The 57,671-nt window shown below is 55.7% G+C and carries 52 protein-coding genes and 1 tRNA gene (1 of these 53 cut by a window edge); 27 read left to right on the forward strand and 26 right to left on the reverse strand.

Going from position 1 to position 57,671, the window contains the following annotated elements:
* The first annotated feature begins 216 nt into the window (after positions 1-216).
* The 9 genes from ACQUTD_RS12860 to opgB all read left to right on the forward strand — a co-directional run bounded on the left by ACQUTD_RS12860 (position 217) and on the right by opgB (position 7,782).
* Positions 217-993, forward strand: a complete 777-nt coding sequence (locus tag ACQUTD_RS12860) for a threonine/serine exporter family protein (RefSeq protein ID WP_318376389.1) — start codon at positions 217-219, stop codon at positions 991-993.
* A complete protein-coding gene (locus tag ACQUTD_RS12865; protein WP_088220682.1) occupies positions 984-1,457 on the forward strand; it encodes a threonine/serine exporter in 474 nt (157 codons plus the stop codon). Before ACQUTD_RS12860 ends, ACQUTD_RS12865 begins: the two co-directional genes overlap by 10 nt.
* Positions 1,458-1,522: 65 nt before the next feature.
* Entirely contained in the window at positions 1,523-2,164 is a 642-nt protein-coding gene (locus ACQUTD_RS12870) for a TetR/AcrR family transcriptional regulator (protein ID WP_072570422.1), read from the forward strand.
* 54 nt (positions 2,165-2,218) lie between these two features.
* Complete coding sequence (locus ACQUTD_RS12875) at positions 2,219-2,671, forward strand: MarR family winged helix-turn-helix transcriptional regulator (protein WP_318364076.1); 453 nt, start codon at positions 2,219-2,221, stop codon at positions 2,669-2,671.
* A gap of 71 nt (positions 2,672-2,742) precedes the next feature.
* Positions 2,743-3,171 carry an Ohr family peroxiredoxin gene (locus ACQUTD_RS12880; protein WP_473276438.1) on the forward strand — a complete coding sequence of 143 codons (429 nt, stop codon included), beginning with the start codon at positions 2,743-2,745 and terminating at the stop codon, positions 3,169-3,171.
* 216 nt (positions 3,172-3,387) lie between these two features.
* Entirely contained in the window at positions 3,388-3,927 is a 540-nt protein-coding gene (gene dnaT / locus ACQUTD_RS12885; RefSeq protein ID WP_072570419.1) for a primosomal protein DnaT, read from the forward strand.
* A gap of 2 nt (positions 3,928-3,929) precedes the next feature.
* On the forward strand, positions 3,930-4,667 hold the full coding sequence (gene dnaC / locus ACQUTD_RS12890) for a replicative helicase loader DnaC (RefSeq protein ID WP_072570418.1): 738 nt from the start codon (positions 3,930-3,932) through the stop codon (positions 4,665-4,667).
* An 84-nt stretch (positions 4,668-4,751) separates the two neighbouring features.
* Positions 4,752-5,243, forward strand: coding sequence for a YjjA family protein (locus ACQUTD_RS12895; RefSeq protein ID WP_318376390.1), 492 nt, complete (start codon positions 4,752-4,754; stop codon positions 5,241-5,243).
* A 247-nt stretch (positions 5,244-5,490) separates the two neighbouring features.
* Positions 5,491-7,782, forward strand: coding sequence for a phosphatidylglycerol--membrane-oligosaccharide glycerophosphotransferase (opgB, locus tag ACQUTD_RS12900; RefSeq protein ID WP_473276440.1), 2,292 nt, complete (start codon positions 5,491-5,493; stop codon positions 7,780-7,782).
* Positions 7,783-8,044: 262 nt separating this feature from the next.
* On the opposite strand, the gene tsr is transcribed toward opgB, so the two are convergent.
* Complete coding sequence (gene tsr / locus ACQUTD_RS12905; protein WP_072570415.1) at positions 8,045-9,706, reverse strand: methyl-accepting chemotaxis protein; 1,662 nt, start codon at positions 9,704-9,706, stop codon at positions 8,045-8,047.
* A 230-nt stretch (positions 9,707-9,936) separates the two neighbouring features.
* On the opposite strand from tsr, the gene ACQUTD_RS12910 reads away from it, so the two are divergent.
* The 4 genes from ACQUTD_RS12910 (at position 9,937) to yjiA (ending at position 14,149) form a co-directional block, all read left to right on the forward strand.
* Entirely contained in the window at positions 9,937-10,479 is a 543-nt protein-coding gene (locus tag ACQUTD_RS12910; RefSeq protein WP_072570414.1) for a hypothetical protein, read from the forward strand.
* Between the two features lie 259 nt (positions 10,480-10,738).
* Positions 10,739-12,889, forward strand: a complete 2,151-nt coding sequence (locus tag ACQUTD_RS12915; RefSeq protein WP_318364073.1) for a carbon starvation CstA family protein — start codon at positions 10,739-10,741, stop codon at positions 12,887-12,889.
* A 96-nt stretch (positions 12,890-12,985) separates the two neighbouring features.
* Positions 12,986-13,180 (forward strand): YbdD/YjiX family protein, encoded by a 195-nt coding sequence (locus tag ACQUTD_RS12920; protein WP_072570412.1) that lies wholly within the window; start codon positions 12,986-12,988, stop codon positions 13,178-13,180.
* 12 nt (positions 13,181-13,192) lie between these two features.
* Positions 13,193-14,149 carry a GTPase gene (yjiA, locus tag ACQUTD_RS12925; RefSeq protein ID WP_473276444.1) on the forward strand — a complete coding sequence of 319 codons (957 nt, stop codon included), beginning with the start codon at positions 13,193-13,195 and terminating at the stop codon, positions 14,147-14,149.
* Positions 14,150-14,188: 39 nt separating this feature from the next.
* Here the strand turns inward: yjiA and ACQUTD_RS12930 are convergent, their stop codons facing one another.
* Together ACQUTD_RS12930 and ACQUTD_RS12935 are read right to left on the reverse strand one after the other, a co-directional pair.
* A complete protein-coding gene (locus tag ACQUTD_RS12930; RefSeq protein WP_473276445.1) occupies positions 14,189-14,923 on the reverse strand; it encodes a Fic family protein in 735 nt (244 codons plus the stop codon).
* A gap of 148 nt (positions 14,924-15,071) precedes the next feature.
* A complete protein-coding gene (locus ACQUTD_RS12935) occupies positions 15,072-16,442 on the reverse strand; it encodes an aldehyde dehydrogenase family protein (RefSeq protein ID WP_473276447.1) in 1,371 nt (456 codons plus the stop codon).
* Between the two features lie 182 nt (positions 16,443-16,624).
* Here ACQUTD_RS12935 and ACQUTD_RS12940 point away from each other — a divergent pair, with 182 nt between their 5' ends.
* Positions 16,625-17,146, forward strand: a complete 522-nt coding sequence (locus ACQUTD_RS12940; RefSeq protein WP_072570408.1) for a VOC family protein — start codon at positions 16,625-16,627, stop codon at positions 17,144-17,146.
* A gap of 1 nt (position 17,147) precedes the next feature.
* On the opposite strand, the gene ACQUTD_RS12945 is transcribed toward ACQUTD_RS12940, so the two are convergent.
* On the reverse strand, positions 17,148-17,930 hold the full coding sequence (locus ACQUTD_RS12945) for a hypothetical protein (RefSeq protein WP_473276450.1): 783 nt from the start codon (positions 17,928-17,930) through the stop codon (positions 17,148-17,150).
* Positions 17,931-18,059: 129 nt separating this feature from the next.
* On the opposite strand from ACQUTD_RS12945, the gene ACQUTD_RS12950 reads away from it, so the two are divergent.
* On the forward strand, positions 18,060-19,346 hold the full coding sequence (locus ACQUTD_RS12950; protein WP_072570407.1) for a DUF445 domain-containing protein: 1,287 nt from the start codon (positions 18,060-18,062) through the stop codon (positions 19,344-19,346).
* Positions 19,347-19,355: 9 nt separating this feature from the next.
* Here the strand turns inward: ACQUTD_RS12950 and ACQUTD_RS12955 are convergent, their stop codons facing one another.
* The 3 genes from ACQUTD_RS12955 to ACQUTD_RS12965 all read right to left on the reverse strand — a co-directional run bounded on the left by ACQUTD_RS12955 (position 19,356) and on the right by ACQUTD_RS12965 (position 21,830).
* On the reverse strand, positions 19,356-20,438 hold the full coding sequence (locus ACQUTD_RS12955; RefSeq protein ID WP_318364068.1) for a DUF2955 domain-containing protein: 1,083 nt from the start codon (positions 20,436-20,438) through the stop codon (positions 19,356-19,358).
* Positions 20,428-21,495: an HlyD family secretion protein gene (locus ACQUTD_RS12960; protein ID WP_473276528.1), complete on the reverse strand. Its 1,068-nt coding sequence runs from the start codon at positions 21,493-21,495 to the stop codon at positions 20,428-20,430. The genes ACQUTD_RS12955 and ACQUTD_RS12960 overlap by 11 nt, the downstream gene beginning before the upstream one ends.
* Before the next feature lie 170 nt (positions 21,496-21,665).
* On the reverse strand, positions 21,666-21,830 hold the full coding sequence (locus ACQUTD_RS12965; RefSeq protein ID WP_072570405.1) for a DUF1127 domain-containing protein: 165 nt from the start codon (positions 21,828-21,830) through the stop codon (positions 21,666-21,668).
* A 176-nt stretch (positions 21,831-22,006) separates the two neighbouring features.
* Here ACQUTD_RS12965 and ACQUTD_RS12970 point away from each other — a divergent pair, with 176 nt between their 5' ends.
* A complete protein-coding gene (locus ACQUTD_RS12970; RefSeq protein WP_473276453.1) occupies positions 22,007-23,422 on the forward strand; it encodes an aminotransferase class I/II-fold pyridoxal phosphate-dependent enzyme in 1,416 nt (471 codons plus the stop codon).
* 99 nt (positions 23,423-23,521) lie between these two features.
* Here ACQUTD_RS12970 and ACQUTD_RS12975 read toward each other — a convergent pair whose 3' ends face one another.
* Together ACQUTD_RS12975 and ACQUTD_RS12980 are read right to left on the reverse strand one after the other, a co-directional pair.
* Positions 23,522-24,643 carry a JmjC domain-containing protein gene (locus ACQUTD_RS12975; protein ID WP_473276456.1) on the reverse strand — a complete coding sequence of 374 codons (1,122 nt, stop codon included), beginning with the start codon at positions 24,641-24,643 and terminating at the stop codon, positions 23,522-23,524.
* Between the two features lie 72 nt (positions 24,644-24,715).
* Entirely contained in the window at positions 24,716-25,273 is a 558-nt protein-coding gene (locus tag ACQUTD_RS12980; RefSeq protein WP_473276458.1) for a LuxR C-terminal-related transcriptional regulator, read from the reverse strand.
* A gap of 494 nt (positions 25,274-25,767) precedes the next feature.
* On the opposite strand from ACQUTD_RS12980, the gene ACQUTD_RS12985 reads away from it, so the two are divergent.
* Both ACQUTD_RS12985 and ACQUTD_RS12990 read left to right on the forward strand, forming a co-directional pair.
* A complete protein-coding gene (locus ACQUTD_RS12985) occupies positions 25,768-26,469 on the forward strand; it encodes an oligogalacturonate-specific porin KdgM family protein (protein ID WP_473276461.1) in 702 nt (233 codons plus the stop codon).
* Positions 26,470-26,524: 55 nt separating this feature from the next.
* Positions 26,525-28,234: a pectate lyase gene (locus ACQUTD_RS12990; RefSeq protein ID WP_473276463.1), complete on the forward strand. Its 1,710-nt coding sequence runs from the start codon at positions 26,525-26,527 to the stop codon at positions 28,232-28,234.
* Between the two features lie 34 nt (positions 28,235-28,268).
* On the opposite strand, the gene ACQUTD_RS12995 is transcribed toward ACQUTD_RS12990, so the two are convergent.
* The gene (locus ACQUTD_RS12995; RefSeq protein ID WP_473276465.1) at positions 28,269-28,865 is read right to left on the reverse strand and encodes an NAD(P)H-dependent oxidoreductase; all 597 of its coding nucleotides are present in this window, start codon (positions 28,863-28,865) and stop codon (positions 28,269-28,271) included.
* A 99-nt stretch (positions 28,866-28,964) separates the two neighbouring features.
* Between ACQUTD_RS12995 and ACQUTD_RS13000 the strand changes: the two genes are divergently transcribed.
* From ACQUTD_RS13000 to ACQUTD_RS13010, 3 genes are all read left to right on the forward strand, one after another.
* Entirely contained in the window at positions 28,965-29,684 is a 720-nt protein-coding gene (locus ACQUTD_RS13000; RefSeq protein WP_473276467.1) for a TetR family transcriptional regulator, read from the forward strand.
* On the forward strand, positions 29,656-29,913 hold the full coding sequence (locus tag ACQUTD_RS13005) for a helix-turn-helix domain-containing protein (RefSeq protein WP_473276531.1): 258 nt from the start codon (positions 29,656-29,658) through the stop codon (positions 29,911-29,913). The genes ACQUTD_RS13000 and ACQUTD_RS13005 overlap by 29 nt, the downstream gene beginning before the upstream one ends.
* Positions 29,914-31,170: 1,257 nt before the next feature.
* Positions 31,171-32,601: a hypothetical protein gene (locus ACQUTD_RS13010; protein WP_473276469.1), complete on the forward strand. Its 1,431-nt coding sequence runs from the start codon at positions 31,171-31,173 to the stop codon at positions 32,599-32,601.
* A 55-nt stretch (positions 32,602-32,656) separates the two neighbouring features.
* Here the strand turns inward: ACQUTD_RS13010 and ACQUTD_RS13015 are convergent, their stop codons facing one another.
* Together ACQUTD_RS13015 and ACQUTD_RS13020 are read right to left on the reverse strand one after the other, a co-directional pair.
* Positions 32,657-35,080, reverse strand: coding sequence for a DNA methyltransferase (locus ACQUTD_RS13015; protein WP_473276470.1), 2,424 nt, complete (start codon positions 35,078-35,080; stop codon positions 32,657-32,659).
* Positions 35,081-35,466: 386 nt separating this feature from the next.
* A tRNA-Leu gene (locus ACQUTD_RS13020) sits at positions 35,467-35,551 on the reverse strand.
* Positions 35,552-35,733: 182 nt separating this feature from the next.
* Here ACQUTD_RS13020 and ACQUTD_RS13025 point away from each other — a divergent pair.
* Complete coding sequence (locus tag ACQUTD_RS13025; RefSeq protein WP_473276472.1) at positions 35,734-36,300, forward strand: sterol desaturase family protein; 567 nt, start codon at positions 35,734-35,736, stop codon at positions 36,298-36,300.
* Here ACQUTD_RS13025 and crtB read toward each other — a convergent pair.
* From crtB to ACQUTD_RS13060, 7 genes are all read right to left on the reverse strand, one after another.
* Positions 36,221-37,165, reverse strand: a complete 945-nt coding sequence (crtB, locus tag ACQUTD_RS13030; RefSeq protein ID WP_473276476.1) for a 15-cis-phytoene synthase CrtB — start codon at positions 37,163-37,165, stop codon at positions 36,221-36,223. The genes ACQUTD_RS13025 and crtB overlap by 80 nt on opposite strands.
* Positions 37,162-38,643, reverse strand: a complete 1,482-nt coding sequence (locus tag ACQUTD_RS13035) for a phytoene desaturase family protein (protein WP_473276478.1) — start codon at positions 38,641-38,643, stop codon at positions 37,162-37,164. Before ACQUTD_RS13035 ends, crtB begins: the two co-directional genes overlap by 4 nt.
* Positions 38,636-39,808: a lycopene beta-cyclase CrtY gene (crtY, locus tag ACQUTD_RS13040; protein WP_473276481.1), complete on the reverse strand. Its 1,173-nt coding sequence runs from the start codon at positions 39,806-39,808 to the stop codon at positions 38,636-38,638. The genes ACQUTD_RS13035 and crtY overlap by 8 nt, the downstream gene beginning before the upstream one ends.
* Positions 39,805-41,070: a glycosyltransferase gene (locus ACQUTD_RS13045; RefSeq protein ID WP_473276484.1), complete on the reverse strand. Its 1,266-nt coding sequence runs from the start codon at positions 41,068-41,070 to the stop codon at positions 39,805-39,807. Before ACQUTD_RS13045 ends, crtY begins: the two co-directional genes overlap by 4 nt.
* Positions 41,067-42,110 (reverse strand): type 2 isopentenyl-diphosphate Delta-isomerase, encoded by a 1,044-nt coding sequence (fni, locus tag ACQUTD_RS13050; protein WP_473276486.1) that lies wholly within the window; start codon positions 42,108-42,110, stop codon positions 41,067-41,069. The genes ACQUTD_RS13045 and fni overlap by 4 nt, the downstream gene beginning before the upstream one ends.
* 39 nt (positions 42,111-42,149) lie before the next feature.
* Positions 42,150-43,055 carry a polyprenyl synthetase family protein gene (locus ACQUTD_RS13055; protein ID WP_072570811.1) on the reverse strand — a complete coding sequence of 302 codons (906 nt, stop codon included), beginning with the start codon at positions 43,053-43,055 and terminating at the stop codon, positions 42,150-42,152.
* A 223-nt stretch (positions 43,056-43,278) separates the two neighbouring features.
* Positions 43,279-43,833, reverse strand: a complete 555-nt coding sequence (locus ACQUTD_RS13060) for a YtfJ family protein (protein ID WP_318376075.1) — start codon at positions 43,831-43,833, stop codon at positions 43,279-43,281.
* Positions 43,834-43,963: 130 nt separating this feature from the next.
* Between ACQUTD_RS13060 and ahr the strand changes: the two genes are divergently transcribed.
* A complete protein-coding gene (ahr, locus tag ACQUTD_RS13065) occupies positions 43,964-44,983 on the forward strand; it encodes an NADPH-dependent aldehyde reductase Ahr (protein ID WP_072570377.1) in 1,020 nt (339 codons plus the stop codon).
* Positions 44,984-45,027: 44 nt separating this feature from the next.
* Here ahr and ACQUTD_RS13070 read toward each other — a convergent pair whose 3' ends face one another.
* The 4 genes from ACQUTD_RS13070 to ACQUTD_RS13085 form a co-directional block, all read right to left on the reverse strand.
* Complete coding sequence (locus tag ACQUTD_RS13070; protein WP_473276490.1) at positions 45,028-46,671, reverse strand: dihydroxyacetone kinase subunit DhaK; 1,644 nt, start codon at positions 46,669-46,671, stop codon at positions 45,028-45,030.
* 121 nt (positions 46,672-46,792) lie between these two features.
* Positions 46,793-47,875: an LPS export ABC transporter permease LptG gene (gene lptG / locus ACQUTD_RS13075; RefSeq protein WP_318376073.1), complete on the reverse strand. Its 1,083-nt coding sequence runs from the start codon at positions 47,873-47,875 to the stop codon at positions 46,793-46,795.
* Positions 47,875-48,975, reverse strand: a complete 1,101-nt coding sequence (lptF, locus tag ACQUTD_RS13080; protein WP_072570374.1) for an LPS export ABC transporter permease LptF — start codon at positions 48,973-48,975, stop codon at positions 47,875-47,877. The genes lptG and lptF overlap by 1 nt, the downstream gene beginning before the upstream one ends.
* A 62-nt stretch (positions 48,976-49,037) precedes the next feature.
* Positions 49,038-49,088 carry a hypothetical protein gene (locus ACQUTD_RS13085; RefSeq protein ID WP_212817365.1) on the reverse strand — a complete coding sequence of 17 codons (51 nt, stop codon included), beginning with the start codon at positions 49,086-49,088 and terminating at the stop codon, positions 49,038-49,040.
* A 152-nt stretch (positions 49,089-49,240) separates the two neighbouring features.
* Here ACQUTD_RS13085 and pepA point away from each other — a divergent pair, with 152 nt between their 5' ends.
* From pepA to ACQUTD_RS13100, 3 genes are all read left to right on the forward strand, one after another.
* Positions 49,241-50,752, forward strand: coding sequence for a leucyl aminopeptidase (gene pepA, locus ACQUTD_RS13090; protein WP_072570373.1), 1,512 nt, complete (start codon positions 49,241-49,243; stop codon positions 50,750-50,752).
* A 116-nt stretch (positions 50,753-50,868) separates the two neighbouring features.
* Entirely contained in the window at positions 50,869-51,312 is a 444-nt protein-coding gene (gene holC / locus ACQUTD_RS13095; protein WP_129361681.1) for a DNA polymerase III subunit chi, read from the forward strand.
* Complete coding sequence (locus tag ACQUTD_RS13100) at positions 51,312-54,167, forward strand: valine--tRNA ligase (RefSeq protein WP_473276493.1); 2,856 nt, start codon at positions 51,312-51,314, stop codon at positions 54,165-54,167. The genes holC and ACQUTD_RS13100 overlap by 1 nt, the downstream gene beginning before the upstream one ends.
* A 53-nt stretch (positions 54,168-54,220) precedes the next feature.
* Here ACQUTD_RS13100 and ACQUTD_RS13105 read toward each other — a convergent pair whose 3' ends face one another.
* Both ACQUTD_RS13105 and ACQUTD_RS13110 read right to left on the reverse strand, forming a co-directional pair.
* Positions 54,221-55,243, reverse strand: a complete 1,023-nt coding sequence (locus ACQUTD_RS13105; RefSeq protein WP_473276495.1) for a M48 family metalloprotease — start codon at positions 55,241-55,243, stop codon at positions 54,221-54,223.
* The gene (locus tag ACQUTD_RS13110) at positions 55,230-56,393 is read right to left on the reverse strand and encodes a YjgN family protein (RefSeq protein ID WP_072570369.1); all 1,164 of its coding nucleotides are present in this window, start codon (positions 56,391-56,393) and stop codon (positions 55,230-55,232) included. Before ACQUTD_RS13110 ends, ACQUTD_RS13105 begins: the two co-directional genes overlap by 14 nt.
* Positions 56,394-56,606: 213 nt before the next feature.
* Here ACQUTD_RS13110 and ACQUTD_RS13115 point away from each other — a divergent pair, with 213 nt between their 5' ends.
* Entirely contained in the window at positions 56,607-57,119 is a 513-nt protein-coding gene (locus ACQUTD_RS13115) for a GNAT family N-acetyltransferase (RefSeq protein WP_473276497.1), read from the forward strand.
* A 32-nt stretch (positions 57,120-57,151) separates the two neighbouring features.
* Here ACQUTD_RS13115 and miaE read toward each other — a convergent pair whose 3' ends face one another.
* On the reverse strand, positions 57,152-57,671 hold the 3' portion of the coding sequence (gene miaE, locus ACQUTD_RS13120; RefSeq protein WP_318375046.1) for a tRNA isopentenyl-2-thiomethyl-A-37 hydroxylase MiaE. Its footprint extends 239 nt past the window's final position; the window shows 520 of its 759 coding nt (coding positions 240-759); the start codon falls outside the window, past its right edge — the gene reads right to left on this strand; its stop codon occupies positions 57,152-57,154.

Here is a 57,671-nt window from a genome sequence, read left to right on the forward strand (position 1 = left end):
ATTAAGTAAAAATTAAATTATTCATTTAGTGAATATAAAAACGGTCAGGAGTAGCCGTCAGGCCACGTCCGCACTGCATCCGGTAAAAGATAAGAATTCTCAAAGATAATGAATAAATATTGATCTGCCCCCTGACCGGGCCATGGACGCTTCGTGCTAAAAATAGATTTTCCGCCTGGCCTTCAGGCGTTTTGGCGTTGACTACCAGGGCACGACATGCAAGCAGAGCAGGCGTCACAGCGGACCATCACGCGATTATGTATTCAGTGCGGTCTTTTTCTATTACAGCACGGTGCCGAAAGCGCGCTGGTAGAAGAATTATCCACGCGGCTTGGGCTGGCGCTGGGGATGGACAGCGTAGAAAGTTCGATTTCAGCCAATGCTATCGTGCTGACGACAATTAAAGACGGTGAATGTCTCACCTCGACGCGCAAGAACAGCGATCGCGGGATCAACATGCATGTGGTGACCGAGGTACAGCATATTGTCATCATGGCCGAGCATAAACTGCTCGATTATCGGGACGTTGAAAAGCGCTTCAATCATGTCAAGCCGCTGCGTTATCCGCGCTGGCTGATGGTGCTGATGGTCGGCCTCTCCTGCGCCTGCTTTTGCAGACTTAATAAAGGCGGATGGGACGGCGCGGTGGTGACGTTCTTCGCCAGCAGCATCGCCATGTATGTTCGCCTGACGCTGGCGCAGCGGCATATGCATCCGCAGATCAATTTCTGCATTACCGCTTTTGTGGCGACCACGGTCGCAGGTTTATTGCTGATGCTGCCCGCCTTCGCGCTTACCTCAACGGTATCAATGGCCGCCAGCGTGTTGTTGCTGGTGCCGGGCTTTCCGCTGATTAACGCCGTGGCGGATATGTTCAAAGGGCATATTAATACCGGACTGGCGCGCTGGGCGATCGCCAGCCTGCTGACCCTCGCCACCTGCGTGGGCGTGGTGATGGCAATGACAGTTTGGGGGCTGCGCGGATGGGCATAATCGATTTTCTGCTGGCGCTGATGCAGGACATGGCGCTGTCGGCCATTCCCGCCGTGGGTTTTGCCATGGTGTTTAACGTTCCGCACCGCGCCCTGCCCTGGTGCGCGCTACTGGGGGCGCTTGGTCACGGGTCGCGCATGACGATGGTCACCGCGGGCTTCAATATCGAATGGTCCACCTTTATGGCGTCGATGCTGGTTGGGGCCATTGGCATCCGCTGGTCGCGCTGGTATCTGGCGCACCCGAAAGTCTTTACCGTGGCGGCGGTGATCCCGATGTTTCCGGGCATTTCGGCCTATACCGCGATGATCTCAGCGGTAAAGATTGGGCATCTGGGCTACAGCGAGGATTTGATGATCCTGCTGCTGACCAATTTCCTCAAGGCCACTTCCATCGTGGCCGCCCTGTCGATTGGCCTGTCGGTACCCGGACTGTGGATCTACCGCAAGCGCCCGCGCGTTTGAAATTTGTTTTCTGCCGCTGCCGTGGTGATAATCCCCCTTTGCGTTTTGGCCTATAAGGAGTGAGCGTGGAGCACCATGGCAGTAATCCCTCAGAGAAAAGTGACGAAGCCAGTCTGAAAGATAAAATCTTTCACAGCGCCATTACGCTGTTTGCGGAATACGGGCTAAACGGCGCGCGCATGGAGCAGATCGCGGAAAAAGCGGGCACCACCAAACGCATGGTGGTCTATCACTTCAAAACCAAAGAAAACCTGTACTTACGCGTGCTTGAACACGTCTATACGGAAATTCGCGCCAGTGAAAAACGGCTGAACCTTGCCGGTATGCCGCCGGTGGAAGCCATGGTGCAGCTTGTTGAAAGCACCTTTGATTATCATGCCGCCCATCCGGATTTTATTCGCATCATCTGCATGGAAAACATGCAGCGGGGACGCTTCATGCAAGAGTCTGCGGTGCTGCGCACGGTAAACCGCAGCGCGCTGGATCTGCTGGAAGATATTTTGCAGCGCGGGCAGCGCAAACAGCTGTTTAATAAAACGGTCACTGCGCGCGACGTCCACCGCCTGATGAGCAGCTTCAGTTTTCACTTCGTGGCCAACAGTTATACCTTTACCCTGCTGTTTGAAGACGGGGCCGACAGCGCCGCCCAGGAAGCGCATTATCGCGCGATGGCGGTGCAGGTGGTGCTGCGTTATCTGTGCCCCTGACATGTCGCAAACAAATAACTTGCAATTAAATCGTGCACTATCTATATTCATCTCATGAAGACGAAGACCGCTCCATCCAGCCGCGTGCTGGAACTTGATAACCAGCTCTGTTTTGCGCTCTATTCTGCGAATCTGGCGCTCAACAAAGTGTACCGGCAACTGCTGACGCCCTTGCAGCTGACCTACCCGCAGTATCTGGTGATGCTGGTGTTATGGGAACGGGATGACGTTACGGTATCGGAGATAGGCGAGCGCCTGTTTCTGGATTCCGCCACGCTGACGCCGCTGCTTAAGCGTCTGGAGAGCGCCGGGCTGATTAGCCGTCAGCGCTCCCGCCAGGATGAGCGGCAGGTGGTGGTCACGCTGAGCGACAGCGGCCGGGCGTTGCAGGAACAGGCGCGGGATATTCCTGAACAGGTAGGCTGCGCCGCCGCCTGCGATACCGCCACGCTGACGTCGCTCAAGCTGGAGCTGGAAAAGTTACGCGAAAACTTACACCGCGCATAATGACTCATTCAGAGTGATTATGCTCGCAGATAAATAGCACGCTATTTTATAGCATACAAAAGGAACGCATTATGTCTCTCGAAAAAGTGATCTATACCGCTGTTGCCAAAGCTACCGGTGGCCGTGACGGCCGCGCAACCTCTTCTGACGGCGTACTTGATGTGAAACTGGGCGTGCCGAAAGAGATGGGCGGCGCAGGCGGTGATGCCACTAACCCGGAACAGCTGTTTGCAGCGGGCTACTCTGCCTGTTTCCTCGGCGCGATGAAATTTGTCAGCGCACGCGACAAAATCACCATGCCTAAAGACGCGTTCATTGAAGGCGAAGTGGGTATCAGGCCGCTGCCGACCGGTTTTGGTATCGAAGCCAAACTGAACATCCACCTGCCGGGTATGGATGCCAGCGAAGCGAAAAAACTGGTAGATGCAGCACACATCGTTTGCCCTTACTCCAACGCAACGCGCGGCAACATCGACGTTACGCTGAACATTATTTCCTGATTTATTACCCTCACCAGGGGGCTTTTCGGGAGGACAAGACGGCTGCCCGCTTGCGCAGCCGCCTCCTTTATCCTGTTGATTAGTCAACACTTAAGGCCGGGGAAACCCGGCTTTCTTTTCTGCACTGCTTTCCGGGCAGCGCTCTGTGCTACTATGTGCACATATCAGTTGCGGATCCCTTCGCAATGTCTGTACCAGTCAGTTTGAGATAGCACAATGTCCTCCAGAATCCTGTCCACGAACGTCATCGGCATCGATGATTTTACGCGCCAGCACGCCACCGTTCTGGCGCAAGCGCCGCACGGCACGGTGGCCGTGTTTGCCAATAATGCACCGGCTTTTTACGCGCTCACCCCTGCGCGGCTGGCGCAGTTGCTGGAACTGGAAGCCCGTCTGGAACGCCCGGCCAGCGATGTGGCGCTGGACGCACAGTTTTATGAAGAACCTGCGGCCGCGCCGGTGAGCGTGCCGATAGGGAAATTTGCCATGTATCCCGCCTGGCAGCCCGACGCGGATTTTCAGCGTCAGGCGGCGCTGTGGGGTATCGGCCTGACGCAGCCGGTTACGCCGGAAGAACTGGCGTCATTCGTGGCCTACTGGCAGGCGGAAGGCAAAGTCTTCCACCATATCCAGTGGCAGCAAAAGCTGGCGCGCAGCGTTCAGATGAGCCGTGCCAGCCAGGGCGCATCGCTCAGGCGTGATGTGAACACGGTGAGCGAGCCTGATAATCAAATTCCACCCGGTTTCAGAGGATGATGATGAAAAACGTCGGCGAACTGATGAAACGTCTGCAAAAGATGATGCCAGAGCATGTGAAACCCGCATTTAAAACGGGCGAAGAGCTGCTGGCGTGGCAAAAAGAGCAAGGTGAGATCCGCGCCGCTGCCCTTGCGCGTGAAAACCGCGCCATGAAAATGCAGCGCACCTTTAACCGCTCCGGCATCCGTCCTTTGCATCAGAACTGCTCGTTCGATAACTATAAAGTCGAGAACGAAGGCCAGATGAACGCCCTTGCCAAAGCGCGTCAGTACGTGGAAGCCTTCGACGGCAACATCGCCAGCTTTATCTTTTCCGGCAAGCCTGGCACCGGTAAAAATCACCTCGCGGCGGCTATCTGCAACGAACTGCTGCTGCGCGGCAAATCGGTGCTCATTATTACCGTGGCGGATATTATGTCGGCGATGAAAGACACCTTCAATAATCGCCAGATCAGCGAGGAGCAGTTGCTCAACGATCTGAGCAATGTCGATCTGCTGGTGATCGACGAGATCGGCATGCAGTCCGAATCGCGCTACGAAAAAGTGATCATCAATCAGATCGTCGATCGCCGCTCCTCCTCCAAACGCCCGACCGGGATGCTGACCAACAGCAATATGGACGAAATGACCAAACTGCTCGGCGAGCGCGTGATGGACAGGATGCGTCTGGGCAACAGCCTGTGGGTGATATTCAACTGGGAAAGCTACCGCAGCCGCGTCACCGGAAAAGAGTATTGAGAGCAATCTGAACCCGTAATGCGCGTCGGCCCTGTAATAATGGGCCGATCCTGCCCGTCAGGGCATTACCCAAGAGTACGCCAGATGAAATTAGCCCAACGTATGCTTTGCTGCGCCCTTGTCGGCAGCGCCCTTCTCTCCACCGCCGCCAGCGCCGCCTCCTGGCAGGAATCTCTCTCCAGCGCTGCCACGCAGCTCAGCCAGAACAATGACTCACAGCAGGGCGGCCTGTCGCTCTCGTCACTGGGCGGCTTACTTAACGGCGGCAACCAGGCGTTAAGCGCCGACAACATGAACAATGCCGCAGGCATTTTGCAGTATTGCGCCAAAAACAAGCTGGCGTCAGTCACGAATGCGGAAAACGTGAAAAATCAGGTGATGGAAAAACTGGGCCTGAGTACGCCCGCCGCGCAGCAGCAGGATACCAACTATCTTGATGGCCTCCAGGGACTGCTTAACACCAAAGAGGGTGAACAACTCAGCCTGAGTAATATCGGCAACTCCCCACTGGCGGAGAAAGTCAAAACCAAAGCCTGCGATATCGTACTGAAACAGGGGATAGGCTTCCTGTCCTGAGAGGCGTAAACGTCGCGTTCATGACAGACGCGACGTCGCCTGCCACTTTCCATCTTTGCCCGCCATTATTCCCGCCTCATTTAAAGATGCGACGCCCTTCAAATAGTCACACATCTAAACCAAATCTGAATCACTGCACGATTTAATGACACTAGAATTGCAGCAGTATGACATCCCATTTAAATTGTATCGCACAAAAATAACAGCAATGGCCAGCCGCGCGACTGGCGACTGATGAGGACAGGCTGTGTCGGAATTGCTTTCCCTTGCCCTTTTTCTTGCTTCCGTGGTGATTTACGCCTGGAAAGCAGGCCGCAATACGTGGTGGTTTACCGCCACGCTGATTGTGCTCGGCCTTTTTGTGGTTCTTAATATCACCCTCTACGCCAGCGATTACTTTACCGGTGACGGTATCAACGATGCGGTGCTCTACACGCTGACCAACAGCCTGACCGGCGCGGGCGTCAGTAAGTACATATTGCCCGGCGCGGGCCTGATCCTCGCGCTGATTGCAGTGTTCAGCGCCCTCGGCTGGATTTTGCGCCGTCGCCGCCATATGCCCTTTCATTTTGGCTACAGCCTGCTGGCGCTGATGCTGGCGCTCGGCTCGGTGGATGCCAGCCCGGCGTTTCACCAGATCACCGAGCTGGTGAAATCCCAGTCGCGGGAAAGCTCGCCGGACTTCGACACCTGGTATAAAGTGCCCGCCAAAAGCATTCCGGATCCCAAACTCAACCTCGTCTATATCTACGGCGAGAGTCTTGAGCGCACTTATTTCGATAACGCCGCCTTCCCGAATCTGACGCCGGAGCTGGGGGCGATCAAAAATAACAGCATCGATTTTACCCATACCGCGCAGCTGCCCGGCACCGATTACACCATTGCCGGTATGGTGGCCTCCCAGTGCGGCATTCCGCTGTTCGCGCCTTTTGAAGGCAACGCCTCTGCATCTATGTCGAGCTTCTTCCCGCAGAATCTGTGTCTGGGGGATATCCTGAAAAACTCCGGCTATGAAAACCATTTCGTGCAGGGTGCGAATCTGCGTTTCGCCGGTAAAGACGTGTTCCTGAAATCCCACGGTTTCGATCATCTGGTGGGTGCGGAAGAGCTGAAAAGCCAGGTTGCCGATCCTGCTTACCGTAATGACTGGGGTTTTTACGACGACACCGTGCTGGATGAGGTGTGGAAAAAGTACGAAGAACTGTCCAAAAGCGGCAAACGTTTTTCGCTGTTCACCCTGACGGTGGACACCCATCATCCTGACGGTTTTATCTCGCGGACCTGCGATCGTAAACGCTATGAGATGGACGGCAAACTTAACCAGTCGTTCAGCGCGGTCACCTGTAGCCAGCAGCATATTGCGGCGCTGATCCAGAAAATCCAGGCCTCGCCCTGGTACAAGGACACGGTGATTGTGGTCTCGTCCGATCATCTGGCGATGAATAACACCGCCTGGAAATACCTCAGCAAGCAGGATCGCAACAACCTGTTCTTTGTGCTGCGTGGCGATAAACCGCAGCAGGACGTGTCCGGCCTCAAGCGCAACACCATGGATAACGGCGCGACTGTGCTGGATATTCTCGGCGGCGATAACTTTATCGGCCTCGGGCGCAGCAGCCTTTCCGGCCAGTCGCTGTCGGAATCCTTCCTGAATATGAAAGAGAAGGTGCTGTCCTGGAAGCCGGACATCATCCGGCTGTGGAACTTCCCGAAAGAGATGAAGGATTTCACCGTCGATACCGACAAAAAGATGATCGCCTTTTCCGGCAGCCATTTCCGCCTGCCGCTGCTGCTGCGTGTTTCCGATCAGCGCGTCGAGCCGCTGCCGGAGAGCGAATACTCCGCCCCGCTGCGCTTCCAGCTGGCGGATTTCGCGCCGCGGGATAATTTCGTCTGGGTCGATCAGTGCTACAAGATGGCGCAGCTGTGGGCGCCGCAGCTGGCGCTGTCCACCGACTGGTGCGTCTCCCAGGGACAGTTGGGCGGCGAGCAGCGCGTACAGCGCGTTGACCGCGCACAGTGGCAAGGCAAAACGGCCTTCAAAGAGACCATGATCGACACCCTGCGCTATAAGGCGAACGTCGATAAATTAAAAGTGGTGGATAACGATATTCGCTACAAAGCCGACAGCTTTGTGTTTAACGTCGCCGGCGCGCCGGAGGAAGTGAAGCAGTTCAGCGGTATTTCGCGTCCGGAATCCTGGGGACGCTGGTCTAACGCTCAGCTTGGTAAGGCGGTAAAAATCGAATACAAAGCGCCGCTGCCCGCGGAGTTTGAACTGGTGATCACCGCCAAAGCCTTTGGCCCAAACGCCGATCGCCCTATCCCGGTGCGCGTCGGTAACAGCGAACAGACGCTGACGCTCGGTCACGATCTTTCCACCACCACGCTGCGCTTCAGTAATCCGGCGCAGAGTAATACGCTGGAGATTATCCCGCCTGATCCGCAGTCCACGAACGAGGGCAATATTCTCGGTCATTCACCGCGTCAGCTGGGTATCGGGATGGTGGAAATTAAAATGGTGAAAGTCGGCGGGTAAATTTGGATGTGCCCGGCGGCGCGAAGCTTGCCGGGCCTACAATCAGCAAACCATCTGAACGTTAATGCCCGGCGGCGCGAAGCTTGCCGGGCCTACAATCAGCAAACCATTTGAACGTTAATGCCCGGCGGCGCGAAGCTTGCCGGGCCTACAATCAGCAAACCATTTGAACGTTAATGCCCGGCGGCGCAGGCTTGCCGGGCCTACAGAGGCGATCCTGTAGGCCCGGTAAGCGCAGCGCCACCGGGCAACTTACTGAATGTTAAAACGTTTCCCAGTTCTCATCTGTCGTCGCGACTTTACGCGTCAACACCGTCGGCGCCATGGTCTGCACCGGGGTGATGCCTGCTGAAGCCGGGCGTGCGACGCGACGGGTGCGGAACACCGCAACGGCCTGCGTCAGACGGCTCGCCTGCTCTTCCAGGGCAGCCGCCGCAGCGGCGGATTCTTCCACCAGCGAGGCGTTCTGCTGCGTCACACGATCCATTTCCGCCACCGCCAGACCTACCTGGTCGATACCGCGGCTCTGCTCATCAGAGGCAGAGGCGATTTCGCCCATGATGTCGGTCACACGGGTTACCGCGCTGACGATCTCATCCATGGTTTCACCGGCGCTTTCCACCAGCGTGGAGCCGATTTCAACGCGACCCACAGAGTCTTCGATCAGGCTCTTAATTTCACGCGCCGCCTGGGCACTACGCTGGGCGAGGTTACGCACTTCACCGGCCACCACCGCAAAACCACGGCCCTGTTCACCGGCACGTGCCGCTTCCACCGCGGCGTTCAGCGCCAGGATGTTGGTCTGGAAGGCAATGCCGTCGATCACGCTGATAATGTCAGCAATTTTCTGCGAACTGCCGGCGATGTCGCGCATGGTCTGCACCACGTTGTCCACCACCTTGCCGCCCTTCTGCGCGGTTTCTGACGCGCTGAGCGCCAGATGGCTCGCCTGACGGGCGTTTTCGGCGTTCTGCTTCACGGTAGCGGTCAGCTCTTCCATGCTGGCGGCAGTCTCTTCCAGGGAAGCGGCCTGCTGTTCAGTACGGGAGGAGAGATCGTTATTACCGGCGGAGATTTCGCTGGCGCCGCTGTAAATCGCGTCCGCGCCGCTGCGCACGTCGCCCACGGTACGTACCAGCTCGCTCTGCATGTGGCGCAGGCTGTCTGCCAGCTGCCCCATCTCGTTAGTGCCGTGTACGTTGATATCCTGTTCCAGATCGCCGCCCGCAATGTGACGGATGCTTTCCACCAGACGTTGCAGCGGAGCAATCAGCACGTTTTTAATGCCGAACCACACGGCAATAATCACCGCCAGCACCACGGTCAGCACGCTGATAATGATCCACACCGCCATGCTGTAGGAGCTGTCGTTATCGGCGACCGCCACGTCATACAGATGGTCGTTCTGCTCCAGATACTGCACATACTGCTTCTCGAAGCCATCCTGATAACCCTGGGTCGGCTGATCGAAGAACTCGGTGATTTTGCCTGCGCCCAGTAACTGGATCAGCTCGGCCAGCGCACCGTGATAGATGTCGTAGTTACGCTTCACTTCGGCGGCTGCGGCTTCGCTCTGGCGAGGATCGCGCGGCAGCGCCTGATACTCGTTCCAGCGCACTTCCGCCTGTTTCAGAGAAGCGGTCGCAATCTGCATCAGTTCCGCCACGGTCGCGCCGCTGCCGATGTTGTTCTGATCCATCATGTAGCGGATCCCGGCACGGTTCAGCGTGTTACGGGTCTGCAACAGCGCCACCCAGCTGCCGTTCAGCGTGGACTGCTGAGCGCGAATGGTTTGCAGAACGGTGAAGTTTTCTTTGTCATGCTTGAGGGCGTTAAAGAAGAGACCACCGGAGGTTAATTGTAAAAGGCCAAATAAACACAGTACCAGCAGTAAACTGGTCACAATTTTGATACGGTTTAACATGTTTTTCATTCCTTTGGACGAATAACACTTTGTCGGCCTGGATAAGAAAAACTTTACGGTAAATCGCATAAGCGGTAGTCGATGAGTGTGTAGCCCCCTTCCATGCAGTCGTCTAATTCAGCACGATATCCCGATAATTTTCATTAAGTTACGATGTAACAACAATTATCACACTATGGTTTTTCATCCTAAAAACCATGCATATAATGTGATTTTTTCGGGAGAACCCCATGATTGATCGCGATTACGACCATTTGACGACCTTGCTACATCTTTTTTTTGAACGGGAAGATATTCGCCAGAAGCTCAACATTATCGACCAGTATGATATCTCTGGCTGGGAAATCTGGATGCAGATTGAATTTGCTAACCTGCTGGTTTCTACCGGGCATGAGTGGTGGCGTGAACAGACGTTGGGGTGTGATTTACGTAAAAATCCGGTACGCAATAGTCTGCGCACCGATTTTCTGCTGCGAAAAAAAGGCTGGGCACTGGATACTTATATCGCGCTGGAAGTAAAACAGAACCGTGATCCCACAAGTTGTGTGAAAAATATGATTCGGGATTTGGAAAAGAGCGCGCGTATTAAACGTTCTGAAATCGATCTGCGCAGCTTCTGGACATTGGGCATTACTACGTTGATTGATCGCGAACGGCTCGACCAACTCATTGATCGTTATCTTAACGATAAGTATTACCAGACAAAATCACGTGACAGACACGTACTGCTGCAACCTATCGATAACACGCCATACTGCTTTATCGTTATTTAAAGTGCTTCCGTAGAAGCGTCTGCTGCCATACGCTTCTACGAAACGTAAATTTTCACGTGATCGCAATCACACATTTTCCGCCGCTCACAGCGGCTATTAACCGCTTACTCCTCACGCCGACCGCTCACCCCCGATTAACTACCGCTTAGCCAGATTACGCCCGTTTTTTGCGCACTCTTTGTCATGATCTGCCCGGCAAGCTGTCTCTTCAACTCACTACTTACACATTGACCTTTTCGGTCTTAAAGCCAGGTCTGATATGGATAATAAAAAGCTACTTAAGCACTTACCCTGGGCGATACTGGGGATCCTCGGTGCATTCTGTCTGGCGGTCGTCGCCTTACGGCGGGGGGAAAGCGTAAGCGCCCTGTGGATCGTCGTCGCTTCTGTTTCGGTTTACCTCGTGGCGTACCGCTACTACAGCCTCTACATCGCCCAGAAGGTGATGAAACTTGACCCGACGCGCGCCACGCCCGCGGTCATTAACAACGACGGCCTGAACTATGTGCCGACCAACCGTAACGTGCTGTTCGGACACCACTTTGCCGCCATCGCCGGGGCAGGCCCGCTGGTCGGCCCGGTGCTCGCCGCGCAAATGGGCTATCTGCCCGGCACCCTGTGGCTGCTGGCGGGCGTGGTGCTGGCCGGTGCGGTACAGGACTTTATGGTGCTGTTCATCTCCTCCCGCCGTAACGGCGCGTCTCTGGGCGAGATGATCAAAGAAGAAATGGGCCCGGTACCCGGCACCATTGCGCTGTTCGGCTGCTTCCTGATCATGATCATCATCCTCGCCGTGCTGGCGCTGATCGTGGTGAAAGCGCTGGCGGAATCGCCGTGGGGCGTCTTTACCGTCTGCTCAACGGTGCCTATCGCGCTCTTTATGGGCATTTACATGCGCTTCCTGCGTCCGGGTCGCGTGGGTGAAGTGTCGGTGATCGGTATCCTGCTGCTGGTGGCGTCGATTTATTTCGGCGGCGTGATTGCGCACGACCCTTACTGGGGCCCGGCGCTGACCTTCAAAGATACCACCATCACCTTTACGCTGATTGGCTACGCCTTTATCTCGGCGCTGCTGCCGGTATGGCTGATCCTCGCGCCGCGTGACTATCTGGCGACCTTCCTGAAAATCGGCGTTATCGTCGGTCTGGCTATCGGTATCGTGATCCTTAATCCGGAACTGAAAATGCCTGCCATGACCCAGTACATCGACGGTACCGGTCCGCTGTGGAAAGGCGCGCTCTTCCCGTTCCTGTTTATCACCATCGCCTGTGGCGCGGTATCCGGCTTCCATGCGCTGATCGCCTCCGGCACCACGCCGAAGCTGCTGGCCTGTGAAACCGATGCGCGCTTTATCGGTTATGGCGCGATGCTGATGGAATCCTTCGTCGCCATCATGGCGCTGGTGGCGGCGTCCATTATCGAGCCGGGCCTGTACTTTGCCATGAACACCCCACCTGCCGGTCTGGGCATCGTGATGCCGAACCTGCATGAGTTGGGTGGCGAAAACGGCCCGCTGATCATGGCGCAGCTGAAAGATGTCACCGCGCACGCGGCGGCCACCGTCAGTTCCTGGGGCTTTGTGATTTCCCCTGAGCAGATCCTGCAAACCGCGAAAGACATCGGCGAGCCGTCCGTGCTCAACCGTGCCGGTGGCGCGCCGACGCTGGCGGTGGGGATTGCGCATGTGTTCCACAAGATCCTGCCGTGGGCTGACATGGGCTTCTGGTACCACTTCGGCATTCTGTTTGAGGCGCTGTTCATTCTGACCGCGCTGGATGCGGGTACCCGTTCCGGCCGCTTTATGTTGCAGGATCTGCTGGGTAACTTCGTGCCTTTCCTGAAAAAAACCGATTCGCTGGTGGCCGGTATTATCGGTACGGCGGGCTGCGTGGGACTGTGGGGCTACCTGCTGTATCAGGGCGTGGTCGATCCATTGGGCGGCGTGAAGAGCCTGTGGCCGCTGTTCGGCATCTCCAACCAGATGCTGGCCGCCGTGGCGCTGGTGCTGGGTACGGTGGTGCTGGTGAAAATGCAGCGCACTAAATACATCTGGGTGACGGTGGTTCCGGCGGTGTGGCTGCTGATCTGCACCACCTGGGCGCTCGGCCTGAAGCTGTTCAGCGACAATCCGCAGATGGAAGGCTTCTTCTACATGGCCAGCCAGTACAAAGCGCGTATTGCCGCCGGCGGCGAGCTGACCGCGCAGGAAGTGGCGAACATGAACCACATCGTGGTGAACAACTACACCAACGCAGGCCTGAGCATTCTGTTCCTGGTGGTGGTGTACAGCATCATTTTCTACGGTTTCAAAACCTGGATGAAAGCCCGCAACAGCACGGTACGCACGGATAAAGAAACGCCGTACGTGCCGGTGCCGGAAGGCGGCGTGAAAACCTCCTCGCATCACTAAGTAGCCTGGCGGGTGGCGCTGCGCTGACCCGCCCTACAAAATACTTCAGGTCCGGCACGCGTAGCGCCGCCGGGCTTTTTCTTATCGGGATGGAAAATGTTTGGTAACTTAGGCGAAGCAAAAAAGTATCTCGGCCAGGCCGCGCGTATGCTGATTGGGATCCCTGATTACGACAACTATGTCGAACATATGAAAACCAATCACCCGGACAAGCCCTGTATGACCTATAACGAGTTCTTCCGTGAACGTCAGGAAGCACGCTATGGCAGCGGCGGAAGCAGCTGCTGTTAAGAAGGAAACCTCATGACCCCGATTGCCGTCACCCTTCTCACCGGTTTTCTTGGCGCAGGAAAAACCACCCTGCTGCGCCATATCCTCAATGAACAGCACGGTTATAAAATTGCCGTCATTGAAAATGAGTTCGGGGAAGTCTCCGTCGATACTCAGCTGATCGGCGATCGCGCCACGCAGATCAAAACCCTGACCAACGGCTGTATCTGCTGTAGTCGTTCTAATGAATTACAGGACGCGCTGCTGGATCTGCTCGACAGCCTCGACAAAGGCGACATCGAATTTGACCGTCTGGTGATCGAATGCACCGGCATGGCCGATCCCGGTCCGATTATTCAGACCTTCTTCAATCATGAAATTATCTGCCAGCGCTACCTGCTGGACGGCGTGATCGCGCTGGTGGACGCGGTGCATGCCGATGAGCAGATGAACCAGTTCACCCTGGCCCAGTCGCAGGTGGGCTATGCCGACCGCATTCTGCTCACCAAAACCGATATTGCAGGCGAGGCCGAACCGCTGCGCGAACGGCTGACGCGCATCAACGCCCGCGCGCCCATCTACACCGTGATCCACGGCGAAACCGATTTGGCGCTGCTGTTTAACACCAGCGGCTTTATGCTGGAAGAAACCATCGTCCCGGCGAAGCCGCGCTTCCACTTTATGGGCGATAAACAGAATGATATTGCGTCTATTGTGGTGGAGATGGATTACCCGGTGGACATCAGCGAAGTGTCGCGGGTGATGGAAAACCTGTTGCTGAGCTTCGCGGAAAAGCTGCTGCGCTACAAAGGGATGCTGTGGATCGACGGCGAGCCAAACCGCCTGCTGTTCCAGGGCGTGCAGCGCCTGTACAGCGCCGACTGGGACCGTCCGTGGGGCGACGAGCCACCGCACAGCCAGCTGGTGTTTATCGGGGTACAGTTGCCGGAAGACGAGATCAGAGCGGCCTTTGCGGGGCTGAAGAAATAATCCAGGCCGGATAAGGCGCAGCCGCCATCCGGCATAACGTTAATCCTGATAACACTCCACCAGAAACTCCATCATTTCGGTGGCATCTTTACTGTGATAAAAACGCACCATTCGGGCGTTAAATTCCAGCGCACGGGCAGCGGGGATGCTGATGGGATTGAAGCCGTGCAGCATCAACCAGCCATTCATCATATGACGACTGGTGCGTTTATTACCGTCAAAGAAAAACTGGAAATAAGCGCCAAAAAGGAACATGGCCAGCGCGCCTTCAAAAGGCGGCAGGGTTTTGATCTGGCGGGCACCTTCTGAAAATATCCGGTTAAGTTCCGGAGCGCCGGCTGCCGTTGCGGGCGGAAAATGCGTACCCAGTTCCCCCAGGTGAACGCGGGCCTGATAATGCACCTCATCCCCTTCGCCCCGGAAAACGCCCCATTCCAGCGCTTCGTTACGGGCAATAATACTGTGCAGCAGCGTGAAGGTTTTTTTATCGAGATCAAACCGCCCGGTCTGCACCAGCTCAATCAGCTTTTTGCTGCTGTCAGCAAGGTTTAACACCTGTTCGGTATCACTGACTTTATGGCCGCCGACGGTAACGCCATCCAGCAGGGTTTTAACTTCAACATAGGTATAGGGGTTATTTTCCAGCTGTGCCGCGTCCCACACAAAACCTGCCATATGGGTTTTAAAGGTAAATAACGCCACGCGGGTACCCACGTTTTTAACCTCCGGGATCACGCTTGCGTCCCAGGTCAGCCCCAGCAGTTCAGTCGACATCGCTCTTTCCCGTATCATTCTTGATGCTGGTTATTATTTCACAGTTTTAGCACATCGCTAATATGACGTTTGAATCTGGGGAATAAGAGGCTTAAAGCGGAAGGAGGTTGGCCCTCCCCTGCGGGAGGGCCATGATGCTAATCAGTAATTACTTACTCACCACCACCAGCTTCTGGTTCACAAACTCCTTGATCCCCAGATCCGACAGCTCGCGGCCAAAGCCGGAGCGCTTCACGCCGCCGAACGGCAGTTCAGGCGCGGTGTCGGTCAGCGAGTTGATGTAAACCATCCCGGTTTCGATACGCGAGGCGAGGCCTTTGGCCCGCTCGATGTTCTGGCTGAAGATCGCGCCGCCCAGACCGTAGTGGGAATCGTTCGCCAGCTTCACCGCTTCATCATCATTTTTCACCACATAGATCTGCGCCACCGGGCCGAAGAACTCTTCAAAGTACGCCGGGTTATCGCGGGTGATGTTGGTGAGAATGGTCGGTTCAAAGAAGTTACCTTTGTGGTCGACTGGCTTACCGCCATAGTGCAGCGTCGCGCCATTTTTCACCGCCTCTTCCACCTGTTTGGTCAGGGTTTCGACGGCATCTTTCGAGGATAGCGGGCCAAGGGTAGTGCTTTCATCCAGCGGATCGCCCATCTTCACCTGACGGAACGCCTCGGTATATTTTTCAAGGAACTTATCCGCCACCGCCTCATGGATGATAAAGCGTTTCGCCGCGGTACAGACCTGCCCGGCGTTCTGCAACCGCGCCATGACACCCACTTTCACCGCTTTTTCCATATCGGCGTCGTCGAGCACCACGAACACGTCGTTACCGCCCAGCTCCAGCGTCGATTTTTTCAGTTTCTTCGCCGCCTGCGCAGCGACGATGCCACCGGCTTTTTCTGAACCGGTCAGCGCTACGCCCTGCACACGGTCATCGGCGATAATGTTTGATACCTGATCGGATGAAATAAACAGGTTGGTGTACGCCCCTTCCGGCGCGCCCGCTTCACGCACCAGATGCGCAAAGGCTTCGGCACAGTGCGGCACAATACTCGCATGTTTTACCAGCACCGGGTTACCGGCGGCGAGGTTTGGCGCCAGCACACGCATCAGCTGATAATAAGGGAAGTTCCACGGCTCCACCGCCAGCAGTACGCCAATCGGGTGATGCTCAACCCAGGCGTCGCCCAGATCGGAGTCATATTTCACCGGCGCAAGGAAGGTTTTGGCGTTATCCGCGTAATAGCGGGCAATTTTCGCGCACAGCGCCACTTCGCCACGGCTTTGTTCAATCAGCTTACCCATGTCCTGGGTGGCAATTTTTGCCAGTTCTTCCTGCTGCTCTTCCATCAGATCGGCCAGGCGGTGCAGGATCGGCAGCCGCTGATCAATATCCCCTTTCGCCCAGTCGGAGTGATAAAGCGCATCGGCTTTTTGCAGCGCGCTTTCGACGTCGGCATCGCTGTGGGGCGGATACTCTTTTACAAGCTCGTTGGTAAAAGGATTCATTGTCTGGTACGCCATATCAAATACCTCCTGATGGGCAGTAAAAAATGCTATCTGGGTTATTAATGGTAGACGCAACGACTACTATTAAGCGTAAAGTTTCGTATAAACCTATGATTTTTCATTTCTGTATGGCGTTTTACGTGGCTTACCTTCTACCTTTATTACTTTGAAAAATGGCAGAAAACAGAGGAGGCATCATGTCGCAATCAGCGGTTCGTGGAATGGATCACATCGGGATCACCGTCCCGGATATAGAACAGGCGACAGCCTTTTTCTGCGCCGCGCTGGGGGCTGAAGTGATATACACCTCCGTCGCGCCAGGGGATGAGGTCGATCAGGAGGCGCAGCAGAAAACGCTGCGTTTAACGCCCGGCACGCAGGTGAAAGCGGTGCGTATGCTGAAACTGCATCACGGTCCCGGCATTGAGCTGTTTGAAATGCACGGCGACGATCAACGGGAGCCGCCCCGGGCGAATGACTATGGTCTGCAACATTTTGCCGTGTATGTGGATGACATCGAGGCGGCCATTAAAAGCTTCGAACAGGCGGGCGGCGCAATGTTCACCGGGCCGAAAGCGCTGAGCTTTCCCCCCGAGCGCGGCGACGGCAACGCCTTTTGCTATGGCCGTACGCCCTGGGGCGGCATTATCGAAATGATCACCCGCCCCTCGCCGATGCCCTATGAACAGCACACTGCGCTTCGCCGCTGGCAGCCCTGATTCAGTAGGCGCTATCGAGCTTTTCTTCACGCAGCCATGGATGGCTTCGCAAATAAGCATAAACTGCTGGTCCCGGCTCCAGCGGCTCATATCCGTAAATGTCATCAAGTGTTTTCAGGGTTTCCCGGAGTAACGGCGTCCGGCAGGACTGACGCACGGTTTCGGATCCCGTCCAGATTTCATACTGTAACTGGGCAATGATCAATAACGTAGGCCGCCACCAGTCATAGGCGAAGTTAACCTGTTTGATCACCGAGTGCGCGGCCTGACGCTGCGCCAGCATTGAAAAAAAGTTAAGTATGTTATCGAGGTGAAGGCGGGCAGCACGATCCACATCCGCCAGTTCTTTGTCAGACGCCGTTGCCAGCTCTGGCCGGAATTGCGTGTAAATCTGCCGTGCCTTTTCTGGAAAAGGCAAACGCCCGACCGGGAATAGTCGGCTCGTTAAAAACATGCCGTAAGGCTTATGTCTCACGGCAATTAACAGGCATAAAAACGCGTCGTTTTTGACGGCCTGAAAACTGTCCGAGGTAAAGGTATTGAACAGTTCAAATACGCTTCGTTCGATGCTATCGATATTGCTGCGGCGTGTTTGTTCAATCTGTAATACCAGTGTGGTGACCAGCCCGGCAAAAGCCAGCGCACTGACCAGCACATTAAAAATATTATAAAAACTGATGGTCGGCTCGCCGATGCTGTAGCGTGAAAACAGTAGCGACATCGGAAAAATCAACACCCAGCACAACAGGATGACGCTGGCGATGAGCAGGACTCTTTTTTTCATCTTTTTAACTCTCCGTTTCATAAAAAGACGATACCTGTAATGCCGCGTTTTTTCAGCACGATTTTATTTCGACAGAAATGTGAGAGAATTTAATCTGTTGGATACGGTCAGGAGATCTATTCTTAAACCATGGATAAACTCGCTGAACTTAAACGCGCCAAGCGTCTGGCGCTGTCGCTACTGCTGATTGCAGCGGCGACTTTTGTGACGACCCTGTTTCTGCCGCCCTCGATCTGGGTCAGCGGCGTAAAGGCGGTGGCCGAAGCGGCGATGGTCGGCGCGCTGGCGGACTGGTTCGCGGTGGTGGCGCTGTTTCGCCGCGTCCCGCTGCCGTTCATTTCCCGCCATACGGCGATCATCCCGCGCAATAAAGACCGCATCGGCGAAAATCTCGGGGTTTTCGTGCAGGAAAAATTTCTCGATACCCAGTCGCTTATTGATCTGATCCGGCGTCACGAACCGGCTTTGATCATCGGTAACTGGTTCAGTAAACCGGAAAATGCCGCGCGCATTGGGCAGAACCTTTTGCAGGTGATGAGCGGCTTTCTCGATTTGACTGATGACTCGCGCATTCAGCAGTTGCTCAAACGCGCAGTACATAAGGCCATCGATAAGGTGGATCTCAGCGGCACCTCCGCGCTGGTACTGGAAAGCCTGACCAAAAACAATCGTCATCAGGCGCTGCTGGACGCGCTTATTGCGCAGCTGGTCACGCTGTTAGGCCGCGAGAGCACCCGTACCTTTATCGCCGCGCAGATCGTGCGCTGGCTCAAAACCGAACATCCGAACAAAGCGCGGCTGCTACCGACGGAATGGCTCGGCGAGCACAGCGCCGAACTGGTCACCAGCGCGGTGAATTCCCTGCTGGCAGACATCAGCGCCGATCAGGCGCACCAGATCCGCCTTGCCTTTGATCGTGCCACGGTACGGCTGATCGAGCGGCTGAAAACGGATCCGGAAATGGCGGCAAAAGCCGAAAGTACCAAAACCTATCTGAAAGAGGATGAGGCCTTTAACCGCTATCTGGGGGAACTGTGGGGCGATCTGCGCGGCTGGCTGAAAGCGGATATGCAAAGTGACGACTCCCGCGTTAAACAGCGCATCACCGAAGCCGGGCTGTGGTTTGGCGAAACCCTTGTCGCCGACAGCGCCCTGCGCGCGTCGCTGAATCAGCACCTGGAGCAGGCCGCGCGCAGCGTTGCGCCGGAGTTCGCCCGCTTCCTCACCGGGCATATCAGCGACACGGTAAAAAGCTGGGACGCGAAAGATATGTCGCAGCAGATCGAACTGAACATCGGCAAGGACTTGCAGTTTATCCGCGTCAACGGCACGCTGGTCGGCGGCACTATCGGGCTGATTTTATTCCTGCTGTCACAGCTTCCGGCGCTGTTTTCACGCTTCTCTTTCAGCCTGTAACGCGCCTTGTCACACTCCGGCCTGCGGCGGATCGATCACGTAACGGGTCGCCTCAAAGCGATTGAGGATCAGGTGCACCAGAAAGACCATGGTCAGGGTGACCAGCAGTGAGACGGTTACCGAGGCAATGCGGTACACGTCGCTGAACACCAGATCCTGATTCGGATGCATGTTCTGTCCGAACATAATGCCGAGGGTGGTGACGCTGGCAAAGCCCACGCCCGCTCCGACTTTTTCCATGGTGTGCAGGCGCGCGCCGAAGGCCATGCCGAGACCAATCAGCGGCATCATCAATAACATATGGCTGCTGTGATCGTAGAGCACCAGCTGCACCACCATCACATACATACAGCCCAGCACCACGCCGACGATACGCCACAGCGAACTTAACACCGCGCCGCGATAATGCATCGGGAAGAGTGACAAAATCCCCGCCATCAGCGCCGACAGCGAATCGCTCAGATTACAGACCTGGAAGACGATAAAAATCATCGTCGCCACCGTGCCGGACAACAGCGATTCGTGCCGCACGCGGGCGGCGTTTTTCTCGATCAGCGGCGGGCGCGTGCGCGGTTCGACATCCGGGATCAGGTAGTGCAGCACCGCGCTCAGGCACACCGCCATTACGCTGGCCTCCATATTGGAGAACAGCAGCACATGCCAGTCGTTGGTGGGGTAGCTCATAAAATTGAGCATCACGCTCTGGCACACCACGCCCATGGAGCCGAACAGGAACAGCGGCCCCTGGCTCATAAAGCGAAAACGGATCACGTACAGGCCAAACACCACCAGCGTCATGATCACCGGCCACTGCGACAGATAGCCGATGATCAGCACCATTTCGATGCAATTGATCGCCGAACTCAAAATAAACTGTTTGGCCACGTGCCGGTTAAACATCGGCACCAGTGCCATCAGCATCAGCGGATAAACCACGAAAAAGACGCCGTACTGGGTGTTGTAAAAGCTTGAGATGCTGAGCGCGATCACCCCCGCCACCGCGATACGCATCGTCTGACGCAGATCGTTGGCGGTAAAGACGATCTTATCGTGCGGCGTGAAAACGCGGGTCAGCGTGTTGTTAATAGACATAATGCAACAGGCTGACTAAATGGATTTGCAGCCCGGAGAAGAAGCGGGCGAACGGACCTTCGCTGTTATACAGCTGCACGGTGGCGCGCGCGCCGGTCGGCAGCCGCTGATCCAGCGGCTCATCCAGCGCGACGTGAATGCGCATACGCTGGGCATCACGCACCCAGCGGTTAGAGGATTCCGGCGCCGACAGCTCACCATTCACCGCTTCCTGCCCTGCCAGTACCCCCGCGTCGCGGCTGGTAACGTGCGCATGAAACACCTGGCCCGGCAGCGCGTCAAACACCACCGCCGCGTCGGAGCCAGGGCGCGTATGGCGCAGGCTCTTTTCCCGGAAATCGGCGATGATATCCGTCTGCTCGCTGACCAGCGCCAGCGCCGCGGATCCGGCAGCGGCGTTCCAGCCGGGGCTTAATTGCAGGTTGCTCACCATGCCGTCCGCTTCGGCGCGCACTTTGGTCCACGCCAGATCCAGCTCTGCCTGGGTCAGCGCGTTGCGGTATTTTTGCAGCGTCACGTTGCGGCTGTCGTCTTTTTCGCCGCGCTCAATCATCAGCTCGCTGATGTTCGCCCGCAGCGCATTGACTGACTGTTCGCTGCTCTGCCAGGCGGTACGCACTTTATCCAGATCCTGTTGCGATACATTCTGCATGGCGCTTAAACGCTGATAACGGTCATAAGTGACCTTATCGTTTTGCGCGGTCAGCGTGGCGGTTTTCAGGCTCGCCTGGGCGGCGGCGATTTTCGCGTCCAGCTGTTGATTGGTGAGACGCGCCTGTTGCAGCGCAATTTGCGCGGCTTCCACTTTGTTGATGAACGGCGTGGGATCCAGCTCAAACAGCAGATCGCCCTTCTTTACCGGGCTGTTATTATGCACGTGCACCTGCGCGACATAACCCGCCACGCGCGACGAGACCGGCGTCACCACCCGCATGACGGTGGCATCCGGCGTCAGCGGGATCCAGATGTCCGCGACAATAAAATAGACAAACATCAGCAGGAAAGAGGCAATACTCACCCTTACCCAGCGGGCAAATTTTTGTTCAGGCGTCATCATCATTATATCTTCGTGGTTACTGTGCAGACGGGCAGCCGGCTAAGCTAATGGTTATCAGGGGAAGGATCAAGAAAGCGGCAACAAGAGAGCATGGAATGCGAAAAAGTGATCGTGATCACATAAAGACGTTAAAAAAAGGCCCGGTCAGCGCTCGCCGCCGGGCTATGTCATCAGCATACATCGTCGCGTTTAAGTCCCACATCACGCAGCTGGGCTTCGCTCATCTGGCTGAGTATGCGCTGCGTCCTTGCCCGAAGACGCCACTGCTTAAACGCCCGCCAGATCAGAACAAAGCCGATAAAAGGCCGTTTGGGTCGGTTTTCAAAGAATTCCATGATTGCTCTCCACGCCGGAACAGATCCTTATCATGGGGGAAATACCGGCCAGCAATACAGATGCACAAAATGCTTTTCTTAACCATACAGATCCGCTAAAACAGCAGTTGAATGGCATTTTTGCCGCTGCTCTGTACTGGTCTTGCGATCTGTACGGGTCTGATAAAGGATACAGCATGACGCGTTACCAACATCTGGCCAATCTGCTGGCCGAACGCATTGAGCAGGGGTTATACCGCAGCGGCGAAAAATTGCCTTCCGTGCGCGCCCTGAGCCAGGAGCACGGCGTCAGCATCAGCACCGTACAGGAAGCCTACCGGGTGCTGGAAAATCTCCAGCTGATCCTGCCGCAGCCGCGCTCGGGCTATTTTGTGGCTCCCCGCAAAGTGCAACCGCCGGTACCGGCGATGTCGCGCCCGGTACAGCGTCCGGTCGAGATCACCCAATGGGACGAAGTGCTGACGCTGCTGGACGCGCGAAGCGATCCCGCCATCACCTCCTTTGGCGGCGGCGCGCCGGACATTGCCCAGGCCACCCTGAAACCGCTGTGGCGTGAGATGAGCCGCGTGGTGCAGCACCATATGCACGATGCGTTCAGCTACGATGACCTGGCGGGGCGGCGTGAACTGCGCGAGCAGATCGCCCGGCTGATGCTCGACAACGGCGCGGTGCTGAGCGCCGACGAAATCATCATCACCAGCGGCTGTCACAGCGCCATGGCCATTGCGCTGCTGGCGGTGTGTAAACCAGGGGACATTGTGGCGGTGGAGTCGCCGTCATTTCACGGCACCATGCAGATGCTGCGCGGGCTGGGTATCAAAGCCATTGAAATCCCGACCGACCCTGATACCGGCATCAGCGTGGAAGCGCTGGAGCTGGCGTTTGAACAGTGGCCGATCAATGGCGTCATTCTGGTGCCCAACTGCAATAATCCGCTGGGCTTTGTCATGCTCGACGCGCGCAAACGGGCGATGCTCACCCTGGCGCAGCGGCACGATATTGTGATTTTTGAAGATGATGTCTACGGCGAACTGGCCTTTGATTACCCGCGTCCGCGCACGCTGAAGTCTTTTGATATTGATGGCCGCGTACTGCTGTGCAGTTCCTTTACCAAAACTATCGCCCCCGGCCTGCGCATCGGCTGGATCGCGCCGGGCCGCTATCACGATCGCGTATTGCATATGAAATACGCCGCCAGCGGCACCAATGTGCCCACCACGCAGATGGCGATGACGGCTTTTATCCGCGACGGGCATTATCATCGTCACCTGCGCCGTATGCGGCAGTTCTATCAACATAATATGGACACCTTTACCTGCTGGGTGCGCCAGTATTTTCCCTGTGAAATTTGCGTCACACGCCCGAAAGGCGGCTTTATGCTGTGGATCGAACTCCCCGAGACGGTCGACATGGTATGCGTGGCAAAACAGCTGAGCCGGCTGAAGATCCAGATCGCCCCCGGCTCGTTGTTTTCCGCCTCCGGCAAATACCGCAACTGCCTGCGCATCAACTGCGCCCTGCCCACCGACGAGCGTCACCGCCAGGCGCTTAAACAGCTCGGCGAAGCGGTGCAGATTGCGCTGGAGGAGTGAGTCGTGAAACCTTTTGCCGGGCGGCGCTGCGCTTACCCGACCTGCAGGGGAAGGCATTTCTGTAGGCCCGGCAAGCCTGCGCCGCCGGGCATGGCGGGATTATTCGTCGAAGTACCAGTAGCCCTGATTAACGAGCGCGGTCAGTTCGGCGACGAACGCCGGATTGTTCAGCGCATCGCCCAGCTCGTTTTGCCCCACCAGCGTATAGCGGCAGAGCGCATCGGCGGCGACGGGATCCACGGTGTCCAGCGGCTCGCTGTTGACGAAGAAGCGCCCGCCGATATTCAGCACCCGCAGCCCGCTCAGGCGGGAGAGCAATTCGCCGCCCTGTAAGGCGTCGAGGACCTCGTCTTCCGCATAGGGCGGCTCGGCAGGCGCGATGTCCAGCTCGTGGCGCGGCGTGGTGGCAAAGCGGCCAAACCAGTTCCGGAAATCTTCCGGCTGGTTGATCATATCGATCATCATCCCGCGCAGACGCGCCAGCTCATACTCTTCCACCCGGCCCGGATGCTCGCGGCAGGTCAGATCCGGATCGCTGTAATGCTCGCCCCCCAGATCGTTTTCCAGCGCATAATCGGCGAAGCTGCTGATCAGATCGCGGCCGTTCGGCCCACGGAAGCCCACTGAATAATTAAGCGCCGTTTCATAAGTGAAGCCATCGTGCGGGAAGCCCGGCGGAATATAGAGGATGTCCCCCGGTGCCAGGTCTTCATCAATGATCGGTTCAAAAGGATCGACATGCAGCAGCGCCGGATGCGGGCAGAACTGACGCATCGGCAGCTTATCACCCACGCGCCAGCGGCGGCTGCCCATCCCCTGAATGATAAACACATCGTACTGATCGATATGCGGCCCCACGCCGCCGCCCGGCACGGAGAAGGAGATCATCAGATCGTCCAGCCGCCAGTCCGGCAGCACGCGGAACGGACGAACCAGTTCGGCAGAAGGCGCATGCCAGTGGTTCACCGCCTGCGCCAGCAGCGACCAGCCGGTTTCGCCCAGGCCGTCGAAATCCTCAAACGGCCCGTTGCTGGCCTGCCACTGACCATTCTTGTGGCTGACGAGGCGGCTGTCCACCTCCGGCTCCATCGCCAGGCCCGCCAGTTCGTCCGGAGTGATGGGATCGACAAAATTCGGCAACGCGTTTTTCAGTACAACGGGTTGTTTCTGCCAGTATTTTTCAAGAAATTCCGGCCAGTTAAGATTCAGTTGGTACGCCATACGATCCTGCCTGCGAGAAGATAAACGGCCCTGATTATAAAGAGGACGCAGGCCTGGCCGCCTTGTCATGGGTCAAGGGTTGGCGTGGCGCTGCCCGACGCGCATGGCACTGTACAGCGAGCACAGCTCAAGCAGGCTTTTGGTGCCGGTGCGCTTCATCAGGCCATTGCGCTGCACGCTGACGGTGGTCGGGCTGACGCCGCGGATTCTGGCGATCTCCTCCAGCGAATGCCCGCGCAGTAACAAGCGCATGATCTGCTGCTCGGCGGCAGTAAATTTAAAGGGCGCGGCATGGTAACCCGCGCGCTGATTTTGCTCCGCCAGCAGGAGCATGATGGTCAGCGCCTGGCGTAGCTCCTCCACGCCGAGGTTTTCGGCCAGACTCAGTTTTATCAGTCCGGGAAACAGACGGTTTATCGCGTCGAAATGGCGCTCGTCAGTAATGAAAATAGCGTGGTGAACGGGCGGGTGAGAAAAATACAGGGCGTAGATCTCCACAATATCCATGCCGGAGGTGACATAGATGCAGGACGGCGTTGCGCGGCTCCCCCCGCCCCGCTCCTGGTACAGTTGATTGAGGATTTTCTCTATTCCGTAAATGTAGAAACGATCTTTTCCGTAGACGGTCATATTCGGGCTCCAGAGGTAATATAGTTATCGGTCTTCTGCGTGGAAGACTTTTTTGAATTTTGTGCAGGCCATCGGCGTGATGTTCCTGCTTGTTTAAGCTTTGTTTAAGTTAGCGTGGGATGACATTTTGCTGTCTCTATACCAGTAATATTATGCCTCCAGCCATGACACGCTATTTTCAAATGCGAAATAACTTATTATCCAGGAATAAATTTATTGTCAAACATGACCTCTACTGTAAATCACGTTAATTCGGCTCGTAAAAATAGAAACCACCCAAGTTATCGCATTGATATCATTGAATATAAATCACCAGGAATATCTTTATAAATACCCATTTAATTAATTTGAGCGCATTCTTAATACTCTGATCACAGTCTCAAAACGGCATTTCATTTTGTGAAAAAGTCTATTCCACAAAATCAAAATAACCTCAAACTGCTGACTGGCAGAGAACATCTTATACCTGTGGACTACTAAAAATAGGGGATCCTATGTTGCGCTCATTGTTATTATTAACTGTACCTTTCGTGAGTATTGCGGCTCAGGCAGTGACCTTTGATTATCGTCACGAAATGAACGACAGCGGTGGAAATAATCATAAAGATCGTCTGGCGGTATCACACCGTTTTGCCAATGGTTTTGGCTTATCGCTGGAAGGGAAATGGAAAGGTTCCCAGGATAAAGACAAAGCCTTTGACGAAACCGTCAGTAATGGCACCGAGGTAGTGGCGAGCTACGTTCATAAAATTAATAAAACCTTTCAGATAGAACCGGGCTTTTCACTGGATACCGGCTCGTCATCCAACAATTACCGCCCGTATCTGCGTGGCAAAGCCAATCTCACCGATGACGTCAGCGCGTCATTGCGCTACCGGCCTTACTTCAAGCGTAACTCCGGCAATATCGGCTCGCAGAAAGATACCTCAGAGAACGGCTACAACCTGACCAGCGTACTGTCATGGAAATTCCTGAAAGACTATCAGCTGGATTATGAGCTGGATTATAAAAAAGCGAATTCCGCAGGCGTGGTGCTGGCCGATAACGACAACCACGACTGGACGCACGATTTTAAGCTGACCTACAAATGGGATAAGAACTGGTCACCCTATATGGCGATTGGTAATGTTTCCGGCAGCAAATTTACCGATGAAAGACAAACCCGTTACCGCGTCGGCGTGAAATATTCTTTCTGATGACATCCGGGCAGCAGCATAAAAATAAAACCCTTATTTGACTGAGAGGCAAATAATGAAAATTTCAGGATTAGCACTGGCGATAAGTTGTGTGAGTCTGTTCTCTGCTCACGCCATGGCGCAGGAGAGCGAACGCCTGAACAGCGTTAAAACGTTCGCGAACACCGTCTTTGATAAGGCGGGGGATAAATACGGGCACAACGTGCCGCTGCTGGCTAACGGCGTCGATCCGCGCACCGGCAAACAGATGGAGTGGATCTTCCCGGACGGCAAAAAAGCCGTGCTGTCGAACTTCTCTGCCCAGCAGAACCTGATGCGCGTGCTGGTCGGCCTGAGCAATCTCACCGGCGACGCAAAATATAAACAGCGCGCCGAAGACAATGTGCGCTACTACTTCGACCATTATCAGGATGCCAGCGGCCTGCTGTTATGGGGCGGCCACCGTTTTGTGGATCTGAAAACGCTCCAGCCGGAAGGCCCGAGCGAAAAAGAGATGGTTCATGAGCTGAAAAACGCTTACCCCTATTACGATCTGATGTTTGCCGTGGATAAACCCGCCACCACGCGCTTTATCAAAGCGTTCTGGAATGCGCATGTTAACGACTGGAAAACGCTGGAAACCAGCCGCCACGGGGAATACGGCAAAGCGATGGGCAAGCTCTGGGAGAACGATTTTGAGCAACAGCCGCCGTTTTTCGCCACCAAAGGGCTGAGCTTCCTGAATGCCGGAAACGATCTGATCTACTCCGCCTCGCTGCTCTATCAGTACGATCATGATGAAGGGGCGCTGCGCTGGGCGAAGCGTCTGGCGGAACAGTATGTGTTACCGCGCGATAAAAAGACCGGCCTTGGGGTTTATCAGTTCACGCAGCCGCTCAAACGCGCGGAAACCACCGACGACACGGACACTAACTCGAAATACGGCGACCGCGCCCGGCGCCAGTTCGGGCCTGAGCTGGGCGCCGACGCGCTGGAAGGCAATATGATGCTGAAAGGCCGCACCAGCACGCTTTACTCCGAGAACGCGCTGATGCAGCTGGCGCTGGCAAAATCCCTCGGTAAGGATGGCGACGACATCAAAAAATGGACGCTCGACGGCCTGAAAGCCTTCGCCACTCATGCCTATGACGCACAGACCAACACCTTCCGCCCGATGCTGGCGAATGGCACGGATCTGTCGGGCTATGAGCTAAAACGGGACGGTTACTACGGCAAAAAAGGCACCACGCTGAAACCATATCCCGCGGGCAACGAGTTCCTGCTCTCCTATGCCAGAGCCTGGACGCTGGAGCCGGATCCGGCGATGTGGATAGTGGCGCGCGGTATTGCGCAGGGTCAGGGCCTGGGAGACATCGGCGCGCCGGGCGGCACGGACACTAAGCTGAACCTGAACACCGACAACAACGAGCCGTACGCCATTTTCGCGCTTATCGATCTGTGGCAGTCCACCGGCAATAAAGACTATCTGACGCTGGCGGACCGCGTGGCGACCAACATCCTGAATACCCGTCGTCTGAACGGCTTCTTCGTCGACGACCCGCAGGCGGAGTTCGCCAGCATCGACAATATCGCGCCTTACGCGCTACTGGCGCTGGAAGCCGCCTTCCGTAATCAACCCGACGCGGTGGCCCCTTTCCTTAACGGTGCTGGTTTCACCGAGGGCGCGTATCTGCTGGCGGACGGCACGGTGCGTTACTCCACCCGCGACGATGAGCTGTTTAAACTCAAACCGGGCGAGCAGTTAAAACCGAACGGCAAAAAATAACCCGACGCCCCCGTCCCGCGACGGGGGCTGCCGTTTAGCGCGCGCCACTGCCGATACGCTGCCCCAGTTCGCGGGCGGCGGTCAGATAATCCTCCGGGCGCGGCAAGTGCGAGGGCAACATCCACTCCGCCGCCCGGAACTGTGCGCCGCAGTAGCCAAAAATACCGTGCTCCAGCTGCGTTTTCATCGCCTCAAAATAGTTGTGCCGCTGGTAGACGTCCTCCGTCGCCGCCCCCAGCCCCACCAGCCAGACGTTCAGCCGACCGAGTTTTTTCAGCAGCTTACCGTCAGGCGACTCTTCGTAGGCCCAGCCATTCGTAAACACGCGATCGATCCAGCCCTTCATCATGCCGGGCATCGACCACCAGTAAATCGGGAACACCAGCACCAGATTGTCGGCGGCGTCGATGCGCTGCTGCTCCCGGCGCACGTCGTCAGGCACCTTACGCTGGCCGCTGAACGCCTGGTAATCCACCTCCTGATACGCTGGCGCGAAGTTCTCCTGATGTAAGTCGGCAATCTCCACGCGATGAGCGCGGTCGGCGCTGGTGATGCCGTCGGCAATATGGTTCGCCACGCTGCGGGTGAGCGAGGTGAGAGACGGGTGAGAGGTGACGATCAGAGTTTGCATAGGTTTTCCTCATTGCTTCTGCCGGGGAACTCTTTTACTCTTAACGCTGAAGTTACCTTTGGTAACTTACCAATAGTAACTTAGCGATGGATGATGCCGTTGTCAACAGGAGACCCGACGATGACGCAAAAGCGCATGAGCAAAGAAGACCGTTTTCAGCAATTACTGGTAGCGGCCTGGAAACTTATTGGCCAGGAGGGCACCGAGTCCCTGACACCCGGCAGGCTGGCGGAGTTTGCTGGCGTGACCAAGCCGCTGGTGTATAACCATTTCGGCTCGCGTACCGGGCTGTTTATTGCGCTATACCGGGACTTTGAAGCGCGCCAGGCGCAAATCTTTACCCAGTCGATTTCCCGCAGCGGCCCGACGTTGCACGACAAAGCCAGCGCCATCGCCCGGGCGTACATCAACTGCGTACTGACCCAGGGCATTGAGATCCCCGAGGTGCTCGCCGCGTTGAGCGCATCGCCAGAGATGGAGGTGTTTAAGCTCGAATACGCGCGGGATTTCGTGAACCTGTGCCGCGACCTTCTGCTGCCCTTCTCGCCCGATAAGGCGCTGCCCGATGCCGGTTTATGGGCGATTTTCGGCGCAGCCGAAGGGCTGAGCTATGCGGCGAAAACCGGCGAACTGGAGGCGGATGCGGCGGTGGAGGAGCTGACGGTGGTGATTATGGGGGTGGTGGGACGGGGGAAGACGGGACTACGAACTACGTATTATCCAGGGGGTTTGGTTCCTTTTACATTATTCCGCGAGCTAACAAGAGTCGTTATCAGGATTAATGGAGAGGATCATGAATACAGGATGGCATCCGGCTGACATCATCGCGGGCTTACGTAAAAAAGGGACGTCTCTTGCAGCGCTGTCGCGCGCGTCGGGATTGAGTTCCTCCACGCTGGCAAATGCGCTTACGCGTCCGTGGCCTAAAGGGGAGCGTTTGATTGCGGAAGCGTTGGGGGTGGAGCCGAGCGTGATATGGCCGGAAAGATATGTGGGGCAGGATGGGAAGAAAGTTGATAGAAGAAGGTTGATGAGTAAGCAGAGGTAAAAATTAGCATAGTTAATATGGGTAAAGCCGACAAAAGTAGCTTTACCTATATTAAAAATCATCCTCTAAAAAACTTAAAAATTTATATAATAAAATTTATTAAAATGCCCCATACAGCTTCAACTTATTAAAAATAAGAATGAGGTAAAAATTAGCGATAAAATACTTCCACAAGCTCACATATAATATACATTACCAGACGCTAATTATTAATAACTACAACTATGCTAATACTTACCAAGCATAAATCTTACAGGCACACCAGCATCCCCTTTCCTTATAAAAAAATAAAGCATTACATACAAAATATACATTTAAAAAAATCAAGCGACGTATCAATATACCTACACAGGAGAGTAAATAAAAAAATTAATAGTGGCAAAAATAATATCACTACAAATGAATTATTAACTCGTTTATTTTTAGGTATTTCATCATCAAGAATAATACATAACTGTCTGATATATTCTTAAAAACATAATTGAAGCATGTGAAAAAATCATAACATACGATAAATCACGAAACATTTAAATGTTATCTGCATTAAATGCATATATCAGGTTAAAATAGAAATAGCAAAATAAAAACATTGGCATTCAAGACTAATGCTGGACATGGTAGATATTAAAAAAGAAAGAAACAGCAATCTTTTTTTAAAAAAACAATAAGCATTACGCTTATGAAGAAACATTATCATTATTTTCCGCCAATGTTGCATTAATAAATTCGAGATAAAATTAAACAGAAACTAATTAAAGTATAAGCATGTAAGCATGTAAGCATGTAAGCATGTAAGCATGTAAGCATGTAAGCATGTAAGCCATGCATAATTTCATTCCCCCGCAAACACATCCAACATTTAGTTTCTTTAATAGAACCTACAATGCTACATATCAATATGGCCACCAAAATTTATGACGTTTCACAACTCAAACAAACATCCTCAGAAATAAAAAAATTTAATAAATAAAGAGCGTTTTCACCAATAAGTTTAGCATATACATCCATACCCCTATTATTTTTATAGGCGTTCAAATAAACACCCTTCTTCCGTCATCAGTACTCACTAAGCCTCTAAGTAAACCTTTCTCTAGACTATGCTATTTTTCTTTGTGATTGATATCCCTAATTCTTACAATATTTATTTCTTAAAACTTTTTGTTTAGAAGTTTTTAGCGCAATTTAATTGAGTTTTGCGTAGACAAAATGCCTTCCATATATCACAATCAGTTTTTTCTGGAAATTTTAGAGGATTTTATGGCAAAATTACCGGGCAAAACGGCATACTCAGGCATAAGAAGGACTACCACCAGAAGGTCGGGCTTCAAAAGTCATCCAGAAAGTACTGGTGGAGAATATAGACAAGAAATAGTAACTCCTATATCTTTGGCAGCGGGCAAGCCTCTCACTGTCAGTTTTCGTTTTCCTGAAAATGATGGCCAATTATATACAGGTTTTGGGGGTTTTTTCCAATGCGAGGAATTTGTAAACGTAATACTCGATAACCCGAATTCAATGAACAATGTGCTTACCCATAGTAAGTTTCCTGACACGTCAAAATTTGGTTCAATGTGGCAAGGCAATGGACATTCGAAAAATGTTACCATTACCTTCCTTTCGGACGTTGATACATTTGTTGCTTTATATGGACTTGAATGCGGTTTAATTTGGCATGAGGCATTTGACAAAGCTATCGAAAATGGTCAAGTCGGATACCTTAAGGATATGTATTCAATTATGCCCGAAGCAGGCTTTTACAAAACGCATGGAGAGATATTAATTATTTCTGAGTCTAAATCAAAATGTGAATACAATGATGTTTCTTTTCACCTTAAGTCCTGCAATCGCTGCGCCAGATTCCTGCCTATAAATATTCAAAATGAACGTGAGCAGTTATGTTTTTCTAATCATTGCGTAGCTAAGGCACCTTGTAAGCATAAAGGCTTCGGAATACTTCGAGATGTAGATACACATAACACAAAAAATTTGCACTTCGGCTACCAACTTGAATGCCGATTTTGCAAAAAATATTATGTGAATATGCCACTCAACTGGCAAAGGACTGCTGCACAAATGAAAGAGGATGCCCAACGGCGTAGGAATTTTGAATTGTTAATAGCTGAAATATATCAAGCATCTTCGCAACTTAACTATCGGAACATAACAGGCCGTGAATTATTGGATGACATATGGAATAGATTCAATGGTCATTGTTTTAACTGTAATAAAATTTTAGAAAACAAACAGAAAATGCATCTTGACCATACGCGTCCGTTAGCACTTTTATGGCCGCTAGATGGAACAGCGACTGCTTTATGTGCAACTTGTAATACAAGTAAACGTGACAGGCCTCCATCAAAATTTTACAAACAAGAACAGATCCAACGCCTTTCACTTCTGACAGGATTATCTTTCGACGAACTTATGGCTCCTGAACCAAATCATATGGTCATTCAAGAGCTTTTTAAACGTTTGGATTGGTTTTACGATGTATTTCTAGCAAAGCCATCTTTACTCATAGAACGTGATGGTAAAATTACAGCGGAACTTGTTGTAAAGGCATTGGATAAAGTTTTATTACGTTCACAAACAGTTCAATATAAATTTTCCTTCGTTGAAGAATATAATCGTCGACGTGGTCAACACATTACATTTGATATGAGTGAAGATACTGATTTTATAGTTTAACCGATATGAGGAAGGGTACTTCTTTATTACCCTTCCTTTACAAAAGATACTCTACTTATTTAAGCAAAACTAAGTATTGATGACCTATCACTCCGCCTTTGTCAGCAATACCATGTTTTTCGCAATGCTCTACAGACTCAGTAAATATATCAATCACTTTGAAATATTTTTCTGCGTAGGGCCTGAGAGACTCTGCCATATTACATCTATCAGAATGCCCTAAGTGAAACACAGCGTAACCATTATCTTTCAATCTTTCATGACACTGCTTGAAAATGTAATCATAAACATCAAATGATTTCTTTTGAATAACCTCAACAAAACTTTTTGGATAAGTCTCAAAATCCTCTCTAGTCCAACCACAGAACCAGTACCTCATCCAATTAGTCATATAGAATTTTGTACTATCAAAGAAAGGAGGTGATGTAATGATAGCATCTATATCTTTAATTTCTTCTGGCCACGTAGAAAGGATATCAGCTTGAAAACAGTGCCCCTCAACAAAACCGTCACCAATTTTAGTATCCAAAGATTTATTAACCTTATCCCAAAGCTTCCCAATTAAACTTTTATATATATAATCCCCAGAAGGGGCATAAGGTGTAATTGGATGACTTATTCTGCTCAATGCATAAGGTCGATTACCATGCAAAATATGTAACATACATGACATAACTAAAGACCAGTCAGCAGACTCGACGACATGATTTTTCCTAAAAAAATCTCTTGCACAAAGTATTTCAAAAAGCGTATCTTCATGAAAGTACTCAGGAATAGTTTTATTAAACTTCACTTCGTTAGCGTCTTTGATAGATACGCAACTAGGTTTTGAGCTGGTAATATATTTTTCCAAAGAACAAATAATTTTTGTTACGTTATCCCTATTTGGTCTTTTTATTTTAGCGTTACTAAGGCTTGTAGCCAGCAGACCAATATCCATACCATAGGATTGACGTCCATTTAGCGCAGCCTCAAAAGGGATTGTTCCCGATCCACTAAAGGGATCGAGGATTTTGTCACCTATATTTGAGAATGCTTCAACCAATTTAAATGCCAAAGCAGGTTTCATCTTCCCTTGATAAGAACAAACCGAGTGTAAGGGATTACCCCAATTACGTTTAGAATAAGGATGTTGAAGGTGAGGAAGTGTTTCTTTAAACATGTTCCACTTTTGGGGAACATCCGTACTTTGTGTATGTCCTGTAAAAACAGATATTTTATCAATCTGAGCCTTTTCCAACACAATTAATGACTGAGTTAAAGCGGCTCCAGATTTAGACTTTCTACTTCTTAACGTTACAATATCTATTGTTCCAAAACCAGAATCTTTAGCTATCTCACTGAGTATTTCATGAGTCGGCACGTGCACTCCACCATAGATAGAATCACCAATATCAATAGCAGCAATCCCGCCTGTTTTCATGTGCTTAGCAAGCCCCTTGAATACAAGTCCCATTTCTTCAAAATAACCTGCAGCCATTTTAGAAATACGCCCATCATATGCATTACTTTCAAGTTCAGAGACAACAGCACGTGCAGCCGGATGAACTACATTACCCTTGTTCTTTGTAACATCATTAATCCCTGACGTCACGACCTCATCACGAAAAGCACGCAAAGAGGTAGCTGAAGAAATAAATCCCATATACCACAGCTCTAATTTAGTATTCCTAAAATAGTTGGTCCCATTAAGGTATGGCGGGCTTGTAATTACACCATCTACTCCAAGTGGTCTTAACTCATGTAATTGTTTTGCGTTATGTGCCACTAATTTAGCTTCGACATTAGATGTGGGGCAACGCAAGCAGTCATCTGCCAAAAGCATTAATTGCTCTTGAACTGACTTTACAAACTCAGGTACTCCTTTCAATAGTTCCTTCGGAGTTTTAAAACGAACATCTCCTGCGCGCTTTAAACGAGAGCAAAGAATTAGTTTTGAAATAACTGCAACTTCAAGCGTCAATCCTAGGATCGGTTTTTTCGCTAATAATGCGTCATTTAATGTTCTAAATTTTAAAACTTTAGAAAACATTTCCCTGTCAAAATACTCGCTATTTTGAAATGCTGCATAATAGTGCATTTTCAGCTCGTGTTTTTCTTCACAATCAGCATATAAAAAAGGCAATTCTTTCGATAGGTTTATAATTTCATGATAGAGCTTTATTTTCTTTTCTTTTGGTAAAGCAGCTATGGTTAATTTAGCATTAATAACTTTACGCATTGCTGGATTAATTTCACTATAAAAGGTCTGAACACCCTGTAGCCCGAGGGTTAACGGAGTTGTTCCTACACCTGCAAACGGTTCTAGTATGCTAGTCGCATGAGGCATATATGTTCTCAAAACGGAACGGACAAATTCAGACGAATATCCTTCAAGGTATGCATACCAATCGTGGAGAAACTCCCCTTTACCACCAACATGAGTAACATGTTTAGCATCAATTTTTAAATCTAAAGGTAGACAATTTGATAAAGACATTTTTAACCTTTCTGAATTGGCGGTAAGATTAAAGGGATAATAATAGCTCTCATGTTTATATCAACCACTTTACTGATTTATCACTGTGTTTATGAACAGTATCACACATAAATGTAACTGTAGATACTGGATTTTCATAGCAAAGATTTTTTCAGAGGTTTTAGTTATAGCAATGTGAAAAAAAAGTGATTTATCTTACTGAAAATATAAGGTTTTAAGCATATTCCAGCAAAATGTGTTATCGCCAGATAATCACATTCGAGGGCTACATTATGTTAAGTAATTAGACCATGCTTTAGGTGGGATGAATCGCCAGAAAAGTCTTACCATTACTTCATTGCAGGCACAAAAAAAGCCGCCCTCAGGCGACTTAATTAGCATTCCGATGGTGCCGAAGGCCGGACTCGAACCGGCACGTATTTCTACGGTTGATTTTGAATCAACTGCGTCTACCGATTTCGCCACTCCGGCACGGAAAGGTATGCGGAAAACGTTGAGGATTATACCCTTACCGGCCACCTTCGCAACCTCAATTGTCCGTAGCGTGCGCTAAGTGCCGAAAATTTCGCCTTAGCCCTGCCCGTCTCCCATCCGCCCGGCAGCATGGTGACTCCCTTGCTATACTCTGCATCATCTCAAAACAAGGAGTCACGATGCTCGTGCTGTGGAACACCCTGATTGTGCTGGCGACCGTCGCCGCAATGGAGATCGTGGCGACGCTGGCGCATAAATACATCATGCATGGATGGGGATGGGGCTGGCATCTTTCACACCATGAACCGCGCACCGGCTGGTTTGAAGTCAACGATCTCTATGCCGTGGTGTTCGCCGTGCTGGCGATAGCGCTGATCGCTGTCGGCACGTCCGGCGTCTGGCCGCTCCAGTGGATCGGCGCAGGCATGACGCTCTACGGCGCCATTTATTTTATGGTGCATGACGGGCTGGTGCATCAGCGCTGGCCGTTTCGCTATATTCCTCGCCGCGGCTACCTGAAACGTCTCTATATGGCGCATCGCCTGCATCATGCGGTGCGTGGCAAAGAGGACTGCGTCTCCTTCGGCTTTCTCTATGCGCCGCCGGTCTCAAAGCTCCAGGCGATCCTGCGCAGCCGTAACGGCAGACCGCCGCAGGGCGAGAAGGCTATACCGCGCGATCGTCATGCCGCGGACGCTGCCACAGCGCAGAAGAACGCGGCGACGTCGACGCGGCGCGAGAGCTGACCGCCTGCGCTGCGCCCTTGAGCAGCAGCGCGATTTTCTCACCCTTGCTGGTGCCCTGCCGCCGATCCCAGGCATGGGGGCCGGCGGCTTTCACCTTCACGCCAATCTCCCGGTACACCCCGTGCGCCGTGGCGATCGCCCAGGCGGAACGCAGCGGCAAACCGGCGAGTCCCGCGCGCGCCGAAGCGTAATAGGGTTCGGCGGCGTCCACCAGTCGCGCCGCCAGTCGCGCCAGCTTCTCACGGTTCGCGGGATCGGCGAGCTGTTCGCGTTCGATACCCTCCTCCGCCAGCCACTGCCCCGGTAAGTAACAGCGCCCGGCTTCAGCATCCTCCACAATATCCCGCGCGATGTTGGTCAGCTGAAAGGCCAGCCCCAGATCGCAGGCGCGATCCAGCACCGCCTCGTTGCGCACGCCCATCACCCGCGCCATCATCAGCCCCACCACGCCCGCCACGTGATAGCAGTAGCGTAGCGTATCCCCGAACGTCTCATAGTGGGTGTCGCGCACGTCCATGGCGAAGCCTTCCAGATGATCGAACGCCAGCTGTGGCGGAATAGCGTGGCGTGTCGCCACTTCCTGAAAGGCGGCGAAAGCAGGCTCCTGCATCGGTGCGCCCGCGTACGCCCGCTCCGTCTCGGTTCTCAGCATCGCCAGCCGCTGCGTGGCGCTGCCGGTAACGGCAGAGGCATCCCGAAAGCCCAGTACCTGGCCGTCGATCACATCGTCGCAGTAGCGGCACCAGGCGTAGAGCATCAGGGCGCTGCGGCGGGTCGGCGCGTCAAACAGTTTTGCGGCGGTATTGAAGCTTTTCGAGCCGGCCGCCATGGTATCGGTGGCGTGTTCCATCAGCGTGCTGTTCATGGCGCCAGCGCCTCCAGCATCAGGCCTGCGGTGGCTTTTGCCGAGCCGATCACGCCGGGAATACCCGCGCCCGGATGGGTGCCCGCGCCCACCAGGTAGAGATTGGGAATACGGCTATCGCGGTTGTGCGGGCGGAACCAGGCGCTCTGGCGCAGGATCGGTTCGACGGAGAAAGCCGAGCCATGATGTGCGCCGAGCTTGTCGCGGAAATCAAAGGGCGTGAACATACGCTGCGTCACCAGCTGGTCGCGCAGGCCGGGCATATAGTGCTGCTCCAGGTAGGCGAAGATGCGGTCGCGCAGGCGCGGCCCTTCGACATTCCAGTCGAGATCGGCGGTACCGAGATGCGGCACCGGCGCCAGCACGTAATAGCTGCCGCAGCCGGGCGGCGCCAGAGAAGGATCGGTGACGCAGGGGGCATGCAGGTAGAGCGAGAAATCGTCCGACAGGGCGTCGCGGTTAAAAATATCGTCAATCAGCGCCTTATAGCGCGGCCCGAAGCAGACGGTATGGTGCGCCAGCTGGCTGTGATGATGGTTAAGCCCGAAATAGAGCACGAACAGCGAGTTGCTCATGCGCTTGCGCTTCAGCGACGCGGCGCGGGATGCGCCCACCGGATGATGGCCGAGCAGTTTTTCATAGGTGTGCACCACGTCGGCGTTAGAGGCGACCGCCGCCACCTCAATGCGCCGCCCGTCTGCCAGCTGCACCGCGCCGATCTCGTTGCCGCGGGCTTCCAGCCGGGTGACTCCGGCGTTCAGCTCCAGCGTGCCGCCGAGATCTTCAAACAGCCGCACCAGCCCCTGCACCAGCGCGCCGGTGCCGCCGCGGGCGAACCACACGCCCCACTCGCGCTCCAGCGCATGGATCAGCGTGTAGATGGACGAGGTGGCGAACGGGTTGCCGCCCACCAGCAGGGAGTGGAAGGAGAACGCCTCGCGCAGGCGCTCATCTTCGATAAACGACGACACCATGCCGTAAACGCTGCGCCACGCCTGCAAACGCGCCAGCTGCGGACCGGCGCGCACCATATCGCGAAACGACAGAAAAGGCACCGTGCCAAGCTTCAGGTAGCCCTCTTTAAACACCGCCTGCGAGTACGCCAGAAAGCGGCGATAGCCTTCAACGTCGCGGGGGTTGAAGCGGCGGATCTGCTCTTCCAGCCGCGCCTGATCGTTGTCATAGTCAAAGACCTGGCCCGACTCCCAGCAGAGGCGGTAAAAGGGCGTCACCGGCAGCAGATCGACATAGTCGGCCATGCGCTTGCCCGCCAGCGTAAAAAGCTCTTCGATGGCGGTGGGATCGGTGATCACCGTGGGGCCTGCGTCAAAAGTAAAACCCTGATCCTGATAAACATAGGCGCGGCCGCCGGGCTTGTCGCGCTGCTCCAGCAGCAGCGTGGGAATGCCTGCCGCCTGCAGGCGGATCGCTAAGGCCAGGCCGCCGAAACCAGCGCCTATTACTACTGTTTTATTCATCACTGAACGCTCGCAGCCGGGGAGTGTGTTTGAGTACGGCCTGCAGGGCTTCGCCCACCGGTACCGGTGGTTTGCCCGTCAGGATCCGCGCTTTGTCGGCCAGGGTAAGCTGACCGGCGTAAAAGCGGGCGATAAGCCCTGGGTTAAGTCGGTAAAAACGCTGCATCACCTGCCAGCGCCTGTCAGGGCGTCCGGCAAGAAACAGCATACGGTTGAGCACGCGGAAAAAACGCTGGCGACGCCACTGCTGCTGCGCGTAGTCCCGCGTCAGGGCGAAGAGCGCGCCGGACGACAGGTCGCGCTGGTCAGCGATCAAATCCGCCAGCACCGCCGCCTGCGGCAGGGAGTAGCCGGTGGTGGAGTGGAACAGCCCGGCGCGCAGGCCGCTACAGGGCTGGCCTTCCTTCTGCCGCCAGAACGCGCGGCAGTCTCCCGCCAGGGTGATCGGCAGGTTGCCCTGCTCTTCCCGCTCCAGCGTCTCCAGCGCCCAGCCCTGCGCCGCCGCGTAATCGACGATATGCTGGCGCGCCTGATCGTCGCCAAGCGTGGCGCGATCGATGTAATGGGTATCTTCAATCAGCAGGCTGTCGGCGGAGAGCGGTAGCGTATAGACAAAGCGGTAGCCCGCCGACTGATCCACGGTGGCGTCCATCAGCAGCGGGCGCGTCAGCCCGTGCGGCTGGCTGAGCCGCCACTGCTGCCCCAGAAACGCCTGTGCGCCTATGGTCAGATGTTCGCCCGGCTGATAGCCACGCCCGTCGATTACCGCACCGGCGTGCAGCACCGTGCCGTCCGCCAGCGTCACCGTCCGGGGCGTCAGCGCGCTGACCGGTGTCTGCGTTCTCAGGCTATCCCCCAGCGCCTGCGCTATCTCAAGTGCGAAGCGCTCAGAGGTGATGCTCAGATAGCCGCCGTCAAACCGGCGGGTCAGCGCCGGAAAGCGCACGTCATAGCCGGGCCAGCGGTGCGCCACCAGCGGTGCTATCCAGCCGTGCTGCGCCGGGGTGAGATCCTCGTGATGGAATGACCAGGTGTGATTACCGCCCGCCTCCGCGCCTGCCTCCAGCAGCAGCACCTTCAGCTGCGGCTGACGCTGGCGCAGCCGCCAGGCGATCAGCCCGTTGGCCAGCCCGCCGCCGACGAGGATCAGATCGTACTGTGTCATGCGCAGGCCGCCAGGATCGGGTGACGGCTGTTGAGCGCCTGCTCCACTATTTCCGCCGCGCTGGTCGCGCCGCCAGCACTGGCAAGCTGCGTCTGCATCAGGCGTAGCTGCTGGCGGTAGCGGGCATCGCTGAGCAGCGCGTTCAGGTTTTTCGCCAGCGCACCTGCGGTGGTGAAGCGTGAAGCGCGGCGGCCAATGCCGCTGTAAACCACGCGCGCGGCAACGCCCGGCTGGTCGAACGCCAGCGGGATAGTGAGGATCGGCGTGGCGCTCTCGATGGCGTCCATCACCGTATTGAGTCCGCCATGGGTGATCACCGCCTGCGCCTGGCGCAGTACGGCAGGCTGGTCGGCAAAATCAGTCACCTCCGCGCCATAGCGCCGCAGTCTCGCCGCCTGCGCCTCGTTCAGGCCGCCGCAGTGGGCGATAAGCAGCCGGACGTTCAGCTGGCGGCAGGCACGGGCGATGGTGCGGAACAGCCTGTAGCGGTGGCCCTGAAGGGTGCCCAGCGAGGCGAATACCAGCGGCTGCGCGGAAGTCTGTACCTCCTCCGGCGCGGCGTGGCTGTGGCGCAGCGGCCCGACGGCGTGAAAGTGCGCGGGCAGCTGGCGACGGGGAAAATCAAAAGCAGGCAGCGTCTGGCTGATCTGCGCCAGCGGCGACAGACAGTCGTGCAGCGATCGCCGCTCGCCAAGGCCAAAGGCGCGCGCATGGCGTGCGATCACCTCGCTGTGGCGGCGCATCAGCCAGTCATAGATGCGCTCGCTGGTGGCATAAAGTTTCTGGCTGCGTGGACCGGTGGCGTAGTTAAAGGGCATCACCGGCAGCGGCAGATGCGGCTCACGGTTTACCGGCAAGGCGCAGGCGACCGAGACGAACGGCAGGCCCAGAGCTTCGGCGACCAGCCCGCCCGCCGCCTCCATCTGATCGACGATCAGCCCGTCGATACCCGCCTGTTGCAGCGCGGCGGGCAGCTCACGGCAGAGCATGTCGCTGGTTTTCGCCATGTCTTCAATCAGCCGAAAAATACCCGGTCCTGACGGGTGCGCCGTTAACGCCAGGGTGCGCGCCAGGCTGCCGGGGGGATGGCTGCGTTCGCCAAGGGGATAAAAACCGATGCGCGCGTCGTCAAGCAGCGTGCGCGCTTCCGCCTGCTGCATAAAGGTGACGCGATGGCCGCGGGCGATTAACGCCTGCGCCAGCGCTTCCAGCGCGCGCACGTGACTGTAGAGCGGTGGCGCGATAACCGCGTAATGGCTCATTCCTCATCCCCGACGCGCACCAGTCTGGCCTGCCGCAGCGCGCTCAGGCTGGCGCTGCCGGTACAGAAACAGGCGACCCGCAGCTGATCGATGATGATCTGAAAATGGGCGATCACCGCGTCGCCGGAGGCAGTGGCGCAGCCGAGCACCCCTGCGGCCTGGCCTGCGAGGGTCGCGCCCAGCGCGATGGCGCGCGCCACATCAATGCCGTCGCTGACGCCGCCGGAGGCGATAAGCGGCATCTGCGGCAGCGCGTGATGCAGATCGCGCAGTGCGCGGGCGGTGGGAATGCCCCAGTCGGCAAAGGCCATCGCCACGGCGCGGTCATGCGGCGTCGCGGCGCGTTCGCCCTCCACCGCTGCCCAGCTGGTGCCGCCGGAACCGGCGACGTCCAGCATCGCCACCCCCGCATCAGCCAGCTGGCGGGCCACCGGCACCGAAATACCCGCGCCGACCTCTTTCACCACCACCGGCACCGGCAGAGCCTTCACCGTGCCGGCGATCGCCGCCAGCACGCCGCGCCAGTCGCGGTCGCCGCCGCCCTGCAAGGCTTCCTGTAAGGGGTTGAGATGAATAATCAGCGCGTCCGCCTCGATCATATCCACCGCGCGGCGGGCGTAGTCGATGCCATGGTGGGCGGCAATCTGCGCCGCGCCCAGGTTCGCCAGCAGCGGAATATCCGGCGCGGCCTGGCGCAGTTCGCGGGTCAGGCCCCAGCTGTCTTCGCTTTCCAGCGCCACACGCTGGGAGCCGACGCCCATCGCCAGCCCTAACGCCTGCGCCGCTTCCGCCAGATGGCGGTTGATTTCCCTGGCGCGGCTGGCGCCGCCGGTCATCGAGCTTATCAGCAGCGGCGCGCGCAGCGTTCTGCCGAACAGCGTGGTGCTTAAATCGATGGCGTCCAGATCCAGCTCCGGCATCGCGCAGTGTTCAAAACGCCAGTCGGCAAAACCGGTGCCGCGCTTTTTCAGCGCCCGCGCCGGATCCAGCACGATATCCAGATGATCGTTTTTGCGTTGAGTCAGTTCCCTGTCCTTCATTGCCGCTCCAGTCGATGTGGCGTCCTGAGATAAAACGTGTTAGCCGAACAGCGCCATCTGCTTGTCGAACCAGGCGTGCATAAAGCGCCGCGTGGAGACACCGCGCTGACAGGCGCTGGTGAGATGTTCATCCGCGCTGCGCAGATGATCGCGCAGCCGCTGATGCACCGCTTCCGCGCCGAGCATCGCCACCAGCGTCGATTTGCCGTGATCTTTATTCACATCTTTGCCGGTGCCGTTCAGGCCGTCGGCCAGATCGTCCAGCAACTGGAACGCCTGCCCCAGATCCTGCGCAAAGCAGCGCAACCGCTGACGCGCCTGCGGCGGGGCATCGGCGACGATCGCCGCCATTTGCAGCGTGGCGTCGAACAGACGGCTGGTTTTCAGTTCATTGGCGAGCAGGATCGCTTCGGCGCTGCGCGTCCCGGCACCCTCGTGCAGATCGAGATACTGCCCCTGTACCAGTCCCTGTAACCCGACGGCGGTGGAGAGTTCCGCCACCGCCAGGGTTTTGCAGGCAGGCGACAGCGACTGGGCTTCCGCCACCACGCCAAAGGCGCGGCTGAGCAGCGCCACGGCGGCGAGGATAGCGACGTTTTCGCCATACTGGCGGTGGATCGTCGGGCGGCCGCGACGCAGCAGCGCATTGTCCATACAGGGGATATCGTCGAGCATCAGCGACGCGGCGTGCACCATCTCCACCGCGCAGGCGAGATCGAGCAGGCCTGGCTGATCGGCATGACAGCCGAGGTCGCGCGCTGCCAGCACCAGCAGCAACGGGCGTACCCGTTTGCCCGCCACCAGCGTGCCTTCGCGCATCGCCGTATAGACCAGATCCTGCTGCTGGCCCGCAGGCAACAGCTGATCGAGGCGGATTTGCAGCGCCTCGCGCAGCGCCTGTAACTCATCTTCATGGTTCAGGCAGTTATCGGCGTTAACCTTCATCGTTACGGTCATGGTTCCTCGTCGTGGCGGTATGATGCGAATGGCGCATGTGACGGCTGCCATTGAGCCGTCATAATCTGACCAGGAACTTTTGCAGCCTGAACAGCCGCTTGCCTGTTTATTTGCATCCTGCTTTGTCTGAAAAGCGTAGCGCACTCTACAGATATTTGCTTTTACGCAACGCCTTCATCACAACTATTTACCTTGATTTAACAATGCACGGCTACGCCAGCAGTTCCCGCAGCAGCGCCATCACCTGATCCACCTCCGCAGCGGAGAGCGCGCCGTCTTTGGCGAAGCGCACCCGTCCGCCCTTATCCAGCACCACCACGGCGGAGCCGCCCGGTTGCAGTTGCCAGGCGCGCAGTACCGAACCGCGATCGTCCACCACAAACTGCGCCGTCGGGGTTTCCCGTTTGCTCTCCTCCAGACTGCGCCGCACGAACAGCGCGCTGCCGGGGATGGCGTCATCGGTATTGACGATGGTGGTGACCGCAAACCGGCTGGCGGGCAGCCCCGCTTTGCCGATAGCGTCGATCAGCGCGGCATTCTGATCTTTGGCGGAGAGTCGCCCTGCCATATGCAGCACCACGCCCACTTTCCCGCCGAGGCGCGCGCTGTTCCACACCTGATAGCGGATCGCCTCCTGCTGAAGCTGCAACTCGCCGCGATCTGCCACCCCCACCGGCGGCACGCGTTCCCCTTCCACAAAGTTATGGGCTGAGGCGAAAAAAGGTAGCCCGCCCGTCAGCAACACTATCGCCGCGCGTAAGGTCATTGGGTTCTCCGGTCACTGTTCATCAGCATGAAGTATAAGACGACATGGCGGAATGCCCTCTTCCGCTAAGTCGCCCCTTACGGAATGCTCTACACTTCTTTCTAATCAATGCCAACCGAAGGAAATTGTGATGAGCATCATAAAAAGTTACGCCGCGCCTGAGGCCGGTGCCGATCTGGAACTACATGAATTTGATGCGGGTGAACTGCTGCCGGCTGACGTTGAAGTTCAGGTTGATTACTGCGGTATCTGCCACTCTGATTTATCCATGATCGATAACGAGTGGGGCATGTCGCAGTACCCGCTGGTTGCCGGTCATGAAGTGATTGGCCGCGTGGTGGCCCTTGGCCGCGATGCGCAGGACAAGGGTCTGAAAGTGGGCCAGCGCGTGGGTATCGGCTGGACGGCGCGCAGCTGCGGGCACTGCGATGCCTGTATCAGCGGCAACCAGATCAACTGTCTGGAAGGCGCGGTGCCGACCATTTTAAACCGTGGCGGTTTTGCCGATAAAATTCGCGCCGACTGGCAATGGGTGATCCCGCTGCCGGACAGCATTGATATTGAAACCGCAGGCCCGCTGCTGTGCGGCGGTATCACGGTATTCAAACCGCTGCTGATGCACCATGTCACCGCTACCAGCCGCGTCGGCGTGATCGGTATCGGCGGTCTGGGCCATATCGCCATTAAACTGCTGCGCGCCATGGGCTGCGAAGTGACGGCGTTCAGCTCCAACCCGGCGAAAGAAGCAGAAGTGCGCGGCTTTGGCGCAGATAAAGTGGTGAACAGCCGCGATCCGGAAGCCCTGAAAGCGCTGGCCGGTCAGTTTGATCTGATCATCAATACCGTTAACGTCGATCTGGAATGGCAGCCGTACTTTGAAGCCCTGGCCTATGGCGGCAACTTCCACACCGTTGGCGCGGTGCTGAAACCGCTGCCGGTGCCGGCGTTTACGCTGATTGGCGGCGACCGCAGCATCTCCGGCTCTGCCACAGGTACGCCGTACGAACTGCGTAAGCTGATGAAATTTGCCGGTCGTGCGCAGGTGGCACCGACCACCGAGCTGTTCCCGATGTCAAAAATTAATGAAGCGCTGCAACATGTGCGTGACGGCAAAGCCCGTTATCGCGTGGTGTTAAAAGCGGATTTTTAAAGGGTAAAACGCCCGGCGGCGCGTAGCTTGCCGGGCCTGCGTATTCAGACCTTCTTCAGAGCAGCAAAGACTTCAGCCACTGCGACCGCGCCCGGATCGGTCACCCCTTCCAGGTTTTCGCGGTTGACGTAAGACGAGCGTCCCGCCCCCGCTTTTTGCATCGACGCAGTACTTTCCGCGCCCTTTTTCGCCGCACTAATGGCCGCCGTCAGATCCTGATCGCGCAGCGCTTCCAGCGCCGGTTGCAGCGCGTCAATCAGCGTGCGATCGCCCAGATCGGCCCCGCCGTAATGCTTCATCTGCTTCAGCCCTTTTAACAGCGCTTCCGGCAGCGGCTGCCCGTCGTGGATCGCCTGTCCGGCGGCGGTGAAAAAGATCGACATCAGCACGCCGCTGGAGCCGCCCATCACCGTCGCAAGGCGCTCGCCCACCAGTTGCAGCAGTTGCGCGGTGTTGTTAAGCGGCAGCTTGCCGTCCGCCAGCAGCTGCGCCACGTCCCGCGCCCCTTCGGCAAAGGTCGAGCCGGTATCGCCGTCGCCTACTTTGGCGTCCAGTGCGTTCAGGCGGTTCTCAAGGTTAATCAGCGTGTCGGTGGCGGTTTTCACCAGCGCCTTCACCTGTGGATTATCCGACGGCTGAATTTCCAGGCTGTCGTGAATGGCGTTGTGGCTGACGGTGCGCATCGGCGCGAAGACCACCGGTTTCTGCCAGCCGACGGTCTCGACATCAGCGCACAGCGCCTGTTCAAAGGTGTCGTTCAGGCGCAGCAGCGACAGCGAAAACCCTTTCATATCCAGCGAGCTGACCAGCGGCGCGGGGCCGACCAGATAGGCGATCTGATCTTTTAATGCCGAGTGCGCCAGCTCTTTGGTGAGCAGCGCCATCTCCAGCGCGGAGACGCCGCCGAGGTTGTTGATCAGCACCGCCACGCGGTCATTGCCCGCCTTCTCTTTTAACGGGCCGACCAGGGTGTCGATGAGTTTTTTGCTGTTGTGCGAATCCACCGTTGTGGCACCGGGTTCACCGTGAATGCCGAGGCCGAGTTCCACCTGACCGCGCTGAATGCGGTTTTCCTCTTCGCCGTCGCTGCCCGGCAGGTTGCAGGTTTCCATCGCCAGCCCGAGGCTCCAGACGTTGTCGCAGGCCTGCTGCGCGAGTTCGCGCACTTCGCTGAGGGATTTGCCCTGTTCGGCGGCGAAACCCGCCACTTTATGCACCAGCGCCGTACCGGCGATGCCGCGCGGCTGTTTGTTATCCGGCAGCGCGATGTCATCGGCGACAATCACCATTTCCACTTTCAGGCCGTAGCGCTTGGCTTTCTCCGCTGCGAGGCCGAAGTTCAGGCGGTCGCCTGTGTAGTTTTTGACGATCAGCAGGCAGCCGCGATCGCCGGTCACTGCGACAATGGCGTTCAGTACCGCGTCCACGCTTGGCGAGGCAAAGACATCGCCGCAAACGGCAGCGGTGAGCATCCCTTTGCCGACAAAGCCCGCATGGGCCGGTTCGTGGCCGGAGCCGCCGCCGGAGATCACCGCCACACGGCTTTTACTCCAGTCGCTGCGGGCGACCACGCGGATGGCAGGATCAATATCAAGGCGGACAAGGTTGGCGTGAGGGGCGGAGATGACAAGGCCTTCAATGGCGTCGTTGACCAGCTGCTTGCGGTCATTAAAGAAAAATCTGGACATAACTACCTGATAATTTAGTTAACCGTATGCATAGCATAGTCTGCGTAGCAGAGAACGTCGCAAAGTACAGAATTATCGGGGGGGAAATGTCCCCTCTCCAGGGCGGAGAGGGGATGACTTATCAGGAGCGCCGCAGCATCAGCCACAGACTGATGGCAAAGAACGAGGCGCTGGGCAGCAGCGCGCCGATAATCGGCGGGATGCCGTACACCAGGGTCAGCGGGCCGAAGATCTGATCCAGTACATAGAACACGAAGCCGAAGCTGATACCGGTCACCACACGCACGCCCATCGGCACGCTGCGCAGCGGGCCAAAGATAAACGACAGCGCCATCAGCATCATCACCGCCACCGACAGCGGCTGGAAGATCTTGCTCCACATGTTCAGTTCATAGCGCCCGGAATCCTGGCCGCTGGACTTGAGGTATTTCACATAATCCCGCAGGCCGGTGATCGACAGCGCATCCGGATCCAGCGCCACCACGCCCAGCTTGTCCGGCGTCAGGTTAGTTTTCCAGGTGCCGCTCACCGTCTGCGAGCCGGTAACCTGTTTCGGATCGGTCAGATTAGATTCATCCACCTGCGATAAACGCCACACTTTGGCATTGGGATCGAAAGTGGCGGAAGCCGCGTAACGCACCGACTGCAAACGACGCTGATCGTTAAAGCCATAGATGCTGACGCCGCCAAGGGAGGCATCGCCGGTGACGCGCTCAATATAAACAAAGTTATTGCCGTCTTTCGCCCATAAGCCCTGCTGGGTGGAAAGCAGCGAGCCGCCGTACAGCTGCTGCGCGCGGTAGTTACGCGCCATCTGCTCGCCCTGCGGGGCGACCCATTCGCCGATGGCCATGGTCAGCAGCACCAGCGGGATAGCGGTTTTCATCACTGACAGCGCCACCTGCATACGGGTAAAGCCGGAGGCCTGCATCACCACCAGCTCGCTGCGCTGCGCCAGCATCCCCAGCCCCAGCAGCGCGCCTAACAGCGCCGCCATCGGGAAGAAAATCTGAATATCTTTCGGGATACTGAGCACGGTATACATGCCCGCGCCCAGCGCGTCGTAGCTGCCCTGCCCGGCGCGCTTGAGCTGGTCGACAAATTTAATAATTGCGGAAAGCGACACCAGCATGAACAGCGTCATCATGATGGTGGTGAAAATGGTTTTACCGATATAGCGGTCGAGTACGCGAAATGCCTGCATTATACCGCTCCTTTACGCGTGAAACGGGCGCGCAGACGGCGCATCGGCACCGTGTCCCAAAGGTTCAGACCAATCGCCAGCGCCAGATACAGCAGGTTGACGGCCCACATCCAGATCAGCGGATCGATTCGCCCTTTCGCCGCGTTCGACTTCAGCGAGGTTTGCAGCAGGAAGAACACCAGATAGAGCAGCATGGCGGGCAGCATCGACAGCACGCGGCCCTGACGCGGGTTAACCACCGACAGCGGCACCACCATCAGCGCCATCATAAAGACGGTGAAGATCAGCGTTAAGCGCCAGTGCAGCTCGGCGTTGGCACGTTTGTTATCGGTGTTGAGCAGCGTACGCATGTCCATCTGCTCGGTATCGTCCGGATCCAGCGCCACGGCCTGATGGCCGATAATCGCCTGATAGTCCTGGAAGTCGGTGATACGGAAGTCGCGCAGCATCGCCGTGCCTTCAAAGCGCGTGCCCTTATTAAGCGTCACTACCTGCGAGCCGTCTTTTTTCTGCGACAGCTCGCCGGAATCCGCCACCACCACTGACGGGCGGGCATTGCCTTTCGGGCGGATCTGCGCAAGGAAGACGTCGTTAAAGCGGCTGCCGTCCACGCTTTCAATAAAGAGTACGGAGTTGCCGTCGGTGGCTTGCTGGAACTGGCCCTGCGCCAGCGCCGCCATGCCAGGGTTGGCTTTGGCTTCCGCCAGCACCTCATCCTGATGACGCGCCGACCACGGCCCGGCCCACATGACGTTAACCGCCGCCACGATACCGGTCAGCAGCGCGAGGATCATCGCGGCTTTCACCAGCACGGCCTTGCCCAGGCCGCAGGCATGCATCACCGTAATTTCGCTGTCGGTGTAGAGTTTACCCAACGTCATTAACAGCCCGAGGAACAGGCTGAGCGGCAGGATCAGCTGCGCCATTTCAGGCACGCCTAAGCCCAGTAAAGAGAGCACCAGGTTTGTCGGGATCTCACCGTCCACCGCCGCGCCGAGGATCCTGACCAGCTTCTGACAGAAGAAAATCAGAAGCAGGATGAATAGGATCGCCAACTGGCTTTTGAGCGTCTCCCGCACCAAATATCTTATGATTATCACTTTAAATACGCCCGTAAAAACCCGTTTTTTGCAGGAAAATCGCTTGTTTCATGGCTTAAACGTCATTTATTCTCTTGAGTCGTTGAAATCATCGCTAAGATAACAAAACTCAGCGGATTCGCGGTTTAGAATAAGTTCTGACGTGTTGAACCGTAATAACGTTAAGATTAACACGAAGTCACCGCAACAGCGGACATGAGTTACGAAAGCTTGCAATTCTATCCGTAGCCATGGCTGTTGTCTTTAAGATTCAGGAGCGTAGTGCATGGAGTTCAGTGTAAAAAGCGGTAGCCCGGAGAAACAGCGGAGTGCCTGCATCGTTGTTGGCGTATTTGAACCACGCCGACTTTCTCCCATCGCCGAACAACTCGATAAAATAAGCGATGGCTATATCAGCGCGCTGCTGCGTCGCGGCGAACTGGAAGGCAAACCGGGACAAACGTTATTGCTTCACCATGTTCCTAATGTGCTTTCCGAACGTATTCTGCTGATCGGCTGTGGTAAAGAGCGCGAGCTGGATGAGCGTCAGTATAAGCAGGTCATTCAGAAAACGATAAATACCCTGAATGATACCGGCTCCATGGAAGCGGTCTGCTTCCTGACCGAACTGCACGTTAAAGGCCGCAATACGTACTGGAAAGTACGCCAGGCGGTGGAGACGGCAAAAGAGACGCTGTACAGCTTCGATCAGCTGAAAACCACAAAAAGCGAGCCGCGCCGTCCACTGCGTAAAATGGTGTTCAACGTGCCGACCCGCCGTGAACTGACCAGCGGCGAGCGCGCTATTCAGCACGGACTGGCGATTGCCGCCGGTATTAAAGCGGCGAAAGATCTCGGCAATATGCCGCCAAACATCTGTAATGCCGGTTATCTGGCTTCCCAGGCGCGCCAGCTGGCGGACTCCTTCAGCCAGAACGTCGTCACCCGCGTGATTGGCGAGCAGCAGATGCGCGAGCTGGGTATGCACTCTTATCTGGCGGTGGGTCAGGGTTCCCAGAATGAATCCCTGATGTCCGTTATCGAATACAAAGGCAGCAGCGACGAAGACGCGCGTCCGATTGTGCTGGTGGGTAAAGGCCTGACCTTTGACTCCGGCGGTATCTCCATCAAACCTGCCGAAGGCATGGACGAGATGAAGTACGACATGTGCGGCGCGGCGGCGGTGTACGGCGTCATGCGGATGGTGGCGGAACTCCAGCTGCCGATTAACGTCGTGGGCGTGCTGGCGGGCTGTGAAAACATGCCTGGCGGGCGCGCTTATCGTCCGGGTGATGTGCTGACCACTATGTCCGGTCAGACGGTGGAAGTCCTGAACACCGACGCCGAAGGCCGCCTGGTGCTGTGCGACGTGCTGACCTACGTTGAACGTTTTGATCCGGAAGCGGTGATCGACGTGGCGACCCTCACCGGCGCCTGTGTCATCGCGCTGGGCCATCACATCACCGGTCTGTTGTCGAACCACAATCCGCTGGCGCACGAACTGATCAGCGCCTCCGAACAGGCGGGCGACCGCGCGTGGCGTCTGCCGATGGCCGATGAGTTCCAGGAACAGCTGGAATCTAATTTTGCCGATATGGCGAACATTGGCGGCCGTCCTGGCGGGGCGATCACCGCGGGCTGCTTCCTGGCGCGCTTCACCCGTAAATATAACTGGGCGCACCTGGACATCGCCGGCACCGCATGGCGCTCCGGCAAAGCCAAAGGCGCGACCGGTCGTCCGGTGGCGCTGCTGTCGCAGTTCCTGCTCAATCGCGCGGGTTTTAACGGCGACGAGTGATGTAAAGTGCCGGGTGGCGGCTTCGCCTTACCCGGCCTACACGCCACTCAACCGTAGGCCGGGTAAGCGTGCGCCACCCGGCTTCACATTTAAATCCATCAAAGAAGCCCCATATCATGAAAAACGCGACGTTCTACCTTCTGGACAATGACGACACCGTAGATGGCCTCAGCGCCGTTGAACAACTGGTGTGTGAAATTGCCGCGGAACGTTGGCGCAACGGCAAGCGCGTGCTGATCGCCTGCGAGGATGAGCAACAGGCGATCCGTCTTGACGAGGCCCTGTGGGCGCGTCCGGCGGAGAGTTTTGTGCCGCATAATCTGGCGGGTGAAGGACCACGGGGCGGCGCGCCGGTGGAGATCGCCTGGCCGCAAAAACGCAACAGCAGCCCGCGCGATCTGTTAATCGCTTTACGCGTTAACTTTGCAGATTTTGCCACCGCTTTCACAGAAGTGGTAGACTTCGTCCCCTACGAAGAAACTTTGAAACAACTGGCTCGCGAGCGCTATAAAGCCTATCGCCTGGCTGGTTTTAACCTGAATACGGCAACCTGGAAATAATGGAAAAGACATATAACCCACAAGATATCGAACAGCCGCTTTACGAGCACTGGGAGCAGCAGGGCTATTTCAAACCGAATGGCGATGAAAGCCAGGAAAGCTTCTGCATCATGATCCCGCCGCCGAACGTCACCGGCAGTTTGCATATGGGTCACGCCTTCCAGCAAACCATCATGGATACCCTGATCCGCTACCAGCGTATGCAGGGCAAAAATACCCTGTGGCAGGTGGGTACCGACCACGCCGGTATCGCCACGCAGATGGTGGTTGAGCGCAAAATTGCCGCCGAAGAAGGTAAAACCCGCCACGATTATGGCCGCGATGCCTTTATCGAAAAAATCTGGCAGTGGAAAGCGGAATCCGGCGGCACTATTACCCGTCAGATGCGTCGCCTCGGTAACTCCGTGGACTGGGAGCGCGAGCGCTTCACCATGGACGAAGGCCTGTCCAACGCCGTAAAAGAAGTCTTCGTGCGCCTGTATAAAGAAGATCTGATTTACCGTGGCAAACGCCTGGTAAACTGGGATCCGAAACTGCGCACCGCGATTTCCGATCTGGAAGTGGAAAACCGCGAGTCGAAAGGCTCCATGTGGCACATCCGCTATCCGCTGGCTGACGGCGCGAAAACTGCTGACGGTAAAGATTACCTGGTGGTCGCCACTACCCGTCCGGAAACCCTGCTGGGCGATACCGGCGTGGCGGTTAACCCTGAAGATCCGCGTTATAAAGATCTGATCGGCAAATTCGTCATGCTGCCGCTGGTGGATCGTCGCATCCCGATTGTCGGCGATGAGCACGCGGACATGACCAAAGGCACCGGCTGTGTGAAGATCACCCCGGCGCACGATTTTAACGACTACGAAGTGGGTCGTCGTCACCAGCTGCCGATGATCAACATCCTGACCTTTGACGGCGACATTCGTGACGTAGCCGAAGTGTACGACACCAAAGGCAACGAATCCGACGTTTACTCAGGCGCGATCCCGGCGCAGTTCCAGAAGCTGGAACGTTTTGCTGCCCGTAAAGCGGTAGTGGCGGCGGTTGACGCCCTCGGCCTGCTCGAAGAGATCAAACCGCACGATCTGACCGTGCCTTACGGCGACCGCGGCGGCGTGGTGATCGAGCCGATGCTGACCGACCAGTGGTATGTCCGTGCCGACGTGCTGGCGAAACCGGCGGTGGAAGCGGTAGAAAACGGCGATATCCAGTTTGTGCCGAAGCAGTACGAAAACATGTACTTCTCCTGGATGCGCGACATTCAGGACTGGTGTATCTCCCGCCAGCTGTGGTGGGGTCACCGTATTCCGGCATGGTACGACAACGACGGCAACGTCTACGTTGGCCGCAGCGAAGAAGAAGTGCGCAGCGAAAACAACCTCTCTGCGGACGTTGCCCTGCGCCAGGACGAAGACGTGCTGGACACCTGGTTTTCCTCCGCGCTCTGGACCTTCTCCACCCTCGGCTGGCCGGAAAACACTGACGCGCTGCGCCAGTTCCACCCGACCTCCGTGATGGTGTCCGGCTTCGACATTATCTTCTTCTGGATCGCGCGCATGATCATGATGACCATGCACTTCATCAAAGATGAAAACGGCAAGCCGCAGGTACCGTTTAAAACCGTCTATATGACCGGTCTTATCCGCGATGACGAAGGCCAGAAGATGTCCAAATCCAAGGGCAACGTCATTGACCCGCTGGATATGGTGGACGGGATCTCCCTGCCGGATCTGCTGGAAAAACGCACCGGCAACATGATGCAGCCGCAGCTGGCGGAAAAAATCGCTAAGCGTACCGAGAAACAGTTCCCGGACGGCATCGAGCCGCACGGCACCGACGCCCTGCGCTTTACCCTGGCGGCGCTGGCCTCTACCGGCCGCGACATCAACTGGGACATGAAGCGCCTGGAAGGTTACCGTAACTTCTGTAACAAACTGTGGAACGCCAGCCGCTTTGTGCTGATGAACACCGAAGATCAGGATTGCGGCTTCAACGGCGGCGAACTGACGCTGTCGCTGGCGGATCGCTGGATCCTCGCCGAGTTCAACCGTACGGTGAAAGCCTACCGTGAAGCGCTGGACAGCTACCGCTTTGATATCGCCGCGGGCATTCTGTACGAGTTCACCTGGAACCAGTTCTGCGACTGGTATCTGGAGCTGACCAAGCCGGTAATGAACGGCGGTTCCGAAGCGGAACTGCGCGGCACGCGTAATACGCTGGTGACGGTGCTGGAAGGTCTGCTGCGTCTGGCGCACCCGATTATTCCGTTCATCACCGAAACCATCTGGCAGCGCGTGAAAGTGCTGAAAGGCATTACCGCCGACACCATCATGCTGCAACCCTTCCCGCAGTTTGATTCGGCACTGGCAGACGACGCGGCGCTGGCGGATACCGAGTGGCTGAAACAGGCGATTGTCGCGGTGCGTAACATCCGCGCTGAGATGAACCTCTCCCCTGCTAAACCGCTGGCGCTGCTGCTGCGCGGTTGCAGCGATGAGGTTATCCGTCGCGTGACGGAAAACCGCAGCTTCCTGCAAACCCTGGCGCGCCTGGAAAGCATCACCGTGCTGCCTGCTGACGACAAAGGGCCGGTATCGGTCACCAAAATCGTTGACGGTGCCGAACTGTTGATCCCGATGGCGGGTCTGGTGGACAAAGCCGCAGAGCTGGAGCGTCTGGCAAAAGAAGTGGCGAAGATCGAGCAGGAAATCGCGAAAATCGAAAGCAAACTGGGTAACGAAGGTTTTGTGGCGCGCGCGCCGGAAGCCGTGGTTGCCAAAGAGCGCGAACGTCTGGACGGATTTGCCCAGGCCAAAGCGAAGCTGATTGAGCAACAGGGCGTGATCGCCGCGCTGTAAGCGGTTCATCGTGAATAAAAAACCGGGCCGCTGCGCCCGGTTTTTTATGCCTTTTATTGCGTGGCGTTGCGGATGGTCTCCAGCCGCTCCTGCATCGCCGGATGCGTGCTGAGCCAGTCCGGGATCGCCCACTTATCGTCATCCTTGCCCTGCTCGCCCAGCGCGGTGAAAATTTGCAGCATCGCGCTTAACGGTCGTCCCTGGCGCTGCATTTCCGCCAGCGCAAAGCGATCCGCTTCGCTCTCCATACTGCGTGAGAAGCGCATCTCGTTCACCAGCACCGCTGACTGCAACAGGGTATCGCCGATGCCGCTGACGTCGCCCATCACCCACATCAGGGTGATGGAGATCAGCGATGAGCGCACCACCATCTGCATTGAATGCCGGTAACGGTAATGGCCGATCTCATGCAGCATTACGGCGGCCAGCGCATCGTCGCTTTTCGCCAGCCGCACCAGCTGGTCGCTGAGCATCATGGTGCCATCCGGCAGCATTAACGCATTCGCCCCGAGCGGGAAATGCATGATGCGCAGGCGCAGGCCCGTCTGATCGCGCATATCCTGCGGGATCACCGTCCGGAACAGCGTCTGCAACTGCTGCTGGCGCGCCGCGCTCAGTTTGCTCTCCGTCAGGCCCTGCTCTTCCAGATAAGCGGCGCTGTAGCGGCCAAGCTGCTGCTCAACGCTCACCGGTAATTGATGGGCGATAACGCCGCTCAGCCACGGCAGTAGCACCCAGACGTAAAATACCCCCACCAGCACGGTGGCGAGCAGCATCGCCACCACGCCGCGTTTGTGCTGCTCTAAGCGGTGGACCAGCCCCGGACGCCGGTGGCGGAAATACCACTGGCGAAACGCCTTATCGTCACCCGGCGCAAAACGGCCGCCGTCGGCAAAGGTGAGCGACAACGGAATATCTCCCAGCGCCTCTGACACGGTCAGCGCCGCCAGCGGGTACGTCTCGTCGCCGCTATCCCGGTGCAGCGTCACCGCCCCGTCATGCAACGTCAGACGGGCCGCCTCACGGGCAGCCCGACCGGGATACTGATAAAAGCCGCTGAGATCACAGCCCGACATTGATATCCAGCGCCTGCACCAGCTCTTCCGTCACGGCAGCGGGAGCCTGTTCACCGTGGGCGCGTACGGTCAGCAGATCCAGATCCCCTTCCACCTCCAGCGTTTGCAGCAGGTAACGCGCATGACGCACATGAGCAAACGGCGAGGCAATGCCTAAAGAGAAGATAACGATCAGCGCATTGGTGAACAGCAGGCCGAGGTAGGAGGTGAATTTCATGCTGGAGTGCAGACGCAGCGCGCCGCCGTTCAATGTGGTCTGATTTGCCACGTAATTACGGTGCGCCACAATCAGCCAGGCCGCCGCCATCATGCCGCCTGCCAGCGCCACCACATAAGCCAGAATAATCAGGCCTATATTGCTCAGCACCATCATGGCGATCGCATCTTCAGAACCACCGTAGACGCTCGCCTGCATAATGGAGTAAAACATTTTGGCGAAGATCAGCCCAAGAATAATCAGCACCGGCACCACAAAGAGCGCGGCTTTAAAGGCCATTTTGACAAAGGCGTCTTTATTCATGTCGCCTTTGAACGCGGCATCGCCAAAGAAAAGGTTGTTCACGTAGAGGTCGTAAGTCAGCGCGGAATTAATCCCTTGAATGAGGATCGCGCCCGGCACAAAAATCACCACCATCAGCAGAATACCCAGCATCGGGTTGGTGAAAAAATTCACCAGCGACACGATAACAATCAGCGCCGCGAAAGCCAGCAGCGGGAAGCCGAGGAATACCCAGTAGGCGCGACCAACGCGGCAGAGGTAGTTAAAACGCACGCCGCGGTAGCTGGACATAATGGCATTGAAGCGCCAGCTGCGGATAATAATCCACGGCAGCAACGCAATAAACGCCAGCATGATCACCATTCCCAGCACTTCACTTGCCATGAAACAGAGGTAGAAAATAACGATGCCAACAAAGGCGATGATACGACCGACCAGAATTTGCATCGGACGGGCATGATAATCAAAGCGATCGCCCGCCAGTTCGGTATTGCCATAAAAATAACGGTAGGTTCTGACTTTTGCCCAGGCCGAATATATGCCGAGGGTAATAACAGACAAGAAGATATTCACCAGCCATATTGTAAAATAGTTGCCGCCATCCCCGTGAAACTTGATTTGATGACGCTGTGTTTTAGTTAAGGAATCCATACTTTTTCGTCCTGAAATGAATGATTAAAACCCTTATTACAAGGGGTAATTAACGTCACGCAGCACAATGTACTGCGCTGAACTTCATTGCCGTATACCGGCAATAAAATGGAAAAGTGTTAATGCAGGCTTTTATTTTTCATCCCGCGAGGTCTGTTTTATAGTGGGGGCTTGTCCAAAGACTTTTACTGTCCCACGTTTCCAGGTTATCCCATGCAGAATAATGCACTCAGTATGACAGGCGAATTACGGCTTCGCCCTCTCCAGGAAAAAGATAATCCGGCCATTGCCCGCGTGATCCGCGAGGTTTCGGCTGAATTCGGACTCACGGCGGATAAAGGCTACACCGTGGCCGATCCTAATCTGGACGCGTTGTTCCAGCTCTACAGCCAGCCACGCCATGCTTACTGGGTGGTGGAGCAGGACGGCCAGGTAGTGGGGGGCGGTGGTATCGCGCCGCTGACCTGTAGCGATCCGGACATTTGCGAACTGCAAAAAATGTATTTCCTGCCGGGCATTCGCGGTAAAGGCCTGGCGCGCCAGCTCGCCCTTTCTGCCCTGGATTTCGCCCGTGAGCAGGGTTTTACCCGCTGCTACCTCGAAACCACGGCCTTTCTGAAAGACGCCATTGCCTTATATGAGCGTCTGGGCTTTGCGCATATCGACGCGCCGCTGGGCTGCACCGGGCACGTGGACTGCGAAGTCCGCATGCTGAAGACGCTGTGACGACACTTCCCCTCATCCGGAATGAGGGGAATTTAAACCGGCACGCCGCTGTGAAAGCGGAACTCCGTATCCGGCGTCGAAATCAATGCCGCTTCCACCTCGCCAAAATGCCGGATGCGGGGCGTAATATCTTCCGCAGAAACCTGCTGCGCCAGCGTCAGATAATCTTCGTAATGGCGCGCCTCCGATCGCAGCAGCGACAGGTAAAATTTCTGCAAATCCTCATCCAGAAAGGGCGCCAGGGCGGCAAAACGTTCGCAGGAGCGCGCTTCGATATAGGCCCCGCAAATCAGTTTATCGATCAGCGTTAGCGGCTCGTGCGTGCGCACAGCTTTCAGCATCCCTTTGGCATACCGGCTGGCGGTGATTTTGACGTAGGGGATGTTACGCAACATCATCGCTTCGCGCACCTGCCAGAAATGGTGCAATTCTTCTTTAATCAGCAGCACCATACTGTCGATGAGCATCCGCCCCCAGGGATCGTCCGTCTGCGGCATCACGCTTTTGCCAATCTGCTTATGCAGGGCGAGGAAATCCGGCTCCGGCCCTTCG

This window comes from Enterobacter sp. K510, assembly GCF_055804875.1.

Coding starts and splice junctions, on each gene's coding strand:
- ACQUTD_RS12860 (WP_318376389.1), top strand. CDS start 217: ATGCAAGCAGAGCAGGCGTCACAGCGGACCATCACGCGATTATGTATT.
- ACQUTD_RS12865 (WP_088220682.1), top strand. CDS start 984: ATGGGCATAATCGATTTTCTGCTGGCGCTGATGCAGGACATGGCGCTG.
- ACQUTD_RS12875 (WP_318364076.1), top strand. CDS start 2,219: ATGAAGACGAAGACCGCTCCATCCAGCCGCGTGCTGGAACTTGATAAC.
- ACQUTD_RS12880 (WP_473276438.1), top strand. CDS start 2,743: ATGTCTCTCGAAAAAGTGATCTATACCGCTGTTGCCAAAGCTACCGGT.
- dnaT (WP_072570419.1), top strand. CDS start 3,388: ATGTCCTCCAGAATCCTGTCCACGAACGTCATCGGCATCGATGATTTT.
- dnaC (WP_072570418.1), top strand. CDS start 3,930: ATGAAAAACGTCGGCGAACTGATGAAACGTCTGCAAAAGATGATGCCA.
- ACQUTD_RS12895 (WP_318376390.1), top strand. CDS start 4,752: ATGAAATTAGCCCAACGTATGCTTTGCTGCGCCCTTGTCGGCAGCGCC.
- tsr (WP_072570415.1), bottom strand. CDS start 9,706: ATGTTAAACCGTATCAAAATTGTGACCAGTTTACTGCTGGTACTGTGT.
- ACQUTD_RS12910 (WP_072570414.1), top strand. CDS start 9,937: ATGATTGATCGCGATTACGACCATTTGACGACCTTGCTACATCTTTTT.
- ACQUTD_RS12915 (WP_318364073.1), top strand. CDS start 10,739: ATGGATAATAAAAAGCTACTTAAGCACTTACCCTGGGCGATACTGGGG.
- ACQUTD_RS12920 (WP_072570412.1), top strand. CDS start 12,986: ATGTTTGGTAACTTAGGCGAAGCAAAAAAGTATCTCGGCCAGGCCGCG.
- yjiA (WP_473276444.1), top strand. CDS start 13,193: ATGACCCCGATTGCCGTCACCCTTCTCACCGGTTTTCTTGGCGCAGGA.
- ACQUTD_RS12930 (WP_473276445.1), bottom strand. CDS start 14,923: ATGTCGACTGAACTGCTGGGGCTGACCTGGGACGCAAGCGTGATCCCG.
- ACQUTD_RS12935 (WP_473276447.1), bottom strand. CDS start 16,442: ATGGCGTACCAGACAATGAATCCTTTTACCAACGAGCTTGTAAAAGAG.
- ACQUTD_RS12940 (WP_072570408.1), top strand. CDS start 16,625: ATGTCGCAATCAGCGGTTCGTGGAATGGATCACATCGGGATCACCGTC.
- ACQUTD_RS12945 (WP_473276450.1), bottom strand. CDS start 17,930: ATGAAAAAAAGAGTCCTGCTCATCGCCAGCGTCATCCTGTTGTGCTGG.
- ACQUTD_RS12950 (WP_072570407.1), top strand. CDS start 18,060: ATGGATAAACTCGCTGAACTTAAACGCGCCAAGCGTCTGGCGCTGTCG.
- ACQUTD_RS12955 (WP_318364068.1), bottom strand. CDS start 20,438: ATGTCTATTAACAACACGCTGACCCGCGTTTTCACGCCGCACGATAAG.
- ACQUTD_RS12960 (WP_473276528.1), bottom strand. CDS start 21,495: ATGATGACGCCTGAACAAAAATTTGCCCGCTGGGTAAGGGTGAGTATT.
- ACQUTD_RS12965 (WP_072570405.1), bottom strand. CDS start 21,830: ATGGAATTCTTTGAAAACCGACCCAAACGGCCTTTTATCGGCTTTGTT.
- ACQUTD_RS12970 (WP_473276453.1), top strand. CDS start 22,007: ATGACGCGTTACCAACATCTGGCCAATCTGCTGGCCGAACGCATTGAG.
- ACQUTD_RS12975 (WP_473276456.1), bottom strand. CDS start 24,643: ATGGCGTACCAACTGAATCTTAACTGGCCGGAATTTCTTGAAAAATAC.
- ACQUTD_RS12980 (WP_473276458.1), bottom strand. CDS start 25,273: ATGACCGTCTACGGAAAAGATCGTTTCTACATTTACGGAATAGAGAAA.
- ACQUTD_RS12985 (WP_473276461.1), top strand. CDS start 25,768: ATGTTGCGCTCATTGTTATTATTAACTGTACCTTTCGTGAGTATTGCG.
- ACQUTD_RS12990 (WP_473276463.1), top strand. CDS start 26,525: ATGAAAATTTCAGGATTAGCACTGGCGATAAGTTGTGTGAGTCTGTTC.
- ACQUTD_RS12995 (WP_473276465.1), bottom strand. CDS start 28,865: ATGCAAACTCTGATCGTCACCTCTCACCCGTCTCTCACCTCGCTCACC.
- ACQUTD_RS13010 (WP_473276469.1), top strand. CDS start 31,171: ATGGCAAAATTACCGGGCAAAACGGCATACTCAGGCATAAGAAGGACT.
- ACQUTD_RS13015 (WP_473276470.1), bottom strand. CDS start 35,080: ATGTCTTTATCAAATTGTCTACCTTTAGATTTAAAAATTGATGCTAAA.
- ACQUTD_RS13025 (WP_473276472.1), top strand. CDS start 35,734: ATGCTCGTGCTGTGGAACACCCTGATTGTGCTGGCGACCGTCGCCGCA.
- crtB (WP_473276476.1), bottom strand. CDS start 37,165: ATGAACAGCACGCTGATGGAACACGCCACCGATACCATGGCGGCCGGC.
- ACQUTD_RS13035 (WP_473276478.1), bottom strand. CDS start 38,643: ATGAATAAAACAGTAGTAATAGGCGCTGGTTTCGGCGGCCTGGCCTTA.
- crtY (WP_473276481.1), bottom strand. CDS start 39,808: ATGACACAGTACGATCTGATCCTCGTCGGCGGCGGGCTGGCCAACGGG.
- ACQUTD_RS13045 (WP_473276484.1), bottom strand. CDS start 41,070: ATGAGCCATTACGCGGTTATCGCGCCACCGCTCTACAGTCACGTGCGC.
- fni (WP_473276486.1), bottom strand. CDS start 42,110: ATGAAGGACAGGGAACTGACTCAACGCAAAAACGATCATCTGGATATC.
- ACQUTD_RS13055 (WP_072570811.1), bottom strand. CDS start 43,055: ATGAAGGTTAACGCCGATAACTGCCTGAACCATGAAGATGAGTTACAG.
- ACQUTD_RS13060 (WP_318376075.1), bottom strand. CDS start 43,833: ATGACCTTACGCGCGGCGATAGTGTTGCTGACGGGCGGGCTACCTTTT.
- ahr (WP_072570377.1), top strand. CDS start 43,964: ATGAGCATCATAAAAAGTTACGCCGCGCCTGAGGCCGGTGCCGATCTG.
- ACQUTD_RS13070 (WP_473276490.1), bottom strand. CDS start 46,671: ATGTCCAGATTTTTCTTTAATGACCGCAAGCAGCTGGTCAACGACGCC.
- lptG (WP_318376073.1), bottom strand. CDS start 47,875: ATGCAGGCATTTCGCGTACTCGACCGCTATATCGGTAAAACCATTTTC.
- pepA (WP_072570373.1), top strand. CDS start 49,241: ATGGAGTTCAGTGTAAAAAGCGGTAGCCCGGAGAAACAGCGGAGTGCC.
- holC (WP_129361681.1), top strand. CDS start 50,869: ATGAAAAACGCGACGTTCTACCTTCTGGACAATGACGACACCGTAGAT.
- ACQUTD_RS13100 (WP_473276493.1), top strand. CDS start 51,312: ATGGAAAAGACATATAACCCACAAGATATCGAACAGCCGCTTTACGAG.
- ACQUTD_RS13105 (WP_473276495.1), bottom strand. CDS start 55,243: ATGTCGGGCTGTGATCTCAGCGGCTTTTATCAGTATCCCGGTCGGGCT.
- ACQUTD_RS13110 (WP_072570369.1), bottom strand. CDS start 56,393: ATGGATTCCTTAACTAAAACACAGCGTCATCAAATCAAGTTTCACGGG.
- ACQUTD_RS13115 (WP_473276497.1), top strand. CDS start 56,607: ATGCAGAATAATGCACTCAGTATGACAGGCGAATTACGGCTTCGCCCT.